The sequence below is a fragment of the Staphylococcus sp. HMSC071G07 genome (assembly GCF_001811435.1).
Taxonomy (GTDB): Bacteria; Bacillota; Bacilli; order Staphylococcales; family Staphylococcaceae; genus Staphylococcus; species Staphylococcus pettenkoferi.
Map to the genome: position 1 here is coordinate 522,548 of NZ_KV804768.1, position 57,671 is coordinate 580,218.

A 57,671-nucleotide genomic window follows, 5' to 3' on the forward strand; every position below is an offset into this window, starting at 1 on the left:
CTCGCTTGCTTGGGAGAAGTACAGAAATCTCTGATTTCGTAGTACCTCCCCCGAAAAGCTGACTAGAATTTGAAATAGCAATAGCCATTTCAAATTCAGACAGCTACTGCGTAGGACCACACTCAACTAATTTTTCTCGCTGATACAGCGAGAATAATGGATTTTCGTTGTGGTCTAACTCCATCAAGCGTCTCGAGTAAGCATTGAAAATTTACTTAAGAATTTATTTTAAGCGTGCTTCTCATTTATATCAGAAGTCAATTTCTATAAATGTTACAGGCACATCTATTATACTGTTTTCTTACGCCTCAATATTGAGCTATACTCTTTTTATTTATAAAAAGAGATAGACTCCGTCTGTGCGAAATCTATCTCTACTCGTGCTTATGCCTATTCTAAATCTTGCGCATCTAAAGCCATGATATCATTAACCTCTTTCAAATGAGGATATTGGTCATTGAGCGTTTCCTTACTAAACAACTCAAATTGATTAAAATCAAAGCCAGGCTGACACATGCATCCTACCAACGCGTAGTCCCCATCCTCGATATTCGAACCAAAAATCGTCCCTTTAGGAACCACATATTGTAGCACATCACCTTGCTCGATATTCGGACCGATCGTCACTTTCTCATACTTCCCATCTGGATGAATCATATGAACAGTTAACGAATCGCCAGCATGATAATACCAAATTTCATCTGAATCAATACGATGAAAATGAGAAATATTCGATTGAGTTAGAAGAAAATAAATACTCGTATAAGCAGGGCGTTCTGATGGGTGACTTTCATCCTTAATAATCTCTTTATAATACCCACCTTCAGGATGCGCATTTAAATCCAATTGCTCAACCCAACGCTTCGCTTCAGCAATCATTAATCTGTAAGCTCCACGTTATGGAATACGTTCTGAACATCTTCTAACTCTTCAATCGCATCGATTAATTTTTCAAATTGCGCTTGATCATCTGCAGATAACGTCACTTCATTCTGTGGCAACATTTCAAACTCAGCCACTTCAAAGTCCGTCACACCATACTGTTTTAAAGCCTCTTGAACTTGAGCAAATTGATCAGGTTCTGCATAAATTACGATAAGCCCATCTTGATCCACGATATCGCGCACATCCACATCTTGTTCCATCAAGGATTCAAGCACCGCATCCGGGTCATCACCCTCAAAAGCAAACGTTGCCGTGTGGTCAAACATGTAAGTCACCGAACCAGAAACACCCATGTTCCCACCATTCTTACCGAAAGCCGCACGTAAATCCGAAGCCGTACGATTCACATTATTCGTCAACGCATCCACGATGATCATAGAACCACTCGGACCAAAGCCCTCATATCTAAGGTGGTCATAATTCTCTTCGCCGCCACCTTTCGCCTTCTCAATCGCTTTATCAATAATATGACGCGGAACAGAATACGTCTTCGCTTTCTCCAACGTTAAACGCAACGCTTGGTTAGATTCCGGATCCGGCTCACCCGATTTCGCCGCCACATAAATCTCCTTACCAAAGCGCGCATAAATTCTACTCGTATTTTTATCTTTTTGGGCTTTCTTCTCTTTAATATTATTCCATTTACGACCCATAATGTCATCTCGCTTTCTATTTCACTACTAATTATCATTATATATTATACATCATACACAAGCCATAACCTAGACGTAGACGTTGATTCCAGTTTTAATATGTTGAGTAAAATGAGTAGTCCCAAAAATGCAACTCTAAACGGAATTTCTTTTTACGAACGCTCTCTTATTAAACGACTACAGAAACTATCTTCAACATATTCGCCTATTACTTTACTTACATAATATTAAAGCAATTATGTGAATCAGGGTAGACTTGCACTTAGTAGAAGACACTCCTTTTCCCCACCCCTAGAATAGCTAGGATGTATGTGCGATAACGGAAACTTTAACTTAGAATAATACGCTCTGTTCCTTGACTCTAAATTAGCAGAAGTTTGTGTAAGGAAAGAAACTATAGTTTAGAAAGATACACTCTCTTCTTAACTTTAAATTTATAAGTATGTGCGTTTGAGAACAGAAACTATAGTTTAGAAAGATACACCTTATTCCCTAACCCAAAAATAAAGCTACTGTTGTGTTGTGAACAGTAACTTTCAATTATTATGAGCTTAAATTCTTTGCTATCACTACATTAAGACACAGGATTGCGCCAGGCACTATACCTATGGCGTCTAGCCTCAAACGCGACGCCTGAGGGATCCAAGACGAAACCGAAAATCCATTTTCGCTTGCAACAAAAGCGAAAATTAGTTGAGGTCGTCCCCTCGGCAAGCGCGTTTTAGAGGCTAAGCCATACATTCCACTATCTCCCAAATAAGCAATCCTATGTCGAAGACATAGAAAAATTAGTACAAGACACTAAAATAGAACAAACAGTAATAAACACTATATTAGTTCAACTAATCATAAAATAACAGAGCACAAAAAATTGCTACTGTTCACTCCCAAACAACAGTAGCAATTTTAAAAATACAAAGATTCATTACCAAAGACGCTATTTATCTATAAAAGCCTCAACCTCATCCAACAAATCACGATACCGCTGCGCATTCCCTTCATCCATAAACAGATGAACCTTACGCTCATCCTCCTCAGAACGCACTTTACTCACACGGTCTTGATTAATCAACTTGCGAATAGAGGCTAACACTTTAGTACGACTCAAATCCAGCTCTTTCGTCGCAATCTTCAAGAAAGGTTGCATCAACATATTTTGCTTACTACAATTCTCTTCAATTACTTCCAAAATCGCTAGATCATTGATTGATAATTTATAATGAGTACTTAGAAAATCCATCAAACCTTTGTACTTCTTATAAACTTCAAGCAACTTCGCCTTCTTCTCAGAATTCATGTTGTTACACCTCCCGTTATAAGTAGGCAGTCTATATACCATTTTCTCTTATAATAGGAGGCCTTGTCTTTGCTATTTGTTTCTATTCCTTTGTCATAATTACGAATAACCTCAAATTAAGTTGTAACAAACATATAGCGATGAGCAAATAGTTTTAGAATTTATCCGTCTGCTCGTTTTTAAAAATATGCATAATGCGCACACTATTGTAATGCAATTTAAACTCTAAAGTCGACTGACTGAAATCATGTTCAAAGATTTCGAACTGGGGTTGATTAAATTGCTCAATCTTCTTCACAAGCGGCGTCGACCACTCATACTTGTCTCTCAAGCTCGACGGCACGATTTGGTTAATATTGCCTTGCTTACCATCAAAGTTCTCACTATAAATCAGATGATTCCCATTGATAATACTGTGCTGAATGTCCATCGTCATCCGTGCGGGTAACGCTTTACGATCTAGCGCTTCTCCTTCAAGAATGCGCCAGTCATAGATATAAATCGTGACCTTCTCTTCCTGCATCGCAACGATATAGTGGCCGTAATCTCTGAGTTTAATATCCTCCAACTCTAAGAAACGATGGAGCAAGATATTGAGTACGGAGCTAAAGCCATTTTTATCATAAAGATAGAGATGCTCACGACCGCTCAGCTGCTGAAACAGATCCACACCGATACCACCAAAGCTATTCCACGTCTCCTTCAACATCTCCATCAGAATCGGCGGACTATCCATCAGTTCGGCAATCTGATCGTTTGAGAGCAGACGATTCTCTAAGTTGAGCAAGAAGTATTTCTGATCATCAATATCCATACGCTGTATGATGTCTTTAATATTTGTAAAATGAACGAGCTGTTTCGTCAGCACTTGTTCTGAATCTTCAACGAGATAAGGGGGATTCAACCGTGCATTATCGATAAAGTAATATTTAAAGTTAATACGTTTAAGTTGTGCTTCTAATTGCTTAAACTCAGTAGGCTGATTCAATAAATGTGTGATATCAATCCCGAAATCAACTTGGAAATTGTAGTTCTGCATATGAATCAAATGACGGTAAATCGTCTTCAAATCCATCGTCGCTAAATTAAAGATATATGCGAAACCTTGCGCCGCTTCTTTCGTCAACTTGTCGTTACCTTCAATCGTACGTTTCACGAGTGGCCATAAACACTCAAGATGCCAATGAAGATCTTCTTTAGAGTTGATACGAAACGCAATACTCAGTTGGTTCTCTAATAAACTGCTCGTTATTTGATGTTTCTCCTCTTCAGTGAGTTCATAAGTTAGTGCTCTCGCATCAACTAAACAATAGAAGATGATATGTTCACTTGCTTCTGTGCGATAAAATGTAAAGTCTTCTAAAAATAGCTTTTTCATCTCGGCCACGGTGTATATTTGCAGCACATTACAACATGGACGGTATGATTTTGGATTGCCCTCATCAATGCGAATATCACTCGTACTACTGCATTGCATCGCTTTGTCATTAATAAGTGAGAGTAACGTTTCTTCGTCATAGTGACGTTCTTGCGCCGTAGCAAGATGAACGACTTTCTGTGATTTATCTAAATTACGATAATCATTCGGCGATACGCCAATATAGGCTTTAAACTTTTTACTATAACTTGCGCCATTACTGAATCCACACTGCTCAGAAATTTCCTCTAACGTATGATTACCGCCGATTAAATAACGCATTGAACTAGCGATACGTATCGAGTCGACATAGTGTTTCACACCAATACCCAACACGTTGTAGAACTGGCCGGAAATATTAGATTTCGAAATATATAATTTCTCTGATAGCGCGCTCAGTGTCAGTTTGTCTGGCAAGTGATTAAAGATATATTCGAGAATCTCACCAAACTTACCATATCCTGTATAGTTCAAGTGTTGATTGACAATAGACGCATTAATCTTAGCTTCATCGACGATAATTTGGACAATATCTGTCATCCATTTCTCAAACTGCGCTTCAGTCAACGTATCCGTCAGTTGCGCATGGGCAAGCTGTAACATCTTACGCATGATTTCATTCGTCGACTGAATTAAGTTGATAATGTATTTGTAATCAAAGAAATTTACGCCCACCTTCTCAAACCAGTCACTCGCAATATATAACATAATACAAGTACCGTTCTGAGAAATTTGGTACGTTTCAACATCGTTAATCAGTATGAAATCGTCTGTTACGGAATGAACTTTGGAAATGCTATGTATATCGAGAGTGCCTTGGAGCGGTAGAAATAGCAATATGCCGTCAATACATCGTGCTGTGGGATAGTGCTTCTCAGTTAATAATTGCAAGCATTGTGTTTTCATAGTAGAACCTCTTTTAATATATGATCTTCATATGTATGTAAGGAGCGAAGTGCGACTGACAAATGTGAAGCGATAGGCAATAGGTGACAATCTTTCTATTCTCAACTTATTGAGTATGAACTATTATTATAACTTATACATTAAACGATTACCTAGTATTTTATTTAACAAATCATTATATCTTATATCAAATGCGACTCTATCAATTGAATAATGAATGAACTTGGGTGGAGAATAACGAAAAAAGCTAGGACAACTTCTCGAATTATCACTTCAACAATGTTGCCCTAACTTTTCCATTGTATCTAGTAGGTTAGTGCGTCTTGATGGTCAGTGCATCACTTTCTCAAACGATTAGCGATACGCAATACGTACTTGATAATATGCAGTAAGTTTAAGAATAGGTTAAAGCCAAGTTCTCTAGGGGTAAAAGAACCTCGTTTCATGCGGTTAAAATCATAAATCGTATACATCAGGAATAGGAGTAAGCCGACTACCATAATGACCGTATGCAGAATCGGATTATGAATAAAGATTCCGACGATACTCGCAATAATCAAGGCGATTAAAGTCACGAAGAGATAGCGTCCCATTCCAGATGCATCATTAATAAGGAAATAACCGATTAAGCCGAAGACGATAAACGCTACGATAGCCAACGCAACGTTCTTATAGAAGACTTCAGCTCCTAAGCTTTGTAAGTAATACGTAAAAGTCGCGTAGGATAATAACCCTAATACGATAGTGTAAATATGAGAAATAACGATACCATATTTACGTGCACGTTTCACAAACAACGTGATTAAAACGAGAACTAATAGTGCAAAGGATAACGGTTGGCGCCAGGACATAGGTAAATATTGTCCGAAATAACAGCCAATACCGAAGATAATCCAATAATATACGAAGAACAGCCAAACCTTACCATAGGATTTGGATTGAGACTTAGACTGGGATTGTTTCTGATGTTGATGCTTGGACGATGCTGAATGTGTAGTTTCTGACACACGTTTCACTCCTTACTTTAGTCTTAATTATATGATTCACTATTTTAATAGTCATGAAACATATCATGTGATGCTTGCCATATTACTTTATGTAATACTTCATATTAAATATTACAACATTATTAATACCTAATATTCATAAATCTTTGCGATAACTTATTGCCATGCGCAAAACAAGGCTTTTTATATTTAAAATATTTGACTTTAAATTATTACAATATTACATCTTTATAACAACATACACAAATCGGATTAATTTTGTTAGTATGGGTTATAAATCAATTAGTAAATCACAATTCTTGTGTTAACAAGTTGAAGGAGGAGTACTTTTGAAAAAGAAAGTAGCATTTGCAGTAACAGCTGCGTCTGGCGCTGCTGCAGCTTTAGCGCATCATGATGCAGACGCTTCTACGCAACACACAGTGCAATCAGGAGAGTCATTATGGTCAATCGCTAACAAGTACAATACGACACCAGATCAATTGAAACAAAGCAATAACTTGAACAATAACATGGTCTTCCCAGGCCAAGTGATCAATATCGGTGGTGGCAGCGGAGCTCAAGGAGCAAGTGCTAGTTCAAACGGTACTGCTCAATCATCTGGTGCTTCTTCACACACTGTTCAAGCAGGCGAATCACTAAACATTATCGCTAACAAATACGGTGTTTCTGTTGATGCCTTAATGCAAGCGAACAACCTTAATGGTTATTTAATTTCACCAAACCAAACATTAAAGATTCCTAATGGATCTTCAAATAACTCTACACCAAATGTAGGTTCAGGCGGTTCTGGTGGCGCTACAGATATTTCAGACCAAGATACACCTACATTTAACGATTCAAACCTTTACGACTGGGGTCAATGTACGTGGCACGCTTTCAACCGTCGTCAAGAAACTGGCAAACCTATCAGTACTTACTGGTATAACGCTGAAGGTTGGGCAACTAAAGCACAAGCTGACGGTTTCCGTGTAGACAATTCTCCAGCAGTAGGTTCAATCTTACAAACAACTGAAGGCCCAGTAGGCCACGTAGCTTACGTAGAACAAGTTAATCCTGACGGCAGTGTGCTTGTTTCAGAAATGAACTACAATACACCACCAGGCACAGTAGGCTACCGCACTATCCCAGCATCACAAGCTTCTAGCTATAGCTATATTCATTAATTAGATAAGAAAGAGAGACACGTCATTTATCCATTTCACTGTTCAGGTGAATGCAGATAAGACGTGTCTTTTTTATGCACTTTTGTAGACTTTTATTTCTCAACCTTCTTCTGGTAAAAGTATTAACGCTATCACCTTTATTTACTCATTAAACAATCGATGACTGACCTCGAAATGACTTGTGCTCATTCAACCTCGAGGCGTTCTTAAACCAGCCATTTCCACGTACGCACTTATAACGATTTGTAATGACAGTCACTAGCCATTATTAGCGAAGCGCTTCATTCTCTCCTTATTTTTAAAAAGCCTTTCATATACGCTCTCATATGTCTAGAATACTAAACTATGACTCTTTCCTATGATTTTACCCTTCACAACACAAAAAACGTTGCTTGCCTCCCCTACTCGCTCAAGAAAGACAAACAACGTCTAGACGCTTTATATTAAGTTAAAGAAGAAATTAACGATAAAGTACACGATTGCCGCTAATAACGCTGAAATTGGCAATGTGATGACCCACGTAATAATCATACGTTGTGCAGTCGTCCACTTCACGCCTTTAATACGGTTAGATGCACCTACACCAAGGATAGATGAAGATACAACGTGTGTTGTTGACAGTGGGAAGTGTAAAGATGACGCTACGAAGATCGTGAGCGCAGAAGACAAGTCTGCTGCTGCACCGTTTGCTGGGCGAATCTTCATGATATTACCGCCGACTGTCTTGATAATCTTCCAACCTCCGATGGCTGTACCTAGACCCATCGCTGTCGCACAGGCAACTTTAACCCATAGTTGCGGTTCAACACTTGGACCGTGCTGTAAGTTCGCAACGATTAAAGCGAGGGTAATAATCCCCATCGATTTCTGCGCATCATTGGTACCGTGTGAGAATGATTGCAGAGAAGCTGTGAAGATTTGGAAGAATCTAAAGTTACGATTCGTCTTAGTTAAGTTCGCATTCTTGAAGACGACTTTGACGATAGAATAAATACAGAAACCGACACAGAATGCGATTAATGGTGACAGCAAGAGTACGATGATAATCTTCGTAAACCCTTGGTAATGCAAGACATCAAATGAACGCTGAGATGCGATGGCAGCACCTGCGATAGCACCGATCAACGCGTGAGATGATGAACTTGGAATACCATAGAGCCACGTCACCAAGTTCCAAATAATCGCAGCAAGTATTGCTGATAAGACGACAATCAAGCCGTTCTCAAGTTTAAATGGATCGACGATATCTTTCGTAATCGTACCAGCTACCCCTGTGAATGTGAGCGCACCGATGAAGTTCATCACGGCTGCTAACATGATAGCTGTACGCGGTGTTAATGCACGAGTTGAAACAGCTGTTGCTACAGCGTTCGCAGTATCATGGAACCCGTTGATAAAGTCAAAGACGAGTGAAAAGATGACGATCGCTATCGTGACAACTAGAATATAATCCATAATTGAGGACTCCTTAGCTATTTTTCATGATAATTGTTTCAAAGTTATTTGCGACTGCCTGACATTTATCAGCAATTTCTTCCATGCTCTCGTATATTTCTTTAATTTTAATCAAAGTAATTGGATCAGTTTCGCTGTTGAAGATATGCTTGATAGACTGACGTAAGATGCCATCACAGTTCGTTTCAAACTCTTTAATATTGATAGAGTGAATACGCATGTGTGTGAGCTTCTTATCTACGAGCAAGCCTACCGCAAGCTTCATTTCAGCGATGGCTTTCTGAATGTTCTCAACAAATTCTGCCATGTACTCGTCTGTATATTCGATAGAGTACATCTCAAACATTGCTGCCGTTTCTTCAATCGCGTCAAGGACATCATCAATCGCGTTACTGAGTGACAGAATATCCTCACGCTCGATTGGCGTAATAAACGTTTGGTTCAGATCAGAAACCACTTGATGCATGAGCTCGTCTCCGTGTGACTCATACGTCTTGATATTGTCTGAATACGCCTTCAAGTCTAAATGTGTATTGAAGTCCATCTTTCCAAATTCCACTGCTGCACGGTCGAGGTTAAAGACCATTTCTTCAAGTTGCACCATGAACTTGTCTTTTTTCTTGTTAAACATTCAAATAATCCTCCATTTTGTAGGTGTTTAACACCTGTACTTATTAAACCTTTCTCGACTAGATAATACTTTAAGGGGACAAATTATCTGCGTAAAATGGGGGTGCGTATACTCATCCAATTACCTGTAGTTATTTATGTATCTGATGATGTGTGAGCATCATTTATTTCTATAATAACACCCTATAAATGATGATTTGTCTTACTTGAAAATAGCACAAAATTAACAATCCTACAATTAAATTTACAAAATCTTAAAGAAGTAAGTTGAAATTCATCAGTGCTTAAAAAGCAACTTATATATAATTCGAGGTTCGAAACAGTTTCTCGCTAGCGATAATGCAGATTAACGTATGATGTCGTCTCGCTTTTTTGTAATTGTATCTCCACCTCACAATGTAAAGATTGAAAATTAGATACCTTTAAATTAGTACCAACCTTTATCAAGCCGTTCCCACACCTCTATTGTACAAATTCAACCGTCCCCTCTACAATCTTCAGCCAACATTTTTTCGATACTTAACTCACTTTTTTATCTCATTAGACTGTTTTAGTGAAGAATATAGCTGTACGTTATCTTTTTATCTAATGAGAAATTATTTTTAGTAAAAAGATCAAAAACTTCTGCTTTAATTATAGTAAATATGTGTTTAAAGTGTTATTTTATATAATAATAACTGTTAAAAAGTCCGAAAATGAGGTGACTGGATTGGCACATCTGATCCGTGAAATAAGTATTCAAGATGTAGAGGCATTTACGAAGCTATTAAGCTCGATTTATGACGATGCTGACTACATGTTATATAATCCTGGCGAATATGCGCCCTCTCAGTCGACAATCATCTCGAATCTCGAGCGCATCATCACGTCGCCATCTAATACGATCTTCGTCGCAGAGTACAACGATGAGCTCGTCGGTTATGCCATCGTTGAGACAGAGGATCTCGAGCGTGCGAAACACGAAGCGAAATTTACGATGGGTGTCATTAAGCATTACCGTGAGAAAGGCTTAGGACAGTCACTCATCAACTCTGTTGAAGCATGGTGTCTCAATCGTCACATTCGCCGCATCGAAATCTCTGTCGTTCCTCAGAACACGACAGCAGTGACATTATTTAAAAATGCAGGGTATCAAATCGAAGGCGAATTACGCGACAAACTATATATCGATCACAAATACTACAATAAATACGTGATGTCTAAACTTTTACTTTAGCTATCGCACTTCTATATAACAATAGCCAACATTGGAGACGCGCACGTTCAAACACGCTTGCGTCCTTCCAACGTTGGCTTATTTTAACCTAATAAGGATTTAACTCTACACCGTAAGCATTCTCATCCTCAGGCTTCACATCTGTTTCTACACCAGAGGAATCTGTATTACGACTGAGAAACTTCAGCGTATCTTTGATATTGGTCTTGGACTCAGGTAAATCCAGATGGAATTGATACTGATGATGCAAGTGATGACTGCCATCATAGAACAACGTATCTATCGGAACACCTGTATCCTCTAACTTCTTCGCAAAGGCCTTATTCTGACTGAAGAATGGATCCACATCTCCGACAGACAAGAACGTCGGTGGATAATCATCCGTCACTTGATTAATCGTGGACATTTGAGAAATATTCTTGAATTGGTTCTCCCAATCACGCTCACCCGTATAACTTTCCATAAACAATTGAATACGTGGGAACTCTGTCGCACGTACGGTCTTCATATTATAGAAACCACCATAGAAGATGGCTGCTTTGATTTGATCTGAGTCAAATTGTGGCTTGAAATGCATTTCGTTTCTCAACGACTTATTCGTCTGCATCGCGACATATTGACTCGACATTTGCGCACCTGCTGAATCGCCGCCAAACACGACTTGATCGAAATTAATTGGCAAATCATGCTTGTTCTCTTTAATAAACGATACCGCATCATTAATTTGTTTAATTTGAACGGGATATTTGCTGTTCGGCGCGAGTGCATAGTTAATATTCACCACGATATACCCTTGTTCCGCCAACTTCGCGAGCAACGGGTTCTTGTACTGCTTATCCCCCGCAATAAATCCGCCACCGTGCATCCAGAAGATGACCGGCAGCTTGTTATCGTGATCCATCGACGTCGGTGTTAAGATATCCAGGCGACTATTCGGATACGCTTTACTATATCTAATATTAGTAAAAGCATTCACATTCTTATTGTTGATTTGTACTTTCTCTTTCGTATCTTTCTTATGATCATGATCGTAATGTATCTTGAGCAAGCCAGCAGTGATACACACGACGATAAATATGATAACGAAAGTGACCATCGTCCATCGTCTTTCTGTCTTCATGGCTTCTGTATCCCTTCACATCGTATTTATACACTCGGCTATCGTGAGTTAGCTTAACTTTATCTTAACTAAAATGACTAGGTGTGTGAAGTATAGTTGTTCTTGACGATTATAGCTGGGTTCTTTCAAGTTCTATCTTATGGTAAAAGGCCTCTTGTCAATACCACCTTTTTTTTACTAATTAGACCATACTAAAAAAGCCACCCCATCGCGAACGATGAGATGACTTAAGATTGAATTATGCAATGTGGTCTTCATCTTGACGTTTTCTGATAACGTATTTGATGATAACTGCAATAACGATTGCAAGACCAACAACACCCATAATTTTATATAATTTGTTTACAAGTACTTCGAATCCAACGAATGTACATAAGTAAGCTACAATACACATAATTACGATGAAAATGTGATATTTCTTACTATATGGTTCTGTAAAACGCGCTGCGAATGAATATAATAGACCTAAAATTGTATTATACATAACAGCAAGCATAATAACTGATAAGATAATACCTAAAATAGGATGAACATCATTCGCTAATGTAATTGTTGGAATAGATGCCTCTGAAACGTGAGGGTACTCTGATTGTAATGCAAAGTTAATTAGTGCTAGTAATACTGTATAAATAATACCGCCTAATAATGCACCTCTTCCGGCAACACCACGTTTAGAAGCGTCACCACCAATAACAACAATTGTACTAAATCCAACTGCAAAGGCTAAGCCACCGTATAAAGTACCCATTCCAATACCTTTCCAAATACTTGGACTTGGAACGTTGTTATTGACTTGGTTAAGAGGTATATCTCCTTTAAAGAGATACACAGCTGCGATAATTACAACCATTACGATTAAGAATGGTGTAACAATACCTAATGCACGAACGATTTTATTAAAGTCCATGATTAGTGATAAGTAAATAACGATTGTCATCGCGAGTGAACCTAGCCAAATAGGCACACCATAACTTTGATGTAACGTTGAACCTGCACCGGCAATCATGGTTACTGCGATACCAAATAAGAAGAAGACTAATATATAGTCAAAGATTTTACTGAATTTTTTACCGAAAACATAACTTAATGTAGATTCATGGTTCTGAGCATCAAAGGCTACACCGATCTTCGCACATTGACGACCAATGAACGACAAGATCACACCTGAGATGATAACACCAATGTATGACCATAAACCAAAATCTGAGAAGAATTGTTTAACTTCTTGTCCTGTTGAGAATCCGGCACCGACAACGATACCGACATAAGCGAAACCAATTTTAATAGCTTCTTTATTCAACCCCATGTGATTTATAACCTCCTCTTAGTTAACACATTTCGTAATTATAACGTACTTTAAACTTTTTGCAACCTCAAAAAAGTTATATTACGGCTTTTATACACTTATTTTAAAAAGATTTAAGAATATTGATGAAATTTTATTAATTCATCTTACTTTTTAAAAATCACTTCATGAAAGCGCTATCCTCCATAACTCCAGTGATAAGAAAAATAAAACTGAATCGCTTTTGTATTTTTATTCACCTTCATTAATTGTTCAATCATTTGTCACAGATTATTAAAATAAAAAAACAGAAGTATTGTTTAATCCAACACTTCTGTTTACATTTACTACATATTATTTCGCATTACGATAATTGTTGAGTTCGTCGAAATCAACGACCACATTATCGAGACGTTTCGCTGTGTCTTTCAAGACGTTACGCGCTACGTTATTTGATGGGTCGAGCTTTAATATTTGTCGTGAAATTTCCATAGCCTTTTTATCAGAAATCACAGGCTCTGGTACTGCGTGAAGTAAGAGCATCTGCAAGAGACTCTTCACCTCTTTGCCGTCAGTTAACTTTATGGAAGCTTCAGCATGATAATACGCTGAATCTAAAGCGCCTTTCACGTCACTGAGAGGATAGACGAGCAGTAAGAAAGCCAAATCATGTAATTCAGCCGTTTCTTCTTGCTTCATCATATCTAAAATACATGTATAGAACATCGTACTTTCAACTTCGTGGGCACTTGAAATATATGCTTCTTCAAAATCCATAAAATCTGTTTCGGACATTAATTGTTTCAGTGATTCAAATTCGCCGTTTAAGACATGTTTCTTTATCAAATCTTGCATGGCAATGTCCTCCTAATAATCAGCTGTAGTGTTAAAGATGGGTTGTTTCTTAATAGATTAAGCATTCATCTTTTTCAAGTTAGTTAATATTAATTCTATCATATATGATGTCGTAAATCATTTAAAGGCATAATGTTTCTTCACTTCTTCTAGCGCTTGATCCAATGATGCACCTGTAGAGAGCTTCACTGCCGCCGTGAAACTTCCTTCGACGATAGGTGCTTCAACTTTCACACGTTCGTAGTTGCCCTCATACATTTCTAGCGCCATATCTAAGTTCATCTCTGCAGAACCTAAATCGTAAAAGCACATGAGGTCTTCATCGATGTTATTGATCTGCTCCTGAACCGCATCAAAGGACGTTCCTATCTCCTTACCGTCTTCCACGCCACCAACTGCGTAAACATCGACATCGCCTGCCATTTGTTTGAGCAATTGGCGCGTACCTTCTGCAATGTGTCGACTATGACTCACTAACAAGATCGCACTCATTTTACACCTCTCCAATCAATGCGTTGAGAATATAAACACTACTTTGTGCACCTGGATCCATATGTCCGATAGATTCTTCTTTAAAGTACGCTGCTCGACCTTTCGTCGCTTCTAAATCTATCGTATCTTGAGCATAACCTTGGAGAACTTCTAGCGTCACTCGTTCCCCATTCGCAACCGCTTCACGCGCACGATCAATCACATCAAACATTGTTTTCTCACCACGTTCAACTTTACCTCTTTGCGCGACCGCTTCAGCAAACGCTTCTAACACGTTAGGTAACTGTTCTTTGCTGAAATCCTCATCAACAACTTGGGCCATTTTAACGAAACTAAAGCCATATAACGGACCTGACGCGCCACCAATTTGTGACATGAGCGTCATCCCCGTCGACTTAAAGAGTTGCGCCATTGAGCTATCATCAATTTGATTTGACAACGCTTTGAATCCTCTCAACATGTTCACGCCGTGATCATCGTCACCAATTGCACGGTCCAACTCAGTTAAATGCGCTTCTTGTTCAGCAAACGTCTCCGCAAGTTGAAGTAATCTCTCTTTCATTTCGGCTACTTCCATCTTTTCTCCCTCCTTAGTTAAAATACGCACTCGTCGTCGGTGCTTTCAAGGCTTCATCTACTTTAGTGTCATATGGAATAACCGTGAGCGAAAAACCTTCCATATTTAATGAGGTCATATAATCACCAACATACCAATTCTTAACCGCAATCGACTGTTCATCTAAATAAGCGCTGAGGTATTTCGTAACGATGAGCAATTCTGAAAGTGGCGTACCACCCATTCCATTGACCATTACGATCCATTCTGTTGTAGTAACTTCTTCACGTAATCGTTCCACCAGTTGCTTAACAATCTCATCTATCGGTTTAGCTTCAGTACGCTCAATGCCTCGCTCCCCATGGATGCCAATACCGATTTCCATTTGGTCATCGTGTAAATCGAAGCCATATTGTTCCGTCGTTGGCACATATGGAGGTTGCAATGCCATTCCGATTGATTTCATTTGAGTGAGCAAATGCTCTACTTGAGCCAAGATATCGTCAAGCGACTCACCTTGATCTGCGAGATAACCAGCATATTTGTGAACGAAGACTGTGCCAGCCACACCACGCCGCTGTTCTTCGTTATCTACCGCAATATCATCTTTAACTACGACCATTTTCGCAGAGATGCCTTCCATCTCAGCCATTTCTTGAGCCATCTCAAAGTTCATGACGTCGCCCGCATAGTTCTTCACGATAAGCAATACGCCTGCTTCTGTAGCAACTGCTTTAATCGCACTAAGAATCTTATCCGGTGTGGGCGAAGTAAAGATTTCACCACACACTGCTGCGTCTAGCATACCTTCTGCGACATAACCCGCGTGAGCAGGTTCGTGCCCACTTCCACCACCAGACACAAGCGCAACGCCTGAAGATTTCTTCTGCTTTCTCACTACCACAGTATCTTCAATGATTTCAATATCATCCTGACTCACATTTAAACCTGCCAACATATCTTGCACATAATTCGTCTTAGACTTGATGAGTTTCTTCATTTGAACAACCTCCTCTCAACTTACTTCCATTATAGAACATTTGAGTCCCTCTCACCTATTTAGAGGTTTTGTAAAATGCTAGCTAAGTAAAACGCTATCTCTATATTCCGCTATTGCGTTATAGGCCAATTATTTCTTTCATATTAAAAATGGCCTTCAAATGAATTCCGCAATTGGAAGTTCATTTGAAAGCCTATCGAATAACTTATTCTTTATTTCTTTTAACCAACATCAAACTGACTTTGTACGATACATTAAGTACAAGAAGTATGGCGCACCGATAATCGCGACGACGATACCGGCCGGAACGCCAGTCGGTTGGATGATGGTTTGTCCAATCGTATCTGCAATGACGAGTAGACATGCACCGATTAAGACAGACAGCGGCATAAATAATTGATGTCGTGGCCCAACAATCGTTTTAGCAATATGAGGCCCCATCAACCCGATAAAGCCAATTGCGCCGGCTACAGAAACAGCAGCTGAAGATAATAACACAGCCACAAATAGGATGATAAAGCGTTCACGTGACACTTTCACACCCATACCTTGTGCAATATCAGGATGTGTGTTTAATAAGTTCAACACGTTCGATTTCGCAAACACATACGGGATGAGAACGATTAACCACGGAATAAAGGAAATTACAAATGGCCATTCGTCGCCCCAAATGTTTCCAGCTAACCATGAAGCGATAAATTCCGATTGATCTTTATCAAAGGTCGCCATCACTGTGAGGGCACCACCACTTAAAGCAGAGGCCATCCCTACGCCGACAAGCACCATACTCGCAGGCGTAATCCCTTTACCTCGATTGTAACTAAAGCTAAAGATGACAAAGCTTGTCAGCAAGCCACCAATCATACTAATCAGTGGTAAGACGTAGACAAAGTTGTCAGCATTCACATGGCCGATACCTATAAATAACGCAATACAGAACCCGCTTCCTGCGTTCACACCAAGAATACCAGGTTCAGCCAGTGGGTTACGTGTCACACTTTGTAACAGCGCACCACTAAGCGCTAGCGCAGCACCTGCTAAGATTGTAATCAGCATACGTGGCATTCTGAATTGCAGAAGCACAAGTGAATCAGTATAATCTCCGAAACCAAATAAAGTTTTAAAGAAGGTACCGACAGACATTTTATAATCACCTGAAGTCATACTCCACGCACAAGCTAACAATAGTACGACCACCAAGATGACGAGCGTGACTAACTGTTTCAAACGTAATTTGGGATCTATCATGAGAAACGACCCCCTCTTTTAACTAAAAATAAGAAATAAGGCACACCGATAAAGGAAATAATCGCACCCATCGGCGCCTCTCCTAGCATGCGAGCAAGTGTATCAGCCAGTAAGACCAACAAACCGCCAGCAATCGCGGAGACGGGAATGACGCGTGCATAATCGGTTCCGACTAAATAACGTACAATGTGTGGCACGAGCAGACCCACGAAGGCAACTTGGCCTACCATCGCTACGGCAATGCCTGCAAGAATCATCGACATCACAAGCGTCACGCCACGAATCGCTGCTACATTCTGACCAAGACCACGCGCTAAACTTTCACCTAAATTGAGAATCGTCAATTGCTTACTCATACCGAGGATGACAGCGAGTGAAATCAGAACGAAAGGCGCAGCCCACAGAATTTGGTTCCAAGTCGTGCCTGACACCCCACCTGCACTCCAGAACGTAATGCTTTGGTTGAGTTTGAACATGAGCGCAATACCTTGGCTCAGTGCCGTAAGTAACGCACTCACTGCCGCACCAGCTAAGATGATACGCATCGGGTTGAAGCCATCGCTACGAGAGCGTCCGATCATTAAGACGATGAAACCACCTAGCAATGCACCTACAAAGCCTGCAAACATCAACACGATGAATGGTGCACTCGGCATAATCGCATACGTGAGTGCCAGCATAAACGCCGCACCAGAGTTCAAGCCAATCAAGCTTGGATCGGCTAAACCATTCTTCGTTACGCCTTGAATGACGGCGCCTGCTGTCGCAAGTGCGATACCCACTAATATCGCACCGATATCACGCGGAATACGAATCTCAGCAATAATATTGTGTTGTTCGTTGTGAGGATTGTAATGAAGGATAGCTTCAAAGATCGTAGTTAGGTTAACCTTCGCTTCTCCGAGTAAGATCGAACCAGCGAAGACAAGAAGGAGTAGACAAGTGGCGATAATCAGTGTTGTGATATAATTCATTTTACCTTTCGTCTTCATCTTGCATACTCCCTACACATTTGGATAGTTTCTCTTACACAAGTCGTAAGTTACAAGCATAGGTTTGCCCGTTCTCGGATCTGTGCTAATTTCTACATCTATATTAAAAACGCGCTCCAATATATCTTCAGTGAGTACATCTGACGTCTCACCGTCTTTCACAATTTGACCGTCTTTCATAGTGATAAGATAGTCTGAAAAACGCACAGCCTGATTGATATCATGCAAGACCATCACAATCGTACAACCTTGTTCGCGGTTGAGTTGTGTAATCAGTTCGAGTATTTCGAGTTGATGTGAAATATCTAGATAAGTCGTAGGCTCATCTAGGAAGATGATATCCGTCTTCTGAGCGAGTGCCATCGCTATCCATACACGTTGACGTTGTCCGCCACTTAAGTCGTTAATTGAGCGGAACTTGAATTCTTTCGTTCCAGTCACTTCAAGTGCCCAATCGATTTGTTGTTTGTCTTCCGCTGATAAACGTCCAAAGCCTTTCTGATGTGGGAAGCGTCCGTAAGAAACGAGCTCGCCGACTGTTAAACCGTCTGCCACTTCAGGAGACTGCGGTAGTATGGCAATCTTCTTCGCTACTTCTTTCGTAGATTGCGTGTGAATACTTTCCCCATCAAGTACAATTTCTCCGCCTTTAATAGATAATAGACGTGAGAGTGCTTTTAATAATGTTGATTTCCCGCAACCATTAGGGCCGATAATCGATGTGACTTTACCATCTGGAATATTTACATCGAGTTGATCGACTATCGTATGGTCACCATAACCTATCGTAACTTGATTACCTGCTAAACGTGTCATAAATTCCCTTCTCTCCTCCAACACTGAAATCATTTATTTTAGAGATGCGTCTCACATTTCGAGACGTTTGTGTCTATTTCATAAAGCTATTTAACGTGCTATCAATATATCCATTACGTCATGTTATTATAAACGTTTTTATCACTAAATGATAATCATTATCACAGGCGCTATTATATCATCTTTTCCATAATATGACTATCATCTCCAGCTATATATTAAGATTTCTTCCCATCATAAAAAAGCTGCTCAAACGGCGTTATAGCCGTTCGGCAGCTTAATCTTCTTTCAAATATTAATCTTCCATTAAGAAACCATTACCATAAACATCACGTACATCGTGAATAACTAAGAAAGCATCTTGGTCTGTTTGACGAATCAAACGCTTCGCCTTACTAATTTGCGTCTTCGTAATCACGACATACAGAATATCTTTCTCTTGTTTAGAGAAGTAACCGCGACCATTTAAGATCGTTAAACCACGACCCACTTCCGTATCAATCACTTTGGCAACCTCGTCCGGTTTACTAGAAATAATTGTCATCGCTTTCTTCGTATTGAGACCTTCAATAACGAAGTCCATCACTTTCGTACCGATGTATAATGAAACAACCGTTACGAGTGCTTTCGCAATCGGAATTTCTGTGAGTGAGATGAGCACAACGATTAAGTCAAAGAATAATAACGCATATGCTGTATTGAATTCTGTATACTTAGAAACGATACGCGCTAAGATCGTCGTTCCACCAGATGTCCCACCTGCAATGACGATGATTCCGATACCGAGGCCGACACATGAACCACCGAAGATTGCATTGATGATGATGTTACCCGTTTCTACATGCCAGCTCTCAGTTAATTTTAAAAAGATGGACATTAACACTGTTGCGAGAATGGTTAAATACGTATTACGTCTGCTTAAATATTTAAATCCTACAACGAGAAGAATCGCGTTTAATACAAAGTTAGAAATGGCAGGTGAAATATGAAACGCATAGTAGAGCGTGATGGCGAGACCGGTTACGCCGCCTTCACCTAATTGACCTGATATGATAAATGTATTAACGCCAGCTGAGAATATAAAGGAACCAATAATGACGAGTATAATATCTCTAATTGTCTTGTTCATCCTCGCAACCTCCTTTAAAAATTGTTAATCATTAGCATAGTAGCAAATATTAAGGCTAACTACAACACTATGAAGTGGAGTTCAAGGAATAATCGTGCTAATTTTGTGTTAATTTGTAGTAGATTGATCCCTTATTTGTCGGTAACTCAGCGTAGTTAGAAATAACTTACAGTTGTTAACTTTCTGAATTTTCTATTTACTTATAGCGTTGTGTTTGCTATAATTAGTTTCATCTTCTTGTTGGAAACAGCAAGAAGCCATCTCCTTTGTGTTGTTTATAGTAACAAAACAAATTTTTGCTCGATGTATACACAAGTACTAGTCCTTGCTTGTTGTATACTCAAATTCATTTCCCGTAAAGCCAAGTCTAGTGTAGGTCGACACCACTTACATATGACTTGGCTTTTTGTATGGGGGTTTTAAACGAACTTACGCGCATTAAAAAAGCCCTAATATGGAAGCAAATAAGTCCCATATTAAGGCTATAAATTTAATCATTTTACCAAGCGAAGAGGCCAACAAAGCCTGCAGTCATTAGGGAAACGAGAATACCTGCAAGTAACATCATCGGAACATATTTAGATACAAAGTCCGTCGTACGTTGGTCAACTATCCCTTTCAACGTACCGACAATCATACCAATCGTCGAGAAGTTCGCGAATGAAATTAAGAATGTCGTAATCACTGCACGGTGGTGCGGCGAATAACTATTCACTTGATCTTTGATACTACCCATTACGACAAACTCATTTGTAACAATCTTCTTCGCCATCTGTTGTGCAACGAGCCATGCTTCATCAAACGGTAAACCTAATAGTAGCGCGAATGGATACATAAAGACGCCGAGAATTTGGTCTAAACCAAAGCTGCCTTTCCAATGCATGCCATGCGCAATAAGACCTGTAATAAGATGAATGAAACGATCGATTAAATCTGAGAGTGCCACGAAACTGATGACAAACGCGATAATAATAAGTATCAATTTACCTGCATTTAATACCGAGTCGCCTAAGAATGAGAAGAATGGCTGACGCTCTACTTCTTCGTTACGAATGCTATAAATGATGTCTTCTTGTTCTTTCACTGACACAGGGTTCAATATCGATGCCACGATTATCGCATTAATAATATTGAGCGGAATCGCTGTAAGCACGAGATCACCAGGCACCATAGTGACGTAAGCACCTACGATAGCACCAGACACTGAACTCATCGACATCATCGCGACAGTTAAGACACGTGCTTCATTCATGCGTTTTAACTGCTCACTGGAGACAGCAAGCGCTTCTGTATTGCCCAGAAACATCATTTCGATACCGAAGAACGATTCAAATCGAGGTTGACGTGTCACTTTCGCAAGTAACCAACCGATGGCACCGATGACACGAGGCAGAATATTGAAATACATGAGAATATCAAATAAAGGTACGACGAGCAGAATTGGGAACAAGGCACTGATAGCCATATCCATCTGATCGCCTACGAAACTGTTGAATGCAAAGCCGGTACCATGGTGAGCTGATTCAATGACCCAGGCGATACCGTTCGCTAAGCCTTTAACAACTGCTCTTCCCCATGGAAAGTATATAAAGAACCACGCTAAGAATACGTTGAGAACGACGAGAATAGCGACAGATTTCCATTGAATATCTCGTCGCTTTCTTGAAAACAGAACGGCTATAGCAAGAAAGACGATTAAACCGATGATATTAATTAATAAATACACGCTGAACACACCTCTCAGATTTGTAAAAGTCGTTGATATGTATAGTAAAAATGAACTATTGACTGTTAAAAACATGATATTACAAGAATCATTATACCATGCGCAGAAAGGTCAAGAAATAACAATTAGATGACATTCATTGGTTATACTTCGACTTTTTGCTCTATTTTTTCGTTATAAAAGGGTTACCGTACGGTTATTTACGATGTCGAAAGGTACTCTCACCTTGAAATATATAATTTAAAAATGCCACCAACAAAGTCAAAGACCTTGCTAGTGGCTGGAAGTATTGTACATGGTATAAGCGATTATCCTATTAATCACTTAAATTCTGTGTATGCACAAACTCTTGATATTTCTGATGTTCAGCCATGAGTCCTTGGTGTGTACCTTTACCTGTCACATGACCGCCATCTATAAAGATGATCTGTTCTGCTTTCTTAATCGTAGATAAACGGTGAGCGATAACAACAGTAGTACGATTCTCCATCAAGGATTCAAGCGCTTCTTGGATCTTACGTTCACTTTCACTATCCAAGTTTGCAGTGGCTTCATCTAACAATAGGATGTCTGGGTTCTTCACGAAACTACGAGCAATGTCAATACGCTGACGTTGTCCCCCTGATAGCTTGAGCCCACGCTCACCTACTACAGTATCGTAGCCGTCTTCAAATTCTTGGATAAACTCATGACAGTTCGCTAATTTAGCATAATTAATCAGCTCTTCATCGCTAACTTCTCTGTTGATACCATAAAGCAAGTTGTCACGAATCGTACCATTCATCATTGAATTGGACTGCATGACGTAACCAATCTTGTTACGCCATTGCGCAAGTGGAATATCATAGATCGACTGCGCACCGTAGCTGATATCACCACGTTCAATGTCATACATGCGCTCAATAATGTTGAAGATGGTACTTTTACCTGAACCTGACGGACCTACAAAGGCAGTGACCGTACCTGGTTGAATATCAAATGACACATCTTCAAGAATCGGCTTCACGTCATATTTAAAGTCGACGTGTTGAAAGCTTAACGTACCGTCTTGAATTGGCTTATGAATCTCTTGCTCGATATCTTCTAAAGGCTCGTTCATAATCTCATGAATACGACTACTTGCACCGACTGCTTTGCGATAATCTGTCGCTAATGTCGTCAAATTAACGAGCGGCATAGACAGTTGAATGACGTAGAAGATCATCGCAATCAATGTTCCTGCTGTCATCGCGCCAGAAGAAATACGCAACGCACCGAATCCGAGAATAATCGCAATCGTCAACAGCATCACTACACCAGAGATCGGTTGAATCACGGCAGTAATCTTCGCTTGTTTCAGACCTAAACGGTAAATCTCGTTTAAGTTCTTATGCGCTTTGTTCAGCTCTAACTGTTCTGTATTGGATACTTTGACCAAACGCATTTCTGTCAACACACGTCCAAGGAGACCACTGAAATTGGCGATCTCCGTTTGTGTTGAAGTTGAAATTCTCTGCATGACTTTCCCTAAAGGAATCATAATCATGATGAGGATCGGTATAGTGATAAAAGTAAGTAACGTCATCTGCCAATCCATCACGAACAACATCACAAGTGAGCCGACGATTGTGATAGCGGATGGAAATAATTCAGGCAACTTCTGTGAGACGAATTCATTGATGACTTTCGTATCATCTGTCAAACGGCTCATGAGTTGTCCACTTTCATTCTGATCGAAAAACGGCATCTTCAATTGGATGATGTGCTTCCATAATATAGAACGAATCGCAAAGATAAGTTTCTCACCAATTTTACTCAATAGGTAAAGACCTAAACCACTTAACACTGCATTGAGAATAAAGATGCCTGCGAATAGCACAATAAACATAGGATTGATAGAATCAAGTGAGAATTTATCTACCATCTGGCCGGTAAAAGCCGGAACGACTAACCCAGTTAAACTCCCTAGAGAGGAGATCAGTATCGCGGCAATAATTAAGCCCACGGGCCAGTTGAGTTTACGAAATAAGAAGAACAATGGATTTCCTTGTTTCATAGTATGTACCTCGTTGATAAGTTTAAGATTTAGTAGTCCTTCACACTGAAGGAAGACAACCCTCAGTCTAACCTCTTCATCAGTCCAAAGTATGATGGATTCAGCAGTGGCAATATTTTAATTTAGTCTACACATGTGCTAAAATATTGCTATTGCAAATTTATAGGTTAGTAAGAAGGAATGTTGATTATGAAAAAATTTATATGCGCGATTGTAACTGTACTCTTCGTTGTTTCAATTATAACACCTTTTGCACACGCGGAAACAGTTTCCCCTTCCCAAATCGCAAATCAGTACGGTTACAATAACGTCACCTCCGCCTATGAACCTGAAGGCGCAGCTAATGTCGCCCAAAATGGTCAAGTCCTCTATAAGTACAATTGGGATAAAAAATGGTACCCCGCTTCAATGACGAAACTCATGACGATGTATCTAACTATGGAAGCTGTACAGAAAGGTAAACTTTCACTCGACGATAAAGTAAAGATTACTGATGATCACTATCGTATGTCGACCCTCCCGGAACTCAGCAACACCAAACTTTATCCAGGCGAAACCTATACCATTCGAGAACTACTTCAAATTACTGTGTCAGCTTCAAGTAACGCAGCTGCGTTGATTCTAGCTAAAGAGGTATCCGGTAGTGTATCAGACTTTACAGACGAAATGAATCATAAAGCGAAAGATTTAGGTATGAAACATACACACTTCGTCAATCCTACGGGTGCTGAGAATAATCAATTAAAAGACTTTGCACCTAAAAAGTATAAGAACGAAGAAAACAGTACTTCCACTGCTAAAGACTTCGAATTGTTATCGCTCCACGTCGTTAAAGATACACCGAAATTACTGCATTTTACTAAACAACTCGCACCGACCCAACATAACGTCACTTACTATACTTTAAATCACTCACTTGATGGCGCAGATATGAGTCTGAAAGGAACAGACGGACTGAAGACAGGTTCAAGTGATGTAGCAGACTACAACCACACCTTGTCAACGAAACGTGACGGCTTACGCATCGTTCAAACGATTATGGGTGCCGGCGATTATGTAAATCTTGGTGGCGAGAAACAGCGAAATATGATGGGTAACGCGATGATGGAACAGTCTTACGATAACTATCAATACAAGAAAGTGCTCAAGAAAGGTAAGCACGATATTGATGGTAAGACGTACTACATTGCCAAAGACCTATACGATGTGGTACCGAAAGATATGAAAGCGAAGGACTACAACTTTGTCGTCAAAGATGGCCAAGTTCATCTTGATTATCAACGTGAATTTATTGATAAAAGTTATGGTCCACCAAGTGTGAAAGCGAAAAAACCTGTACTACACGAAGCTACAACTGTCGCAAAGTCATCTTGGGAAACACATCCATTACTTACAGCGTTAGGATTTATCCTCATCATAGCTGCCTTAGCCATTGTTGTTTATTTAATTATTGAAGCTGTGAAAAAACGTAAATAATCTAAATATGCGGGGGATTGTGCAGACTCGAACCTATAATACAGAGTTCACTGCGCATACGCTTAAGCATTAAAAGAGCCCTAGTAGATGTTGATTCGCTCGTTTCAACACCGACTAGGGCTTTCTTTACTATAGTAGGAACCGAATGGCTTTCCTACCTTTTTCCAGTTACAATTCTCTATAATACATAGTCATTAAGTTGCATCGTCACCGTAAAGTTCACGTTTGATTTGAGTCGTTGAAATACCTTCTGTGCGTTTTAAGTAGATAACGTCACATTTATCTTTCAAGAAGTCGAATTCGCCTTCCCAATCGTGACCCATGACGAAAGTATCTACTTCGTAACGATCAACGTCTTTCTCTTTTTGTCCCCAACCATCTTCCGGGATGACAAGATCAACGTAACGAATCGATTCCAACATCATCTTACGTTGTTCAAAGTTGTAATATGATTTCTTGTGTTTAATACGGTTGAATTCATCCGTTGAGAGCGCGACGATAAGGTAATCTCCCATCTCACGCGCACGACGCAATAGTTCGATATGGCCATAATGTAATAAATCGTATGTACCATATGTAATAACACGTCTCATACTTTCACTCCTTCTGCCTTTTTAGTGGTTAAATTATAACACGTTACATTCAGTTATGATAATTATATTATCATTAGACAGAAAGAAGTGAATTTCTGTCAATCACACAACAGTTTAGCGTCTAAGCACACGTTTCAAACGTTGTTTAGACGAGAATTTCGTACGTTTCGGTAAGACTTTGACTTTAAAAATGTAATACGGTGGGCGACCCACACCCATCTGAACAAGTGCTGAACGCCATGGTTGATAAATCTCTTTCGTCCAACCTCGGCCGGCTTGTTCCACTGCCTCAATGATTCTGAAGAACGCTTCACTAGAGCGATCAGTTTCTTGCATTTCTCTTAAATACGCGATGACTTGGTCAATGAGCTCAGAAGTTAATTGAGGATGTTCTGTTAAATAGTTCTGAATCAAATAACTTACGATCAAGTCATCCATACGATAGCTATAATATTCACGTTCTTCTCTGAGTAGCAGCTTACGCATCACGCGTTGCCGGACCTTTTCCGCATCAGCGAGATATGCAGTAAAACGCTCTACCCTTAAAGCAGTGACAGATTCAGCCTCTGTATTGTAACCATAAATAAGTGTAGGAATGAGTTGAATGTCCCGCGCTTGATTATAGGCTTGAATGATAAACGTATGTTCTTCGCAGAACGTCACATCCGTATCGAAACGTAAATCTTTAAAACGTGCACTAAACATCTTCGCGCCTGGACCTATCGACTGCATGATTTCGGGACAAGATTGTAAATTCACTAGCGCCTCACGTCTAATGCTTTCATGTGTAGCAATCGGTACCCACGTTCCATGTTCCTCTCGTGCTAGTTGCCCTACGACGATTTCCACGTCCTCGTTCGCTTGATAATACTTCAACATAAAATCGATGCGTCCTGCTAAAAATTCGTCATCGGCATCTAGAAACATAAATGCGTCGCCTGTCATCGCTTCAAGACCTTTGTTGCGGGCGACTGCAGCGCCTTGATTCGCTTGGTCAATAATATTGATGTCAGAGCGTTCTCGCGCTAAACTTTTCAAGACATCTAAAGAGCCATCTGTTGAGCCATCATTCACACAGATAATTTCGTGTGTCGCTTTCGTATCGATCGATCGTATGGCACGTTCAATAGTACGTTCTGCATTATATACAGGAATGATTATAGATAATTTCACTTTTTCACCATCAATTCTTCAATATAATTAGTCACTTTATCAATTGAATCTGCTGTTGTATACTCATGCCACTCCTCAAAGAGCGCCGTCCATGGTGTCTTCTCTGAGACTATCTTATTCAATAATTCACCTTCACTATACGCTTTAAACTTGTCTGGAATGGCTTTGTAGTACATGTTCAAGCCACGATCTCGTTCATATTCTTGTTCATCATAAACGTAAAAGAGTATCGGTTTATTGATAATACTCGCTTCAATCGCTAAGGAACTATAATCCGTAATAATCACATCCGCCAAGAGAATCAACGTTTGAATGTCTAATTGACTTTGATGGGTGTCAGCTACAGCAGGATGTAATTTATTAAGTAGAATATAGTTCGGTAACAATTCTTCAAACGCCTGTGTATTGATTTCTCGATTTTGCTTTTTATGCTCACGATAGGTTGGAAGATAAACTGCTACTTTCTTATGGATACCGAGTTCTCGTTTAAGTTCCTTTTGACGCGCTTTGGCATCGAATTGTTTATAGTAAGCAAGCCGTGGCAGACCCGTTTTAACAAACTGATCACTCGTCGTACCAAAGGCCGCTTCAAAGCATTGAATCATCGGATTGCCACCTACAAGATACTTATCCGTCGCATCATACACTTGCTTGTACTGTTCCACCATCTTTGTATTCTGCAAGTCCACTTGATGGTCTGTGAAGCCGAAGTTCTTCAACGCACCCGCCGCATGCCATGTTTGAATGACCGTTTGGCCTTCTTTTTTATTGAAACTACCTAACATGAGGTAATATGTATCGATAATGATGACTTTTGCCGTACTCAACGCTTTAATTTGTTGCATCACATATTTATTTCCAGACGGTACCCATGTGACATTTTGTAAGTTATTTAATGTCTCGCGGTCTTTTTCCTGTGCGATGACTGTGAGTTGGTACCCTTTTTCATCGAGCTGTTGTAAAATGGGTAGCACATCTTCAGAGAAGGTCATCATTACGACGATATGTCGGTCGTTTACCTTTTTACCTTTAAAAATAAAATTAAGAATAGAAATCATCAAGAGATAAATCTTTTTAATAATAATACGCAAAGTTTCACCGCCAATTCTATAAACTGATTCGTCTATATTATAGCTTTAACACACTTAAAATTATAGAAAAATCCTTTGCCAGATGTGATTCCGACAAAGGACAATCATTTATTCATAATGTGACCAGGCTGAAAGAATGGATTTTCGTTGTGGTCTAGTTCCATCATGCGTCTCGAGTCGACATTGAAAATTGAGATACAAATTATTTTAATAGTGTTTCATTCAACCTCTTATCTAACTACCTATTAATATTTCATAATTTCATCTAAAATAACGACGTAAATGTGGCGGCTGTAGTAATTTGAATGAGTGCTTTGGTGAATAGGGATTAACTTTTAATTCCTCGACAATGTTAAGGAACGCACTTTTTAAATGAGAGTGCTTCAACTTTTTTAAATCTTTCTGAGCGGAATTTTTTATTTTTACTTGATAACGAGACATTACAGTTTGTCCCAGTCAATGTCGTCGACATCAATATATGGACTTTGATCTTTTTCTCGTTCATTTATGATGTCTATAGTCCCAGTGGCATGTAAATACAATGTTTCTTTAATGCTTTCCCATTCTTTTAAGCTCATGATTACTGCATTGTCTTCATTATTATTACTTCTTATAACTACAGGTTCAGAGTGATGGTTCACAAATTTGAGTAAATCATAAAATTCCTCTCTCGCTTTAGTAGGGGATACTCTATACATGTCCTTGTGTCACCTCACAGTTATTAATAATATTTATGTTAAATATAACTAATTTTACAAGAAAAATCCTTTGCCAGATGTGACTCCGACAAAGGATAGTTCAATTACATAAAGTCTGCAAAGTGATCTCGATATTTCATATGTAGTATAGATCCGAGAACAAATAAGACAATGATAACCCCAAAGTTATACAATGTGAGATGCCAGTGGTCGATAAAGTACCATTGATGATGCAACAGTGCCGCACGATATCCTTCTGCTAAGAAATAAATTGGATTGAATTTAATGATATCGAGTACGATACCCTCTGGCAAGTTAATAATAATGTTCGATGCAAAGAATACGAGACGCATAATCGCTTGTATAATTTGTTGCGTATCTCGTACGATCACCCCGAGTGTGGAGGTGAAGAGTGCAATCGTCGTTGTCAGAACGAGCGATAGTGGCACAAAGAATAATAACTGTAATGTATAGAGGTTCGGATAATATCCACCAATTGCACATAGTATCATTACGATGGCCAGCAAAGCGAGATGGCCGTAGAATCTACTGGAAACAATATACGTTGGGATAATTGACAACGGGAAGTTCATCTTTGCGACTTGATTATATTTCATCGCGATGGATTTCGTTCCCTCTAAGATGCCTTGGTTAACGAAGAACCACATGTTAATCCCCGCAAGTAACCAGAAGATAAATGGTACCCCTTCTTGCGCATGTCCTTGTCTAAAACCGAGTCCGAAGACGAACCAATAGACAGCGATTTGAAGGGCAGGGTTGATGAGTTCCCAAGCGATACCAAGGTAGTTATTTTTATTCGAAATCTTAACCTGGAACTGCGAGAGTCGGTTGATGAGGTAGAAATTCTTGAGATGTTCTTGTAATACTACCCACACTGCTTTCATAAGAATAAACCACACTTTCAAATGTTTTCACTAATCATTTTTTATTTTTGCACGCCACATCATGAAATCATAATATGTTTATCCCCTCATGATCGTGAAATGAATATTTCATTAGTTCAATTACAACTTTTTATTATAGCAACTTATACGCTAAATTTCTCACAATATCATTCTTATTTTAACAATCTATCATTCATAACGTAAATTATTTTCCGTAAAAGTAAAACCACTTCTCTACCGTAAAGCCATAACAGTACAAATTCACCACAGTAGAACAATTTGTAACAAATTAACGTCTCGTAAGATGAATACATTTAACAACCTTCATTATATACTATATAATTGTATTAATCAGAACTAAGGAAGGACAATATTATGAACGTTTCGGTTACTATAGACCATGTCTCCAAAGAGTATCGTATTTACCGTAATAATAAAGAACGTATGAAAGATGCCCTCATTCCTAAACATAAGAATAAGACATTCTACGCGCTGAACGACCTCTCTCTTACTGCCTATGAAGGTGATGTCATTGGGCTCGTAGGTATCAACGGCTCTGGTAAGTCTACGTTAAGTAATATGATTGGTGGCTCATTGATGCCGACCCATGGTAAGATTAAGCGCAATGGCGAAGTCAGCGTGATTGCGATTAACGCGGGCCTCAACAATCAACTAACAGGTCTTGAAAACATCGAGTTCAAGATGCTTTGCATGGGCTTCACGCGTAAGCAGATTAAAGACTTAACGCCTGAAATCATCGAGTTTAGTGAGTTAGGCGAATTTATCTACCAACCGGTTAAAAAATATTCCAGTGGGATGCGTTCGAAACTCGGTTTCTCTATTAATATTACGACGAACCCAGATATTCTCGTTATTGACGAAGCACTATCTGTCGGAGACCAAACCTTTGCCCAAAAGTGTTTAGATAAAATTTACGAATATAAAAAGCAAAATAAAACGATCTTCTTCGTCAGCCATAATATGAGCCAAGTACGTCAATTCTGCACGAAGATTGCTTGGATTGAAGGCGGCGTTCTTCGCGAATATGGCGATTTAGATGACGTCTTACCGCAATACGAGAAATTCTTAAAGGACTTCAAAAAATTATCTAAAAAAGATCAAAAAGCGTATAAAGACCAACTTAACGATTCACGCTTCGTAGTGAAATAGAGAGTGAGACAGAAATCTGTAGTTGTGATGATCTGTTCCTGCAATCAGAAAGAGTGTTTATAGCAGTGATAGTTCTTTCAACATTAGACCTCTCCTACGTGAATAAGAGTAAACAGTCTGAGAAATAATTAAAAATTATAATAAGAACAAGCAATAGATATGAAGTCATCTCATTTAGAGAGAACTAATTGGTGATGAAGATATTAACCTATGCTTGTCGCAGTAGCTGTCTGTACTTGAGATAGCTCGCGCTTTCTCAAATACGAGTCAGCCGTGCGGGGGTGAGACTACGAAATCGAGTAGATTTCTGTCTCACTCCCTTATTTTTCATACAAGAAAAGCCCCCTTCTTTAACCCTTTTTCCTTATAAACTAAACCCTTAATTCTCACCCAATTTCTTCAACTTTGTGAACAAAATACTTTCCTTTTTCACACTAACGTATTATTATAATAATTGAGTCGTATTTGAGAATGTTTCTCATTTACATCACGCTCTATATTTTACACAACGAGGTGATGCTTTATCGCTGCAAGCAAAGCTCAGACATTCGCTAACCTCGTGCGCAAATATCGTAAAGCGCATATTGGCAAAGGGCCTGAACATATTTCAGTCTTCTTTAAAGACAATTGGGCTATCGTGCATATGACAGGCAGCTTAAGCAAAGTTGAAACATTTTATTTGAGAAACGATGCTTACCGTCGTATGCTGAAACATGGACGTACTGAAGAAGTAAAGGATTTGTATCGCGATAATCCTCCCGTTGAGATGGAGGAATTAGTCGGTGCTAAATTTTTGAAACTTTTCACTGACGTTAATTTACAAGATGACGAAGTCGTATCCATCTTCGTCTTTGATCGCAATATTGAAGAATAATTCGTTATCGCTTTAAGAGCGATGCACAATATAAATAAATAGAGAATTTCATATAACTTCATAGTATAGGGATTGGTTACAAAGTACCTGGTGCTGTTTGACTACTCCCTCTTTGATAAGAGTTAACTTAACTCTAACCCATTCAAGGAGGTGGTATGCCAAATTAGTCCAGGTACTTTTTTGGTTTGCAGAAAAACCATATTGACGCCCAAACGTAACTCTTGCATTCACGCCGAATCATCATCATTTTACTAGGAGTGTTTATACTATGAAAATCGTAGCATTATTCCCTGAAGCTGTAGAAGGACAAGACAATCAATTGCTCAACACAGATAAAGCAATTGGATTGAAATCATTTTTACAAGACAAAGGACATGAACTCGTTATCTTGAAAGATGGTAAAGAGGATTTAGACAAACATCTCGAAGATATGGAAGTCGTAATTAGTGCACCATTCTACCCTGCTTATATGACGAAAGAACGCATCGAGAAAGCACCTAACTTGAAACTCGCAATCACAGCAGGCGTAGGTTCTGACCATGTGGACTTAGACGCAGCAAGTAAACACAATATCAGCGTAGTCGAAGTGACTGGAAGCAATACGGTGAGTGTCGCTGAACATGCTGTGATGGACTTACTCATCTTACTCCGCAACTATGAAGAAGGTCACCGTCAATCTAAAGAAGGCGAATGGAACCTATCTCAAATCGGCAACGATGCTTACGAACTTCAACACAAGACAATCGGTATCTTCGGTTTCGGCCGTATCGGTCAACTCGTAGCTGAACGTCTTGCACCTTTCAATGTAACGATTCAACACTATGATCCAATCAATCAGAAAGACAACGAACATTCTAAATTTGTGAAATTCGACGAGCTCGTGAAGACAAGTGACGCCATTACTATCCATGCACCACTTACACCTGAGACAGATAACCTCTTCGACAGCGATGTCTTAGCGAAGATGAAAGATGGCAGTTTCTTAGTCAACACTGCGAGAGGTAAAATTGTGAATACAGACGCACTTGTGAAAGCGCTCGAAGATAAACACATTCAAGGTTATGCTGGTGACGTTTGGTATCCACAACCTGCACCAGCAGATCACCCATGGAGAACGATGCCTCGTAACGCGATGACAGTCCACTATTCCGGAATGACTTTAGAGGCTCAAAAACGCATTGAAGACGGTGTGAAAGACATCTTAGACCGCTTCTTCAACGACAAACCTTTCCAAGACAAAGACGTGATCGTTTCTGGCGGTCGTATCTCTAGTGCAAGTTACAATGCTAAAAATAATTAAGATGAAATGAGACACTGATTCGTTAGTTTCAGTTCAATTTAACCTTTGACCTAAAACAAATATGAGAGCAGCTCATATTAAATACAAGTTCACATATCCTTTCCCCTTTGAATCATAATATTAAGGCGACGAACTATATCGGGACATATTTCATCGCCTTAACAAGATAATGATAAAGATAAGATATCTATCCTCAAAAAGCCGTTCCATCATCGACGTGGAACGGCTTTTTCTATCTTTGTTATTATTTACGTATGCTTTTCATATGTTGAACAGTACGATGAGTTCAATGTTAGAAACTTCATCTGTATAAGGCGCCTACTTTCGCCCTAGCTTCTGCTTCAATACTTTGTACAGAAAGATTGGAACATTTTTAACACGGCCAATCCGTTTCCAATCAATCAACAGACGATACACCCATTCCAGATTGAGCTTGCGAAACAACTTCGGTGCCCGCTTCTTAGTACCGCTAAACACCTCAAGCGAGCCACCGACCCCCATCATCACTGTATGAGTAAAATGCTGCGCGTACCGTTGAAGCCACTCTTCCTGACGCGGGTATCCCATCCCTACAAATAAATAGTCAGGGTCAAATGCGGCAATCTCGTCAGCGATGCTTTGATCATGAACATCGATATAACCATGATGAGAAGCAAAGTTCACATATGGGTATTGGGCTTGCAATTGCTGCTCAGCTAAGTCTACAATCTCAGGTTTCGAACCAAGCAAATACACGCGCTGTTGCTTCTCATTAGCTATTTGAATACACGTTTCCATTAGCTCGATTCCAGGTACACGCTCTTGCAACGGCGTCTTCAACATCTTTGCGCCCATCACGATGCCCGTACCATCCGGCACCACGTAATCCGCACGATTAACGAGCTGTTGATATTGAGGGTGTTGCGTCGCATAGTTTGCAATTTCTGGATTGGCAGTAACGATGAAGAGGTTATCCTTGTTGTTATTACTCATAAAATGTATGATATTCTCTTTCATTTGTGTCATCGTCACATTATCAAAGTGTAATCCCAATACGTTGACGCGTTGGTCTTGATTACGATTCATCATATTTGTATCTCCTTAAAGCCTGCTTAAGATTATAATCTCGTTTCAAACGACATTTCCCTTTCATTCAACCTTGAATGGTACTTTTACGTCATCCTACCAAAGTCGCAATGTCATTTGATTATAAATAGCATATAATAGAGTTATGTATTTTATACAATGAAAGGGTCAAATGATGCAACAACTTAATGTTCTACTCACGAGCCACATCGATTTACAACTTTATATCCTCATCGGCATCGCTATATGTTATATCCTTGCGCATCAGTATCGCGCCCATTCAGTACTCCGATTCGTGGATGTATGTCTGAATTATATTCCTGTGCTAACGCATGAGTTCGGGCATATTCTTTTAAATAAAATCAGTGGTGGTCGTGCCAAAGATCTCGTCATCGTCGTTTCGCCTACTGAACGTGAACAAACGATGCAACAAGGCTATGCAATAACAAGTTCCGCCTCACGCTTGAGCCAAATCATCACGACGCTTGGTGGTTACATCATGCCACCTCTTATGCTATATATTGGCGTACTGACGATTCAACATAATTACGCGAGTTTATTCGTAGGTGCGTATATTCTAATCTTTATCTACTTTCTGATCTTAACTTCAAGAAAAGTGATGCCACTTATCATCCTCATTATACTGGCTGGATTATTATATTTCATCTTTCAATACCATCAAGATTTACTTACTAGCCAGCTTATTAGTGTGATTATCCACTATATTCTTGGCGTGCTACTTGGTGAAGTGGTTCAATCATCATGGACTATACTACGTTTAACCTTTAATCCACGTGTCACGGAATGGGATGGCAGTGCATTGCGCGATCTCACACATCTACCCGTCATAGGTTTCAGTGCGCTATGGATTGTCATTAATCTTTATACACTATATACGGTGTGGAATAGTTTAACTATCACTTAGCAAATCTTCCACCTTAAACAAGCAGGCTACGAGATTGCATCTGCGCTTAATTGCCCAGTCTCGTAACCTGCTTTATTCTTCTACATAAATATGCTTTGCATTATCATAGCTCAAGATAGTAGAAATATCTCCTTTACTAATGATAATCACGTTATTCGTATCATCTTTACTTTCAATCGTAATCGTATCTCCAATAGAAATTTCCTTACTAGAAAGATAGATGAGTAATTCAGTGCGATCTCTCACTCTCTCAATCGTCACTACGGAACCTTCATCAAACTCGATTAAATTCTTCGTATAAATCTCTTTATATTGATTATCGCGTGGAATCACGCCACCGTGTGGACATGTCTTAGGATAGTCGAGCACTTTGTCTAAACGTTCCACAAATAGATGGGACACGCGATGTTCTAGAATTTCCGCTTCTTGATGCACTTCTTCCCAATTATAATCCAACACTTTGATTAAAAACAATTCGATTAAACGATGACGTTTGATGATATCTAATGTATACGTTAATCCCGAATCAGTCAGACGTACACCTTTGTACGGCTTTGTTTCGACATAATTTGATTTTTCTAATCGATTTAACATTTCACTGACTGAAGGTGGTTTGATATTTAAATACTGCGATAGCATCTTATTTGTCACATATTCAGTGTCTCCATGATGCGTTAAGATGGCTTTCAAGTAGTCCTCTTTCTCTTCAGTTAGCATGCTTTCACCTCTCAATGTGTTCACCTTATTGTATCACGAAATAACTTGACACGCTAAAAGTTCGTAGTATATTATGAAATAAATTAGGTTAACCTAAAAATTTTATTAAAGGAGTTAAATATGCTTGAAGTAAAGAACTTGAATTTAAATTTAGGGAATAAACATGTGCTTCAAAATATTAACTTTGAAATACCGTTGCATGGTGAAATCATCGGTATTATGGGACCTAACGGAGCAGGCAAATCTTCACTTATCAAATCCATGATTGGAGAATTCAAGGCTTCTGGTCACAGTAAGATGAACGACAAGCCAACAACGGAACAACTGAAGAACATCACTTACATACCACAAAAAGCACACATTGATTTAGACTTCCCTATTAATGTAGAAGAAGTTGTAGTGTCAGGCGGTTATCAAGATTTAGGCTGGTTCAAATGGGTGACGCCTAAAGTGAAAGCGAAGTTAAATACTCTATTAGAAGAACTAGAAATTGAGACATTGAGAAAGCGACAATTGTCACAACTCAGTGGTGGGCAATTACAACGTGTGCTTATCGCACGCGCACTCATGTCAGACAGTTCGCTTTATCTCTTAGACGAACCTTTCGTGGGAATTGACTTCCACAGTGAGCAACTCATCATTCGTAAGATTCGTCAGCTCAAATTACAGAACAAACTCGTCTTGATCGTCCATCATGATTTATCTAAAGCTGAGGACTATTTCGATAGAGTCATGTTACTGAACAAGAATTTACGCTATTTTGGCGAAAGTAAACAAGCGACACAACCTGAAATACTCAATGATGTATTTCTCAATCAAGTCGGATAAGAAAGGAGTATACTCGTGGATTTCATTCAACATTTGTTTGATTATCAATTCCTCAACCGTGCACTCATCATGTCCATGGTGGTAGGTATCGTTTGTGGCACAGTAGGCAGTATCATCGTCCTACGTGGATTGTCACTGATGGGAGACGCAATGAGTCACGCTGTCTTACCTGGTGTTGCACTTTCATTCGTCTTTCAAATTCCAATGTTTGTCGGCGCACTCATCACAGGGATGCTAGCTAGTGGTTTCATCGGCTTAATCTCTGATAAGAGTAAGACGAAAGCCGACGCAGCGATTGGTATTAGCTTTACAGCATTCTTAGCCAGTGGTGTGATTATCATTAGCTTGATACATAGCGCGACAGATTTGTACCACATCTTATTCGGTAATCTGCTCGCCGTCACACACGCGACATTCTGGTCAACACTGATTGTCAGCTTAGTCGTACTCGCGCTCATCATCATCTTCTACCGTCCATTGAAGATTTCAACTTTCGATGCGACATTTAGCCGTATGAGCGGTCTCAATACGACATTTATTCACTATTTCGTGATGCTATTGCTTTCATTAGTTACGGTAGCAAGTATCCAAACTGTAGGGATTATCCTAGTTGTAGCATTACTGATTACACCCGCTTCAACTGCTTTTTTAATTTGTAAAAAGCTACACACGATGATGATTGTGGCAAGCATTATCAGTATCGTTAGTTCAATCGTAGGACTCTATTTCAGTTATATTTACAACATTCCAAGTGGCGCGACGATTGTTATCTGTGCATTTATCATTTATCTCGTCGTCTTCGCGCTCCATAAGTTGAATTTACCAATGAAGAAAGGAAGCGTATCATGAGAAAGATTATTACATTTTTACTCATAGCAGTCTTATTCCTAGCTGCATGTGGAAACAATAGTTCAGGGAATCAACATCACGACAGCAAGCATAAACTCAAAGTCGTCACTACTAACTCTATCCTGTACGATATGACGAAAGAAGTGGGTGGCGACAATGTCGAAGTACACAGTATCGTGCCGATTGGGCAAGATCCGCACGAGTACGAAGTGAAGCCGAAAGATATCAAAGCTTTAACTGATGCAGACGTTATTCTCTATAACGGTCTGAACTTAGAGACAGGTAATGGTTGGTTTAAAAAGGCTTTAGATCAAGCAGGCAAATCAGAAAAAGATGACTCAGTCGTCTCTGTTTCTGACAAAGTGAAACCGAATTATTTAAAAGGTGCTAAACACATCGATTCAAACCGTGATCCACACGCTTGGTTAAGCCTATCCAATGGCATTAAATATGTAACAAGTATTCAAAATGCATTAGAGAAATACGATAAAGATCACAAATCAACGTACCAAGATAAAGGCGACAAATATAAAGAGAAATTAGATAAGCTCAACAAAGATAGTCACAAGAAATTTAAAGATATACCAAAAGATCAACGCACGATGATTACCAGTGAAGGTGCCTTTAAATACTTCGCGCAAGAATATGACATCAATGCCGGCTATATTTGGGAAATCAATACTGAAAAACAAGGAACACCTTCTCAAATGAAACAAGCTATTCATTTCGTTAAAGACAACGATGTGAAGAACTTACTCGTCGAAACAAGTGTAGATGAGAAGAGTATGAAGAGTCTTAGCGAAGAAACAGATAAAGATATTTACGGTAAAGTTTATACAGACTCTATCGGCAAGAAAGGAACAGATGGTGACTCTTATTACAATATGATGAAATCAAACATCGACACAGTACACAAGAGTATGAAATAAGGCTACACATAAGTGTAAAGTGGGCTGAAGCACTTTAGAATTGTAAACACTAGTCAGAGATGAATCGCAGGCAGTCATATCCTCCTACTGCCTGTCAGCTCATTCATCGTAGTGATCTGAGCAGATGGCCATATAATTACCTTGTTCCGGCTAACTGCAGTCTCCACCCTGAAAGTTGGCGGGGGCAATGGTACTATAAGTCAAATACCCCTTTGACAGCCACTTAACGTAGACACCGCTCCCCTTTAACAGGTGCTACGTTAAGTCAATAATTCTCCTAAGGTAATAACATTCCGGGCTATGAACCTCTTCATTGAGGTGAATAGTCCCATATCGTACGTACCCTCCTAATACATGACGTACGATATGGTGGTATTCAAGCCTAGATAATCTCTCAACTCCAACGACGGTTCAAATCCTCCCCCGTCGTTGGAGTCATCTTTTTTATAATGCCCATATAAAAACACTTTCGCCCGTCATCCTGTCTCATCTCGACAATGACTTCAGAGCGAAAGTGTTTCTTTATATTATTTAAGTTAAACTATCTACAATAATCATCTCATCGTAGTTAATCGCTTCTCGAATCTTCAACGCCGTCGCTTCACTAATTTCATCTTCATCTGTCAATTGACTGAGCAAACGACGCTGTTCTTTCAGAGCGACAAGCTTGATCTTCGTGATAGAGTTCTCATTATTTGGATTAAAGAAGTTGTCAGGCGTTAAGTTATCAATTCTCACGAGATATGCATCACAGACCATACCGACTTCTAATTTGTTGTTCTCTGTCGTTTCTTTACTCAAACGACTCACAACATGGTAGTGCACCGTACGCATAACATTAGAAATTTCGACTAAGTTATCCGCGATAGAGAGCGAAGAGGCTGCATTTGTACGCATGCGTTTACGAATACGTTTTTTCAAGAAATAACCTCTTATTCCCACGATAATTCTTTGGATTAACGATGCTTGTTTGTAGACTTGTGTACGTTCTGCATAGCGTAAGTAGTTGTCGAGCACGTTGGACGTGATATCGCCATTTTCAACTAATTTATTTAATGTCGCATTCTCAACATCAAATGCGAGTTTTTGAAGACGCTGCAATTCTTTCGAGTTCTCGTCTTCATTCTCTACTGTTTTTAAAAAGGCTAATTTATCATGATATTCCTTAATGACGTTACCATAACGATAACTTGACTCTGCTGTTGATTTCTTATTCAATGAATCAATCACATGTTCTAAGATAAAGATACGCGCTTGTTTGAAGTTCATACCTTTAATCTTAGGTTTCTTCGCATTCGGTGTAATCAGTGGCAAGACCACTTGCGCCATCACTAAACTAATGATGACCATTCCTGAAGCGATAAAGAGTAAGTCATCCCGGAACGTAAATTTGTGATGATCCGCTAACACATATGGCAACGTCAAGGCGATAGCAAGTGAAATCGTACCATGCACCCCACACAGCGTCATAAGAAAAGCGTACATGCTTCGCTTAGGCGGCGTTTCTGTAGGGTTATAGTTATCATCATTCTGTGCCATAATCTTCTGGAATGGACTGGTTGGCAAATAGAAATAAGGATAGAGTACGTAGACCCATAAGAATCTGAATAGATATACGGCTAAAGCGATTAAAGCTGTGACGATGATCAAGAAGAGTAAGTTATGTGGTTCGTACTTCACAATCTTCTCGATAACTTCAGGAACGAGGAAACCAAGAATGGAGAAGACGAAACCGTTGAGCGCATAGCTTAAGATATTCCATGTGTGGTTGTAACTCATCTGCAATTGCGTACGTGCTTGTGCGATACGGTCACGTTCGAAACCATGCACGAGCCCTGCAACAACTGCTGCGATGATCCCAGACGCATGTAGCATTTCAGCAACAAGATATGTTACAAATGGCGTCAGCAACTGGATAAACGTAAACATGTTCACATTCTCAATACCCCGGTGTGTCAGTGTAATTCTAAATCGAACGAGTACGACACCGATAATCAGACCGATGATAAATCCGCCGATTGAAGAGATGAGAAATTGTTCTACTGCATTGAATATTGAGAATGCACCAGTAATCAAGGCAGCAACAGATATTTTAAATGAAATGATACCTGCAGCATCATTTAATAAAGATTAACCTTCAAGAATCGTCATTGCACCTTTAGGTAAGACTTTGCCTTTGGTAATCGCTTGAACGGCTACTGCATCGGTAGGACAGAGGATTGCTGCGAGTGCGAATGCAGCTGCCAGTGGAAGTTCTGGCCAAATCCAGTGCACAAATAGTCCAACTACGATTACCGTAGTCACTACGAGTCCTAAGGCCATCATCAATACCGGTTTGATATACCGTCTTAAATGAACCCTTGAGACATGTACCCCTTCTACGAATAGCAGTGGCGCAATGAGTGTTAACATGAACAGCTCGCTATCAAAATGAAATTCAACTGGAATAGGCGTGAGATAAAGTAACATTCCCAAGATAATTTGAATAAACGCAAGTGGCACCTTTGGTAAGTAGGTATGTACAAGTGAGCTCACGATAACGAGTGCTAAAAATATGAGTATCGTTTCAAAAATTTGCAAAGTTTCACCTCTTTTCAGTTCACTATTTTTCTTTATAATTGCTGAGGTTGAAACACAGAATATTTCAATAATTAATAACTTTTAAAGCGAGATCTGTCAGCTCCCCTCATTCCATCAAATACAGATGCGCGTCATCTACTCATCACTTTAATGACACGCGCTTTAAGGATGGAAACCATTCATTCTTAACGCTTTAAGATAAGAAATACTGTAGCATTTCAGACAATTACATTCACTTAATATTTTATCATCATTTTTATGCATATTTAAATGTGATGCACCATTAAATATAGTTCTATCCACTATCAATCCAAAGCGAGAGGAAAGCCGATCTAATTCGTAGATGAAACTTACATTGAGATAGACTTCCTCAACTTTGAACATGTATAAAGCTCTAAATCTTTAACGGTCATCGAAATCTTCGTGCTCTTTACGATAATTCTCTAAACGGCGTTCTTCACGTACTTTCGCACGCTGTTTCAACTCTTCGAACGTATTGTGTTCACTTGAGCTCAAGAGAATATCGGCTTGACGAGGGCCATCCTTTCTACGGTACATAAACGCCCCTGTACGATAAGCTGCTCTTGAGATGAGATGTCCACCTACCGGAGAGGTTAGGTTGATAAAAATCAATGCTAGAATTAAACGAACACTGAGATAACCTTGTGTGGTCATAAAGTAAATTAAGACTCCGACAATCGTAAATAGTACAGATAACGTTGAACTCTTCGTAGCAGCGTGACTCCGCAAGAAGACGTCCTGAAACTTGATTAGCCCTATGGCACTGATGAGTGCGATGATGCTTCCTAAAAAGAGTAGTATAGCTGCAATGAGACTAATGATTTCGCTTATTTGAGGCATGGAAGACCTTCCCTCCTTCGATAAATCGCGAAATAGATACGGAACTCACAAAGGAAATAATCGCGATTAACAAGATGGAATCAAGGAATGAGAATGTACCATAGAGCACGCTAATGACACCGACGATACTCATAAGGATGGCACTTGCTGCATCAAAGGCAACAACGCGGTCGGCTGTTGTTGGCCCTTTAATTAATCTAAATAACGTAAGGAACAAGGCGATACCAAAGATCACTATCGCACTTGTAATAAAGAACGTTGTAATGTGTTCAATCATCGTGCCACCTCCAATATGAGATCTTCGTACTGACGTATGCTTTTCAATAATTTCGCTTTCTCTTCTTCAGAGACGTCTATCGCATGAATAAAGAACTTTTTCTTCTCATCAGAAATGCGAATGACGGTCGACCCTGGGGTAATAATGACGAGTATAGTAAGAAAGGCAATTTCCCAATCATTCTTCAGTGACGTTTCATATGTCACCATTCCCGGGTTCATATCACGCGTTTTAAACAAGATGTAATTAATAATAGATAGGCTTGAAGTCGTGAGTTGATAGAGATATACAGCTAAGAATTTAATCGCGACCCAGACCTTTTTCAGATAAAATTCTTGTCCGAAGAAACGGTGAAGAATATAAATCACAATCACACCGATTAAGTAACCCGCAAAGAAAGTAGAGAACTTAAAGGACTCTTCATCTTGGAATAAGACCCAAAGAAAAGCAATGATTACATTTAGGACGACTTGTCTCATCTCTTATGCGCCTCCTTTAATAAATGCGGGTTCACTAACTTCGTATAATTATCCGGATTCATATTCATCTTCGTCGCTTGGTCAGTCACTTTGAATAATAGCGGTGCTGCGAGTCCCATAACGAGTACAACCGTCGTTAATATGCCAATCAGCCACTTACGGTAACCTTGAAGTGGATTAAACTCTACACGCTCTCCTTCCGCTGAATGACCTGAATACATCTTGAAGTAAATTCGGAAGAGACTATACATGGCGAGTAAGCTCGTAATAACCATGAGCGCTAAACCAATATAGTTCCCATTTTCAATCGCTCCCTTAAAGATATAAATCTTACCAGGAAAGCCACTGAAAGGCGGTACGCCACCAATCGCAAAGATCATAATTATGAATGCTACACCGAAGAATGGCTCTCGCTTAGCTAGACCGTGAAGATAACTATAATGTTGGCGTCCACTCATATAAACGAGTGAACCGATAATAAAGAATAATAACGTCTTCACGACGATGTCATTTGCTAAATAGAAGATCGCCCCACTCACACCAGAGAACGTGTGACTGCCTAGACCTAGAATAATAAAGCCGATCGACAGAATAACTTGATACGCTGCGATCTTTTTAATATTCGTGTAAGCAAGTACACCGAAAGCGCCGATCAACATCGTGATACATGCCAAGACGACGAGCAGTTCGTGTGTAATCTCTGGATGGTCATTGAACATCAATGTAAAGAAGCGAATCAATGCATACGCCCCGACTTTAGTCATCAATGCCGCAAAGAGTGCTGCCAGCTCAGTGTTGAGTACGGAATAAGCTTTAGGCAACCACATGAAGAGCACTAATGCAGCTTTCGAACCAAAGGCCACGAGGAAGATGATAGCGATGATAACCACCGAACTGGCATCTTTCATATCATCTAATCGTTGGGCAACGAGTGCATAGTTCAACGTTCCTGTCAGCTTGTAAAGCAAGCCTATACCGAGTAACAGCAACCATGAACCGATGATGTTCAGCACGACGTAGATAATCGCTGCTTGTAACTGTTCAACAGATTGACCGAGTGTGACAAGCACGAATGACGCGAGTAACATTACCTCAAACATGACGTAGATGTTAAATAAATCTGCTGTTAAAAATGACCCGACGACGCCTGTTGTGAGAAAGAGAATGAAACTCGGTAAATAATATCGAATCGCACGTTTCTCAGCTCGACCGAAACCATAGGCGATGATTAACGTTACGACGAAACTAGACGTCGTCACCATCAGTAAGCTGAGCGTATCACCGACGAACTGAATACCAAACGGTGCTCTCCATCCACCGAAATCGAGCACTAAAGGACGTGTGCGCATCACATGGATGAGTAGATACACTGAGATTAACGTTGAAACACACATCGTACCGATAGATAGAATGCGTGATAACAGACTATTTTTACGTGTAAAAACTAAGATTAATGCGCAAATGACTGGAAGGAGTAGTGGCAAGATCAGTAAGTTATTCATCTGAGTTGTCACTCCCCTTTCTCAATACATCAATTTCGACTTCTTTCGTCACGCGGTAAGTACGGTAAACGAGTACGAGCAAGAACGCGGTCATACCGAAACCGATGACAATCGCTGTGAGTACGATGGCTTGAAGTAAGGGGTCAACGAAGTGCTGTGTCCCTTTACCAATCAAAGGTTCCGACATGTGACGACCATATTGCCCCATACTCATAATAATCAAGTTACCAGCGTGGGTATAAATTGAAATCCCTATAATAATACGTATTAAATTGACCGACAGTATCATGTAAGTACCGATGAAGATGAGGAAACCAATCACCATGAGTAAGATAATATTCATGAGCGACCACCACTCATCGATAACATGACTGTGACGACTACACCTACAACCGTCAATAAGACGCCCGCTTCAAACAATGTCACTGTCGTCAAATGAAGCTCACCCAACAATGGAACGTGGGCAGCAATTGACGTTTGATATAGGAATGGCTTGCCGAAGAAGATCGGTCCAATTGCCGTCGCTATTGAAAGAAGTGAACCGATAATCATAAAGATACGGAAGTCTATCGGCAACGAAACGAGTACTTGCTTCACATCAAAGGCTAAGAACATGAGCAAGAACGCGGAACTGAAGATTAAACCTCCGATGAAGCCACCGCCTGGGCTGTCATGTCCGGCTAAGAACAAGTAGAAACCAAACGTCAATAAGATGAAGACCACAATCTTCGTGACTGTGCGTAATACAACATCATTCTCTTTCATCTTGTCCCCTCCGATCCTTAAAGTTGAGTAATGTATAGATACCTAAACCAGTGATGATGAGCACCATACCTTCGAACAACGTATCAAATGCTCGGAAATCACCAAGAATAGCATTGACGATATTTTTACCACCTGTGAGCTCTTTCGCATCGTGATAGAATGTGGAAATCGTCGGCATGCTATCACCTTGTTGCGCGATGAAGACGAGTGTCACGACAACCACGGCCATGATCAGCGATACGATAATCTTCATTAACTCACGTCGCTTGTGTACACGCCCACGAGGAACGTTCGGTAAACGCGAGAAGCTCACGATAAAGAGAATCGTCGTAATCGTTTCAACTACGAGTTGTGTTAGTGCCAAATCTGGTGCTTTCATAAGGATAAAGAAGATTGTGACACAATAGCCGATGATTCCGTTGAGAATAACCATCGTGAGTCTTTGGCGAATAAACGTCAACGCAATACCTAAAGCAATGACCACGATGAGTGTAATGACTTCAAGCGGGCCGAAATCACTGACATGAATTTGATGTACTTTAGGGAATCCTGTTCTGAACAAGCCATAGCCAATCAATACTGCGAAGAAGAGTAATGTCCATACGATGTAATGATTCAAACGGTTGTTCATTAAACCTCGAATGCTATAGCCTGAATAACGCTCGAAACTGCGATACACACGTAAATATAAACGTGTAATGGATAAATCTTTACCTCGCTGTGCAAGTCCAATCCAATCAACTTTAAATACAGCGATGAGGCCTACAATAATAACAATCGCACTCATCAACAGCGATAAGTTAAAGCCGTGCCATTGAGAAATCGTTGGTGCCACTTCTTTGATTGCAGCCTTTCCAGAAATACCTTGTAAAGCTGGCACTAATACATAAGTTGTTAAAATGTTTGGCACGAAGAAAATGACCGGTAAACAAATCATCATGATGGTTGATGGCAAGGCAAACAAGAATGGTTCGTGCGGATTGCGAATAGGCAAGCGTTCATTATGATAACTGCCCCAGAAGACCTTTTTAACCATAAATAAAGAATAGATAAATGTGAAAATACTTGCTACGACACCAATCACAACAACGATCACCATTAATAGTGTGTTGAACTGCGGTAAGTCGTTCGCATTAAGTAAGCCTTCAAAGAACATCTCTTTACTCAAGAAACCATTCAGTAAAGGAACGCCGCCCATGGATAGTCCAGCTAGTAACATCACGACATGAGTTAACGGTAAGACTTTCCGTAAACCACTTAAGTTACGTATATCACGTGTACCAGTTTCATGGTCAATGAGTCCTACTCCCATGAACAATGCGCCTTTGTATAAGGCATGGTTAACGAGATGGAAGAGACCGGCAAACAGCACGATGACATAACTTTCCGTCAAACTATCATGCGGGTGTTGTGCATAACCTGCACCCAAGCCGACCATCGATACAATCATACCTAATTGACTAATCGTCGAATATGCCAATATCGCTTTAAGGTCATACTGTCGAATCGCATTCACCGAACCGAAGATCATCGTGATCAATCCGACAAATGTCACTGCATATATGTACGTATTGCTCAACCCTAATACCGGAATAAAGCGAAATAGCAAGAAGATACCTGCTTTAACCATCGTAGCTGAGTGGAGATATGCACTAACAGGTGTCGGCGCTTCCATCGCTTTCGGTAACCATACATGGAATGGAAATTGAGCCGATTTGGTAAAAGCACCAATCAATAACATGATGACGATTGGAATAAATAGTGGGTGTTGTGCGATTTCATGGCGTTGCGCCATAATTTCAGTGATCGTGTTCGTGCCCGTCACGCTATAAATCATAATAAAGCCTGTGAGGAGCGCTAACCCACCGAAGACCGTAATCATAAATGACGTTATCGCGCCAAATTGACTCGGCTGTCTGTCGTACCAATATGAGATAAGTAAAAATGAGGAGATGCTCGTAAGCTCCCAGAAGACGTACATGAGAATAGTGTTATTCGAATTCACTATTCCAAGCATACTCAACATGAATAGTAGCAAATAGATGTAAAAACGTGGAAGATGATCATGCTGCTTTGATAAATACTGTGTAGCGTAGAAAAATACTGCGACCCCTATGATTGAAATGAGTAAACTAAAGAATAAACTCAAACCGTCTAGTCGCAAATCAATATTCACATCAAACGCGTTGAGCCAAGGCAACTTGATGTGAAGAATATGCTGCTTGATCACAGAGGGTATCTGCCAGATGAAATAGACCGCAGAAACCACGGGCGCAATCAGAGCAATATGTCCTGCAAACTGGGCTAACTTTGGATGTGTTAATGTTCCCAGAACGAGTAACATGATTAGCAAGATAGCACAGAACAAATAGATTAAACTCATGCTAGCCCTTCCTTTCTATCTTTGGCTTATGGCTGAAGATTTAGAGCAATCGTCGTCGTACTCGCCTGTTTCGAGATACCGATAAACTTCATCGTTTCATAAGTCGTTTGATGCCCTAAATATTTCTGAATAATCGATATTGATATTCCCGATTGATAGGCATGATATGCAAATGTTTTACGTAAAGTTGTCAATCCGATATGACGCATGCCTAGTTTATCAGCTGCTGCATGAATGATACGGTACGCTTGTTGTCTCGACAACCCTTTATGAGTGCGGTTGGATTGGAATAAGAGTGCTTGTGAGTCAAGCCTCGTGTGATGTATGTAATTCGCTAACTCATCACGTAATTGTTCAGGCAGTATGATATGGATATGCGTCGCCAATCCTTCTACCCAATAGGTCTTCACATGCCCTTCAGCATCAAGCACCTCATCAACGTGCAAGTTTAATAGTTCCGCCAACTTCACACCTGTATGTATAGCAAATTTAAATAAGAGATAATCTCGCTCGGACTTCTCTCGCAAGACCTCGTACATAGCTTGAATCGCTTTCAAGTCTCTAATTGGATCCACTTGATTCATCTCAACCACCTCACTTTTTTCGTAAAATGTTTCTTATTCAATGATAAACGATAGTTGAGTAACATCAAAATATTTTGTTTTTATTTTCACAAAAATATTACCCTTTCACACGTTCCTCATCGATATATAGTGTGAAAGGAGGTGAGCACGATGAACAACATCATAGTTAGCCTTGTCAAAGTCACTCACAACGCAGACGGCAGAGCAGTTACATCACGACGTCGATTCACGAATCTCAACGGTAAAGCAACGAAGGAACAAATTAAACAATTTGCAACCATCATTGAACAATTAACCGGAGAACAATTCGATTCTATTGAATTGACAACTACTACAAATGTTTACTAAAGGAGGAACCATCATGACTGAAACATTAGAACTTATCTTTCACGACGTTGCCAACAAACAATGCAAATTCACGATTAATAATGTCTTACAAGACGTATCGGAAGCAGTAGCGAGAGATGCGATGCAGAAGTTACTTTCTCTAGACATCTTACGCCCAAGCAATAACGTGCCAACTAAGATTGGTAGCGCACAAATCGTGAGCAAGACCACACGTAATATCTTCACTGATAAGTAAGAATTAAAGTGAATAGAGGGTTTGGGGAGTGTTTCGCCCCCCTGCTCTCTCATTAAGAACGTAGTTAAAGCGAGGAACATGATCACAACTTAACACGGGGCCTACCGTACGAAATCTACGCAGACAGAGTATCTCCCTCGCATGACAACAAAGGCAGAACGACACGATTATCATTAACTCACCCATGATAAAAGTGCGTTCTGCCTTTTTATTATTTCTTGCTTATATTTAGCTACACTTTATAATAGTTCACACGTCTGACGCTCCCTATATAAATAGGGCTAGCTCAATCCTCCTACGACTGCGCCTTTCTCTCCTCTTGGCGCGGACGAATACGAACAGTGTCTCCGAAAAATATCTTTCTTTTACCCAACTTCTTACACAAAGCATAATGATCGAAGACTTCTTCTATTTGAGCTAAATTTTTATATGAACGTCGTGGATTCAACACATCTATGTACTGTTCTTTCTCTAGGTTGTGGTCAAGTCCAGCTCCGATGAAGAACGTTTCCTCATCAAGCAACCGTATAATTGATAATTTAGCCACTCTAATCATCACCTACTCTCGAACTTTCATCCCAACTCGATTGTCTTACTCTAGCTGTCTCATCCCTTAATTGATATATGATGTAACTGATAGCAGATGTACTCATCTCGTACGCTGACTTACCATCCATGCTTTTTACACATGTGCGACAAATGGAAGCACATAATAGAACACGCGCTTACTACTGAAATGCACGCTTCAACAGTAAGATCCAACACGCTTTTTCAAATATCTGTTTAATATCATATTATAAACCGCACGCCTTTGTATACGACTTTGCGCAATCCTCTGTCCCTTTCACTTTGAACGCCCCCTATAATTCTCCTCGCATTTTCTATATAATGGGTTTATCTTAACTAGAAAGCGTGATCACATGTTATTACTCATGGTACTAGGCGTAGCTGCAGGCATGGTCATCCCATTCCAAACTTCCATCAACTCACGATTAGGCGCTTATACCCACTCATCATTCTACGCATCAACGATTTCATTCTTCGTGGGTTCACTTTGTCTGATTATCATCAACGCCTGCATCAATCCACATATGCTGACACCTTCCTATCTCCTAAACCAGGACTTTAATTTCTACTGGTTTACAGGTGGACTTCTAGGTGTCATCTTTTTAACCGGAAACCTATTGTTGTTACCCCGTCTTGGTGCCTCACTCACCGTAGTGATGTCAGTAAGCGGACAGATTATCATGGGTGTCATCATCGATACATTCGGCTGGTTCGGTGCGCGTACAGAACCTTTCACTTTCTTAAAGTTCATTGGCATTCTGTGTCTCATTCTAGGCATCTTACTCATGAATTATGTACGCAATCGAACACATCAGCATTCTAGACCCCTATCTTTCTATGTCTGGCTAACGATAGGTTTTGTCTTCGGCTTCTGTCCACCACTTCAGACGACGATTAACAGCACATTGGGTCAGCAAGTCCACTCGTCATTTCTCGCATCATTGATATCTTTCACTACAGGTACGCTTGCACTCTTTATCCTGACACTCATCTTCCATCGCAGTTTAAAAGTGCACAAACAACACGCACAACATGGGCGACTCCGTCCGTTCTATTTCATTGGTGGCTTTCTCGGGATGATTTTCGTTACGATGAATATTATCTTAATGCCTCATCTTGGTGCAGCTGTGACGACTATTGTTGGCATGCTAGGTCAAATGTTAATGGGTGTCATTATCGATCAATTCGGTTTACTGGGCACACCACGCAACACAATTACCGTACGCAAGGTGTTAGGTCTCATTGCCATCATGATTGGCATTATACTTCTTCGTCTTTTTTAAAATGTTCATGGGCCCATCATCGATCTTGCTCTAAAATTCTCTTTTTGAGGGACTTTTAGAGCGTTTTTTGATTTTTGTAAAAATGTTATATAATTCAATAGAAAATCAATGACAAAGGAATAAGTTTTAGTATATACTAAGTTCACTACATCAAAAGAGGTGACCTCATGTCCAAGAAAATCATCATTACCACGGTAAGTCTCATTCTTGTTACTCTACTCGGCGTGGGCATTTATGGCCTCGTCGCCAACCAACCGACATCTGCACAAACCCCTGTTGAAACGATAACAATTCAGCACTCGCCGCCTATCTCAGTCAATGGTCGACAAGAACCGACTGATAGCACCACGCTCAAATACGACGCCACGAAAGGCCACATTCATGATTGGTTCGTCACTAATAATAGTTCTGTGAAAGCAGGTGACAAATTATTTGAGTATTACAACCCTGCCATAGAACAACAAATCACACATAAGCAACGCCAACTTTCTACGCTCGTGCACATGCCGAAACCCACGAAGGAAAGTAAAGCAACAAGCGACACGCTACAAGCTGAAATCGACGAATTACAAACACATTTACGCACGCAAATCGTCGCCCCCATCAGTGGTAAGCTCACTCTCACGAATGAACACCCTTCTAAAGCCGGTGAACCTATCCTTTCGATTTATTCAGAACATAAAGTAATCAAACTCGCACTTAACGAAGAAGAACTACCACTCATTAAAGAACAGCAAACTTTAACGATTCACGATCAGCAACACCAAACTTTCAAGAGTAAAGTTCAGCAAGTTAATGCCTTCCCTCAGAACTATCAATCTAAAGCTCGTACCTCTACCTACGAAGTCCAACTTTCGACTAAAGCACGTTATCCCGTTGGTACGCACTTCAGTATAGAAATTCCGAGACAAACGATTCAGATCCCTAATTCTGCTTTATATAAAAAGGATTCCGTACTCGTAAAAAGAAACAATCGCTTCATTGAACGCAAAATTAAATATTACAAAACTGTAAAACAGAACGAAATTATTGTTACAGAAGGTTTAAATATTAATGAAAAGATAGCCAAAAACACTAAAGATGTAGCATAATAAATTAAAAGGTGTTCTTTTAGTTTATTTTTCTTTTAAATTTAGGTCTTCCTTGTTTCTTATTTATCAAGTAATGAGCGAAAATAAGATTTAAAAATAATAATTCTTCTCAATTGTTGCTTTGTTTAAAAATGAATATAACGGGAAAAATCTATTGTATTTCACATAGACCTTTTTGTTTACTTTCTAAATTTATTTAGTTATAATAAATTAAATAATAGCGTAGGTAATATATGTCTTTAATATTATCTATACCCATACCATGGGTGTCATTTTGCAAATAATATTTAAACAGAGATAGATACGATTGCAAAGTGATGAACACTTTACACACCGAATGGGCAGGCAAATGAGGAGGAATCAACATGGCAGTTAGTAAAATTAACGATTGTTTTGAACTTTTAGCGATGGTAACATACGCAGACAGATTGAAAGGTATTATTAAACGAGAGTTTTCAGTAAGTTTCGAAGAATTTGCTGTATTAACTTACATCAGTGAGCACGAAAGTGATGAATACTATCTTAAAGATATTATTAATCATTTAAACTACAAACAACCACAAGTAGTTAAAGCTGTTAAAAATCTTGCTCAAGAAGATTACTTCGACAAGAAACGTAACGAGCACGACGAAAGAACAGTGCTTATCTTAGTCAACGCAAAACAACGAGAAAAAACGAACGAATTATTAACACGCGTTAACAATCGTATTAAAGAAGCTAACGATCAAAACGAAGTCTAATTCGATTCATTATACATGACTACCACTAGCATGTTCTCGTTGAACGTGCTAGTGGTTTTTTATGATTTCAAACCACTCTGAAACCTTTTTATCAACACAAAAAGAGTAGAACAGAAATCGATATGATTTCGTCGCCCTACCCTTATAAAAGTAATCTCACTTGGCCGTTACTGTAATATCAGCCCTAACGGAATCGCGTCTCTACGGCACCTACCGCTTCGCAATACCATACACACCTATTTAATTTATTTTCGTGAAGAAACACGAATCGTATAGTAAATAATAACGATGAGCAATAATATCCAAATGACAATTGAAATAAACTGTGCAATGGGTGCACTTTGAATCATCGCATCAATCGTCTTCTGACAAAGTAATAAGCCTAAACCAGTAAACTCGAGTCGTTTGTAATAAACACCAAAGATACTGAATAGAATACCAATAAAGAAGACAAATTGATGACCATATTTCGTAATAACATAGATGTTCATATCTAAATGAAAGGCATGTAATATAATGAGCGCTAGCGCTACTATGCCTATCAAGATGCCGATATACCTTTCAACCTTGTTGCTATAGAGGTAATTCTTCCTAATAATGCTCGCATAAATCGCAATAGACAACGGCAACACAATGACACAGTAGAAGATAGTGATGCCAGATGCAGCTTGGAATGGAACATATTGCTTATCGTATAAAAAGGATATCAATACAAAGTTCACGATAAAGAAGATGACTGGGTTGAGTTGTAACGTAAATAAATTACGCTGAATCACCAAGATAATTTCAGCTGGTGACTTTCCACGATATTCAATATAATCTTTATCTACAGCTTCTGATTTTTTAAAATCTCGCTTGATTTTCATTTTAATATCATCAATGAGATTGGGTGACAAACCCTTATGTGTAAAGTAATCATTGATATTTTCAACTAATACCTTATCATTAACTCGCATAGTTTACTCCTTCAAATCACATTATTCCATGTTGTTGAACGTCGGTGTTAAATAAACAAAGCATTAACCCCATTGTAACACTTCATATACTGCCGTGATATAGTTAACGCTTAACTCTGCCAATTGGAACTTATTATTCGTTTTCATACCTCATTCTCTAACCTGTGTTCTTCATATCAAGTTGTTATTGATGCTGAGTACATGAAAAAGTCGAAACGACTCATATCTTCGTATGAGCCGTTCCGACTTGCAAATTATCTATTCTAATTACCTTATAGGAAGATTCTTAACGACTAATTTTCAACTTAACTATTCTCCAATATCGATTCGATAAAGTTTGATATTTTTATCATCTGGTGATTGTGAACTAAATTGATAAGAAGCACGATCATCTTGGATATAACCAAAGTTACCTGTCACGCTATTGTAATGCTCGCGTGCAACAGCATCATCGCTGAGTTGTTTCTTAACATCCTTGTAAGATGGACCATCTGTGTCGTTGTAACTCATTGAAACGCGTGTGATGTGTCCTTTGTCTTTCTTACCATCTGTAGTCACAACTAATTTACCATTATCTTTATGGAATTCATAAATATGTTCTTTACCATCTGCACTAGTTGAATAAACGGGATTCTTGTTCTCTTTAAGCACTGTTTGAATTGAGTCTCCTAAAGTGGCACCCTCAAGCGTCGTGTCACCTTGCTCAATTTGTTTCACACTATCCATCGAGTTTCCTGTCGCTGCACTTGCAGAATCAGACGCGATAGGTGAAATCGCTAATCCAGTAACTAATGTTGCTGCAATTAATTTCTTCATAAGCACTCTCCTTTATTAGAACAATGATCTCTGTGCTTATTTTGATTATACAACAAATATTACTAAATTAACAGTGATATTACATTTAGATTACAATAGATTTTAATATCCTTTGGATTTATTACCGAAAGATTATATTAAAAAATGGGAGAAACACAGGAACCATTGATTCCATAGTGTTCTCCCACTAACTTATCTAGTGATAGTAATTGCGAAGACTATTTCTATGTTTTTGTTCTTTGCTTATTCTATGCTCATTTTCCTTAGCGTGCGCCTTCAGGTTCATGCGCTTTAATGAAATCTACAGCTACTTTTAAAAATTGTGTTCTTTCTTCAGCGAAAGGATAAAGACCCGATTTCTCAAACACTTTAAATTGCGCATGCGGCACGTAATCAGCGACTTCTTTCGCTTCTACAATCGTCGTACGCTCTCCATGTTGTCCTGCAGTAATCAGTGTAGGAACTTTAATTTCACCTAAATAGTGACGAATATTGGTATTGATAAATGAATCGCGTACCGCTTGATTTTCATTATCTGTGTTAAGACTATTCGTTTCACTAATTTGTTTGAGGAATTTCTTTCCTTCTCTTTTAGAATAATACAAGTGTTTATCTAAAAATTTCTCTTGTTTTTCTTCATCCCAATTACGGATTTTGTGTGCATAGTGTTCATAAAGACGATCTGCTGGCAAGCTATCTTCTAAGATTGTTGGGTTAACTAAATTAAGCGACGTTACCATATCAGGATATTGTGCTGCAAATGCCACTGCTACTGAAGCGCCAAGCTCATGACCGATAACAGCACAATCATCTATATACAATTTATCCAAGAGTTGTTTGATATCTGAAGCATAATCTTCAAATTGGATAGATGTCAGTTTATCTGAGTAACCGTGACCACGTAAATCTAAGAGTACAACTTGATAATCTCTACTCAATGCTTTTTCCAACTCAGTAAAGACTGAGAAATTATCGAAGGCTGTATGTAATAATAAGATGGCATCGCCCTCTCCAGTTGTTCTATAGTTTAATGTCACATCGTCTTTCGTCTTCATTAAATTCATGCGTCAATCATCCTTTCTGTTCTTCGTCTAAAGGTAATATTTGTAATAGTTCTTCAAGCGTCGTTATCGTGTAGTCTACTTCTTCAGGTAAAGGCTCTAATTCAGCATCTTCTTCCTTGAACCAGACACTAACCATGCCCATCGCACGCGCGGGGGCTACGTCATTAAGTGCGTCATCACCGACATACATCGTTTCCTCAGGCTTCGTATCTAGTTGTTCTAACATATCCTCAAATATTCTCGGATGTGGCTTGCGATAACCTACAGTTTGCGAAGTCGAGAGGTAATTGATGACATGTTCAATCCCTAGGGCATGGAGTCGATAGGCTTTGATCTTAGATTTGCCGTTCGCAATGACCCCCGTTAAATAGCCTTTTTCAGCTAACCGTTCAAGCGTGTATAACGTATCGTAGTACGGAAACACATAGCGGTAAAAGTGCATCTCGAAATCGTGAAATAGATCTTTCCAACTCAAGCGATCGATGTGGAAATCTTTAATAATTGCTTTGTATAATTCAGGTTTGTCGTGATCTTCATCATCGTCGAGCTCTATAAATTTATTTTTAAAATCAGCAAGCTGAACACGAACTAAATAATCGTGAAAACGCTCGTATTGTTCTTCGATAAATTTATCGCGTGATTTACGACGGTCTAATAATGTGCCTTCCAAATCGAAGACGACCGCTTTAATTCGTGATAAGTCCATCTGACTCAACCACCTTCTGTTCTATTCATCTCGTCCGTTATTTACTGCGTCTTAACTATAACATGATTCTTATGTATACGGATTAAATTATACTAAGAATCTCGATAGAAAGATACAAGCGTCTTCTTTCTATATCATTCTCCTTTAATGCGTCCCTTAAACGTGCGAGTTGGTATATTTGTGCTCTGATATTAACAAAAAGAACAGGACTGGAATACTAAAGAGTGCGAGAACGATACTCGCTGGTATTTGGATCGGGTAAATGACAGTGGTACCTAACCAATCGGCTAACACCATGACGCTCGCCCCGATAAGACAGTTTAATATCATCTGCGTACCTAACTGACTAGTACGATAAATACGGCGAACTAATTGAGGAATAACCATACCGATAAAGCCGATAATACCTACGTAAGCGACGATAATCGCTGTAATCACTGAGGCGATGATAAGTGCAACGTAAGTTACTGTTTGATATCGCAAGCCTAGAGAGACAGCTTGTCGTTCGTCTAATTGTAAAAGCTTAAGTTGGGGCAGCATGATAAAGAGAATCATCAATCCTATGACTAGCGCAGATGCGATATAACTCATCTTCGTATACTCTGCAGCAGAGAAACCACCAAACATGTAGTTAACGATGCTATTCATCTTGCGTTGGTTCAAGACGATAATCACATAGAGAAAGGCATTGAATAAGGCACCAATCATAATCCCAGAGAGTATCAACGTACGAATCGGATGACCGCGAGACATGAGACGCGTCATTAAGAGTACGAGTGCAAGTGTAATTAAACTAAATAGGATGGATGATACTGGTATCAACAGGAAACTCAAACCAAGCGCCACAGCCACACCAGAGCCAAATGTCGCACCACTAGCCAACCCTAAGGTGAAACTATCCGCTAGTGGGTTGTTTAACAACGTCTGAAAGATGAGCCCTGCAAGCGTCAGACCTGCACCTGCTAAGGCCGCTTCCGACACTTTAGGAATCCGCACTTGAAACAGAATAGATTGCGAGAGTTGTTCATGTAAGTTGCCAATATCCCAGAGTAAGCCGAGACTCATACTAACGATTAAGACGATGAGCCATATAAGAACTGATTTCGCTTGTGACATAGTGCGTGATTGCACCTCCTCATTAGTGAGAGTATATCAAGAACGTACACTGTTTGGGTATGTAAATCAAAGTTCGGATAGTCAATTTTTCAATGATGTAAAAGACTTTTGACATTCTGTCTAGCGCTTGTTACGTTATCAATGTCAAATTAACTTTACAATTTGAGGTGTTTCTCTTGAAAGTAATTGGTTATATCATTTTATTTTTAGCGTTTTTAGGGTGGTCAATGTTAACGAGCAAGTATCTTCCCTCTCAAATTTCTGATACAAAAAATAAACAACATCCTTTTGATGAACGTCAAGATCATATGTTTGTAGAAATCATGGCGAAAAGTTTTTATACTATAGTTACGGTAATGCTAATTACAACTGTAATGAAATTGATAGGTATATTTAAGACTTATGCGCCTATGCGACAATTTGTAGCACATAATTTCGAATTCATCATGTTAGTCATTGCTTTAATTTCATTTATCTTAAATTATATTACGACTAAACGTAAATACACATCAAAGGAACATTAGTATGAAAAATAAAATCCGTCATTATCGCAAAATTTATGGCCTGTCTCAAGAAACACTAAGTAAGGATCTTAATGTTTCGAGACAGACCATTAATGCCATAGAAAATAATAAATATGACCCTTCGCTGACGCTTGCATTTAAACTCGCACGTCAGTTTGATGTGACTGTAGACGAACTGTTCACTCCGTAAAGACGAGACTTAGCGAGTAACGTACTCCGATAAGCGCGATGAGTGCGAACTTGATCGCGTATAGA

57 protein-coding genes and 1 pseudogene are annotated in these 57,671 nt (G+C 39.5%); 17 read left to right on the top strand and 41 right to left on the bottom strand.

Features of this window, described 5'->3' with window-relative positions; all coding sequences use genetic code 11:
- Positions 1-390: 390 nt before the first annotated feature.
- From HMPREF2802_RS06880 to HMPREF2802_RS06905, 5 genes are all read right to left on the bottom strand, one after another.
- Positions 391-876 carry a cupin domain-containing protein gene (locus tag HMPREF2802_RS06880; RefSeq protein ID WP_242249931.1) on the bottom strand — a complete coding sequence of 162 codons (486 nt, stop codon included), beginning with the start codon at positions 874-876 and terminating at the stop codon, positions 391-393.
- Between the two features lie 2 nt (positions 877-878).
- A complete protein-coding gene (locus HMPREF2802_RS06885; protein ID WP_070503244.1) occupies positions 879-1,598 on the bottom strand; it encodes a YebC/PmpR family DNA-binding transcriptional regulator in 720 nt (239 codons plus the stop codon).
- Positions 1,599-2,535: 937 nt separating this feature from the next.
- Positions 2,536-2,895: a transcriptional regulator, SarA/Rot family gene (locus HMPREF2802_RS06895; protein WP_002472520.1), complete on the bottom strand. Its 360-nt coding sequence runs from the start codon at positions 2,893-2,895 to the stop codon at positions 2,536-2,538.
- 154 nt (positions 2,896-3,049) lie between these two features.
- A complete protein-coding gene (locus HMPREF2802_RS06900) occupies positions 3,050-5,218 on the bottom strand; it encodes a helix-turn-helix transcriptional regulator (protein ID WP_070503249.1) in 2,169 nt (722 codons plus the stop codon).
- A 338-nt stretch (positions 5,219-5,556) separates the two neighbouring features.
- Positions 5,557-6,225, bottom strand: a complete 669-nt coding sequence (locus HMPREF2802_RS06905) for a Bax inhibitor-1/YccA family protein (protein WP_049408066.1) — start codon at positions 6,223-6,225, stop codon at positions 5,557-5,559.
- Between the two features lie 329 nt (positions 6,226-6,554).
- On the opposite strand from HMPREF2802_RS06905, the gene HMPREF2802_RS06910 reads away from it, so the two are divergent.
- Positions 6,555-7,391 carry a CHAP domain-containing protein gene (locus HMPREF2802_RS06910; protein ID WP_002472522.1) on the top strand — a complete coding sequence of 279 codons (837 nt, stop codon included), beginning with the start codon at positions 6,555-6,557 and terminating at the stop codon, positions 7,389-7,391.
- Positions 7,392-7,829: 438 nt separating this feature from the next.
- Here HMPREF2802_RS06910 and HMPREF2802_RS06915 read toward each other — a convergent pair whose 3' ends face one another.
- On the bottom strand, positions 7,830-8,846 hold the full coding sequence (locus tag HMPREF2802_RS06915; RefSeq protein ID WP_002472514.1) for an inorganic phosphate transporter: 1,017 nt from the start codon (positions 8,844-8,846) through the stop codon (positions 7,830-7,832).
- 13 nt (positions 8,847-8,859) lie between these two features.
- Entirely contained in the window at positions 8,860-9,477 is a 618-nt protein-coding gene (locus tag HMPREF2802_RS06920) for a DUF47 domain-containing protein (protein WP_049408058.1), read from the bottom strand.
- 708 nt (positions 9,478-10,185) lie between these two features.
- Here HMPREF2802_RS06920 and HMPREF2802_RS06925 point away from each other — a divergent pair.
- Positions 10,186-10,692 carry a GNAT family N-acetyltransferase gene (locus tag HMPREF2802_RS06925; RefSeq protein ID WP_002472567.1) on the top strand — a complete coding sequence of 169 codons (507 nt, stop codon included), beginning with the start codon at positions 10,186-10,188 and terminating at the stop codon, positions 10,690-10,692.
- Between the two features lie 88 nt (positions 10,693-10,780).
- Here the strand turns inward: HMPREF2802_RS06925 and HMPREF2802_RS06930 are convergent, their stop codons facing one another.
- The 12 genes from HMPREF2802_RS06930 to HMPREF2802_RS06985 all read right to left on the bottom strand — a co-directional run bounded on the left by HMPREF2802_RS06930 (position 10,781) and on the right by HMPREF2802_RS06985 (position 23,946).
- Positions 10,781-11,812 (bottom strand): alpha/beta hydrolase, encoded by a 1,032-nt coding sequence (locus HMPREF2802_RS06930; protein WP_070503250.1) that lies wholly within the window; start codon positions 11,810-11,812, stop codon positions 10,781-10,783.
- Between the two features lie 238 nt (positions 11,813-12,050).
- Complete coding sequence (locus HMPREF2802_RS06935; protein WP_049409700.1) at positions 12,051-13,118, bottom strand: YkvI family membrane protein; 1,068 nt, start codon at positions 13,116-13,118, stop codon at positions 12,051-12,053.
- A 333-nt stretch (positions 13,119-13,451) separates the two neighbouring features.
- Complete coding sequence (locus tag HMPREF2802_RS06940) at positions 13,452-13,952, bottom strand: hypothetical protein (protein ID WP_002472539.1); 501 nt, start codon at positions 13,950-13,952, stop codon at positions 13,452-13,454.
- Positions 13,953-14,069: 117 nt separating this feature from the next.
- Positions 14,070-14,444: a dihydroxyacetone kinase phosphoryl donor subunit DhaM gene (gene dhaM / locus HMPREF2802_RS06945; protein WP_070503252.1), complete on the bottom strand. Its 375-nt coding sequence runs from the start codon at positions 14,442-14,444 to the stop codon at positions 14,070-14,072.
- A 1-nt stretch (position 14,445) separates the two neighbouring features.
- Positions 14,446-15,021 carry a dihydroxyacetone kinase subunit DhaL gene (gene dhaL, locus HMPREF2802_RS06950; RefSeq protein ID WP_070503254.1) on the bottom strand — a complete coding sequence of 192 codons (576 nt, stop codon included), beginning with the start codon at positions 15,019-15,021 and terminating at the stop codon, positions 14,446-14,448.
- Between the two features lie 13 nt (positions 15,022-15,034).
- A complete protein-coding gene (gene dhaK, locus HMPREF2802_RS06955; RefSeq protein ID WP_070503256.1) occupies positions 15,035-16,000 on the bottom strand; it encodes a dihydroxyacetone kinase subunit DhaK in 966 nt (321 codons plus the stop codon).
- A 231-nt stretch (positions 16,001-16,231) separates the two neighbouring features.
- Positions 16,232-17,248 (bottom strand): FecCD family ABC transporter permease, encoded by a 1,017-nt coding sequence (locus HMPREF2802_RS06960; protein ID WP_002472580.1) that lies wholly within the window; start codon positions 17,246-17,248, stop codon positions 16,232-16,234.
- Positions 17,245-18,222: a FecCD family ABC transporter permease gene (locus HMPREF2802_RS06965; RefSeq protein ID WP_371091352.1), complete on the bottom strand. Its 978-nt coding sequence runs from the start codon at positions 18,220-18,222 to the stop codon at positions 17,245-17,247. Before HMPREF2802_RS06965 ends, HMPREF2802_RS06960 begins: the two co-directional genes overlap by 4 nt.
- Positions 18,223-18,252: 30 nt before the next feature.
- Positions 18,253-19,056, bottom strand: coding sequence for an ABC transporter ATP-binding protein (locus HMPREF2802_RS06970; protein ID WP_002472568.1), 804 nt, complete (start codon positions 19,054-19,056; stop codon positions 18,253-18,255).
- 295 nt (positions 19,057-19,351) lie between these two features.
- A complete protein-coding gene (locus tag HMPREF2802_RS06975) occupies positions 19,352-20,185 on the bottom strand; it encodes a YitT family protein (RefSeq protein ID WP_049409688.1) in 834 nt (277 codons plus the stop codon).
- Positions 20,186-20,684: 499 nt separating this feature from the next.
- Positions 20,685-21,911, bottom strand: a complete 1,227-nt coding sequence (locus HMPREF2802_RS06980; RefSeq protein ID WP_070503260.1) for a NupC/NupG family nucleoside CNT transporter — start codon at positions 21,909-21,911, stop codon at positions 20,685-20,687.
- 316 nt (positions 21,912-22,227) lie between these two features.
- Positions 22,228-23,946: an ABC transporter ATP-binding protein gene (locus HMPREF2802_RS06985; protein ID WP_070503262.1), complete on the bottom strand. Its 1,719-nt coding sequence runs from the start codon at positions 23,944-23,946 to the stop codon at positions 22,228-22,230.
- A 189-nt stretch (positions 23,947-24,135) separates the two neighbouring features.
- Between HMPREF2802_RS06985 and pbp4 the strand changes: the two genes are divergently transcribed.
- Complete coding sequence (pbp4, locus tag HMPREF2802_RS06990; protein WP_040806799.1) at positions 24,136-25,422, top strand: penicillin-binding protein PBP4; 1,287 nt, start codon at positions 24,136-24,138, stop codon at positions 25,420-25,422.
- A 194-nt stretch (positions 25,423-25,616) separates the two neighbouring features.
- On the opposite strand, the gene tagD is transcribed toward pbp4, so the two are convergent.
- The 5 genes from tagD to HMPREF2802_RS07015 form a co-directional block, all read right to left on the bottom strand.
- On the bottom strand, positions 25,617-26,015 hold the full coding sequence (gene tagD, locus HMPREF2802_RS06995; protein ID WP_002472536.1) for a glycerol-3-phosphate cytidylyltransferase: 399 nt from the start codon (positions 26,013-26,015) through the stop codon (positions 25,617-25,619).
- Positions 26,016-26,129: 114 nt separating this feature from the next.
- Positions 26,130-27,188, bottom strand: coding sequence for a glycosyltransferase family 2 protein (locus tag HMPREF2802_RS07000; protein WP_070503264.1), 1,059 nt, complete (start codon positions 27,186-27,188; stop codon positions 26,130-26,132).
- Positions 27,185-28,279, bottom strand: coding sequence for a teichoic acid glycerol-phosphate primase TarB (tarB, locus tag HMPREF2802_RS07005; RefSeq protein ID WP_070503266.1), 1,095 nt, complete (start codon positions 28,277-28,279; stop codon positions 27,185-27,187). The genes HMPREF2802_RS07000 and tarB overlap by 4 nt, the downstream gene beginning before the upstream one ends.
- 440 nt (positions 28,280-28,719) lie before the next feature.
- A complete protein-coding gene (locus tag HMPREF2802_RS07010; protein WP_070503268.1) occupies positions 28,720-28,977 on the bottom strand; it encodes a type II toxin-antitoxin system Phd/YefM family antitoxin in 258 nt (85 codons plus the stop codon).
- A 104-nt stretch (positions 28,978-29,081) separates the two neighbouring features.
- Entirely contained in the window at positions 29,082-29,882 is an 801-nt protein-coding gene (locus tag HMPREF2802_RS07015; protein ID WP_002472609.1) for an ABC transporter permease, read from the bottom strand.
- 375 nt (positions 29,883-30,257) lie between these two features.
- Here HMPREF2802_RS07015 and tagH point away from each other — a divergent pair, with 375 nt between their 5' ends.
- The 3 genes from tagH (at position 30,258) to HMPREF2802_RS07030 (ending at position 33,226) form a co-directional block, all read left to right on the top strand.
- Positions 30,258-31,052 carry a teichoic acids export ABC transporter ATP-binding subunit TagH gene (tagH, locus tag HMPREF2802_RS07020; protein WP_049408034.1) on the top strand — a complete coding sequence of 265 codons (795 nt, stop codon included), beginning with the start codon at positions 30,258-30,260 and terminating at the stop codon, positions 31,050-31,052.
- A gap of 523 nt (positions 31,053-31,575) precedes the next feature.
- Complete coding sequence (locus HMPREF2802_RS07025) at positions 31,576-31,926, top strand: Na-translocating system protein MpsC family protein (protein WP_049409678.1); 351 nt, start codon at positions 31,576-31,578, stop codon at positions 31,924-31,926.
- A gap of 268 nt (positions 31,927-32,194) precedes the next feature.
- On the top strand, positions 32,195-33,226 hold the full coding sequence (locus HMPREF2802_RS07030; RefSeq protein WP_070503270.1) for an NAD-dependent formate dehydrogenase: 1,032 nt from the start codon (positions 32,195-32,197) through the stop codon (positions 33,224-33,226).
- A 318-nt stretch (positions 33,227-33,544) separates the two neighbouring features.
- Here the strand turns inward: HMPREF2802_RS07030 and tarA are convergent, their stop codons facing one another.
- Positions 33,545-34,294: an N-acetylglucosaminyldiphosphoundecaprenol N-acetyl-beta-D-mannosaminyltransferase TarA gene (gene tarA, locus HMPREF2802_RS07035; protein ID WP_070503272.1), complete on the bottom strand. Its 750-nt coding sequence runs from the start codon at positions 34,292-34,294 to the stop codon at positions 33,545-33,547.
- Positions 34,295-34,466: 172 nt separating this feature from the next.
- Here tarA and HMPREF2802_RS07040 point away from each other — a divergent pair, with 172 nt between their 5' ends.
- Positions 34,467-35,216, top strand: coding sequence for a M50 family metallopeptidase (locus HMPREF2802_RS07040; protein ID WP_070503275.1), 750 nt, complete (start codon positions 34,467-34,469; stop codon positions 35,214-35,216).
- Positions 35,217-35,288: 72 nt separating this feature from the next.
- Here the strand turns inward: HMPREF2802_RS07040 and HMPREF2802_RS07045 are convergent, their stop codons facing one another.
- Positions 35,289-35,933, bottom strand: coding sequence for a metal-dependent transcriptional regulator (locus tag HMPREF2802_RS07045; RefSeq protein ID WP_070503277.1), 645 nt, complete (start codon positions 35,931-35,933; stop codon positions 35,289-35,291).
- Between the two features lie 120 nt (positions 35,934-36,053).
- Between HMPREF2802_RS07045 and HMPREF2802_RS07050 the strand changes: the two genes are divergently transcribed.
- Genes HMPREF2802_RS07050 through mntC form a run of 3 tightly spaced genes read left to right on the top strand, consistent with a single transcriptional unit; the run spans position 36,054 to position 38,539 of the window.
- Positions 36,054-36,761 carry a metal ABC transporter ATP-binding protein gene (locus HMPREF2802_RS07050; protein ID WP_070503279.1) on the top strand — a complete coding sequence of 236 codons (708 nt, stop codon included), beginning with the start codon at positions 36,054-36,056 and terminating at the stop codon, positions 36,759-36,761.
- A gap of 9 nt (positions 36,762-36,770) precedes the next feature.
- The gene (locus HMPREF2802_RS07055; RefSeq protein ID WP_256277932.1) at positions 36,771-37,610 is read left to right on the top strand and encodes a metal ABC transporter permease; all 840 of its coding nucleotides are present in this window, start codon (positions 36,771-36,773) and stop codon (positions 37,608-37,610) included.
- Positions 37,607-38,539, top strand: coding sequence for a manganese ABC transporter substrate-binding lipoprotein MntC (mntC, locus tag HMPREF2802_RS07060; RefSeq protein ID WP_070503281.1), 933 nt, complete (start codon positions 37,607-37,609; stop codon positions 38,537-38,539). Before HMPREF2802_RS07055 ends, mntC begins: the two co-directional genes overlap by 4 nt.
- Positions 38,540-39,070: 531 nt before the next feature.
- On the opposite strand, the pseudogene HMPREF2802_RS07065 reads toward mntC, so the two are convergent.
- From HMPREF2802_RS07065 to HMPREF2802_RS07105, 9 genes and pseudogenes are all read right to left on the bottom strand, one after another.
- Positions 39,071-41,119 (bottom strand): annotated as a pseudogene (locus tag HMPREF2802_RS07065) (cation:proton antiporter).
- A gap of 402 nt (positions 41,120-41,521) precedes the next feature.
- Entirely contained in the window at positions 41,522-41,980 is a 459-nt protein-coding gene (locus HMPREF2802_RS07070; protein WP_070503283.1) for a Na+/H+ antiporter subunit G, read from the bottom strand.
- A complete protein-coding gene (mnhF2, locus tag HMPREF2802_RS07075) occupies positions 41,955-42,257 on the bottom strand; it encodes a Na+/H+ antiporter Mnh2 subunit F (protein WP_070503285.1) in 303 nt (100 codons plus the stop codon). Before mnhF2 ends, HMPREF2802_RS07070 begins: the two co-directional genes overlap by 26 nt.
- Positions 42,254-42,736: a Na+/H+ antiporter Mnh2 subunit E gene (gene mnhE2 / locus HMPREF2802_RS07080; protein WP_002472570.1), complete on the bottom strand. Its 483-nt coding sequence runs from the start codon at positions 42,734-42,736 to the stop codon at positions 42,254-42,256. The genes mnhF2 and mnhE2 overlap by 4 nt, the downstream gene beginning before the upstream one ends.
- Entirely contained in the window at positions 42,733-44,238 is a 1,506-nt protein-coding gene (gene mnhD2 / locus HMPREF2802_RS07085; RefSeq protein WP_070503287.1) for a Na+/H+ antiporter Mnh2 subunit D, read from the bottom strand. The genes mnhE2 and mnhD2 overlap by 4 nt, the downstream gene beginning before the upstream one ends.
- On the bottom strand, positions 44,231-44,581 hold the full coding sequence (mnhC2, locus tag HMPREF2802_RS07090) for a Na+/H+ antiporter Mnh2 subunit C (protein WP_070503289.1): 351 nt from the start codon (positions 44,579-44,581) through the stop codon (positions 44,231-44,233). Before mnhC2 ends, mnhD2 begins: the two co-directional genes overlap by 8 nt.
- On the bottom strand, positions 44,578-45,003 hold the full coding sequence (gene mnhB2, locus HMPREF2802_RS07095) for a Na+/H+ antiporter Mnh2 subunit B (RefSeq protein WP_002472610.1): 426 nt from the start codon (positions 45,001-45,003) through the stop codon (positions 44,578-44,580). Before mnhB2 ends, mnhC2 begins: the two co-directional genes overlap by 4 nt.
- Positions 44,990-47,386: a DUF4040 family protein gene (locus tag HMPREF2802_RS07100; protein ID WP_070503291.1), complete on the bottom strand. Its 2,397-nt coding sequence runs from the start codon at positions 47,384-47,386 to the stop codon at positions 44,990-44,992. Before HMPREF2802_RS07100 ends, mnhB2 begins: the two co-directional genes overlap by 14 nt.
- Before the next feature lie 26 nt (positions 47,387-47,412).
- On the bottom strand, positions 47,413-47,970 hold the full coding sequence (locus tag HMPREF2802_RS07105) for a tyrosine-type recombinase/integrase (protein WP_049409666.1): 558 nt from the start codon (positions 47,968-47,970) through the stop codon (positions 47,413-47,415).
- Positions 47,971-48,120: 150 nt separating this feature from the next.
- On the opposite strand from HMPREF2802_RS07105, the gene HMPREF2802_RS07110 reads away from it, so the two are divergent.
- Complete coding sequence (locus HMPREF2802_RS07110; RefSeq protein ID WP_083307606.1) at positions 48,121-48,318, top strand: sigS mRNA-stabilizing protein SroA; 198 nt, start codon at positions 48,121-48,123, stop codon at positions 48,316-48,318.
- Positions 48,319-48,331: 13 nt separating this feature from the next.
- Positions 48,332-48,553, top strand: a complete 222-nt coding sequence (locus HMPREF2802_RS07115) for a DUF2922 domain-containing protein (protein WP_002472591.1) — start codon at positions 48,332-48,334, stop codon at positions 48,551-48,553.
- Between the two features lie 295 nt (positions 48,554-48,848).
- On the opposite strand, the gene HMPREF2802_RS07120 is transcribed toward HMPREF2802_RS07115, so the two are convergent.
- The gene (locus HMPREF2802_RS07120) at positions 48,849-49,100 is read right to left on the bottom strand and encodes a hypothetical protein (RefSeq protein ID WP_049409660.1); all 252 of its coding nucleotides are present in this window, start codon (positions 49,098-49,100) and stop codon (positions 48,849-48,851) included.
- Between the two features lie 373 nt (positions 49,101-49,473).
- Between HMPREF2802_RS07120 and HMPREF2802_RS07125 the strand changes: the two genes are divergently transcribed.
- The 3 genes from HMPREF2802_RS07125 (at position 49,474) to sarA (ending at position 52,234) form a co-directional block, all read left to right on the top strand.
- Positions 49,474-50,403 carry a DMT family transporter gene (locus HMPREF2802_RS07125; protein WP_002472592.1) on the top strand — a complete coding sequence of 310 codons (930 nt, stop codon included), beginning with the start codon at positions 49,474-49,476 and terminating at the stop codon, positions 50,401-50,403.
- Between the two features lie 167 nt (positions 50,404-50,570).
- Positions 50,571-51,494, top strand: coding sequence for an efflux RND transporter periplasmic adaptor subunit (locus HMPREF2802_RS07130; RefSeq protein WP_070503295.1), 924 nt, complete (start codon positions 50,571-50,573; stop codon positions 51,492-51,494).
- A 365-nt stretch (positions 51,495-51,859) separates the two neighbouring features.
- On the top strand, positions 51,860-52,234 hold the full coding sequence (gene sarA, locus HMPREF2802_RS07135; RefSeq protein WP_002472551.1) for a global transcriptional regulator SarA: 375 nt from the start codon (positions 51,860-51,862) through the stop codon (positions 52,232-52,234).
- Positions 52,235-52,479: 245 nt separating this feature from the next.
- Here the strand turns inward: sarA and HMPREF2802_RS07140 are convergent, their stop codons facing one another.
- The 5 genes from HMPREF2802_RS07140 to HMPREF2802_RS07160 form a co-directional block, all read right to left on the bottom strand.
- Complete coding sequence (locus tag HMPREF2802_RS07140) at positions 52,480-53,190, bottom strand: hypothetical protein (protein ID WP_049409656.1); 711 nt, start codon at positions 53,188-53,190, stop codon at positions 52,480-52,482.
- A 309-nt stretch (positions 53,191-53,499) separates the two neighbouring features.
- Complete coding sequence (locus tag HMPREF2802_RS07145) at positions 53,500-54,006, bottom strand: SA0570 family protein (RefSeq protein ID WP_070503297.1); 507 nt, start codon at positions 54,004-54,006, stop codon at positions 53,500-53,502.
- Between the two features lie 263 nt (positions 54,007-54,269).
- Positions 54,270-55,070, bottom strand: coding sequence for an alpha/beta fold hydrolase (locus HMPREF2802_RS07150; RefSeq protein WP_070503299.1), 801 nt, complete (start codon positions 55,068-55,070; stop codon positions 54,270-54,272).
- A gap of 7 nt (positions 55,071-55,077) precedes the next feature.
- On the bottom strand, positions 55,078-55,776 hold the full coding sequence (locus HMPREF2802_RS07155) for an HAD family hydrolase (RefSeq protein WP_002472509.1): 699 nt from the start codon (positions 55,774-55,776) through the stop codon (positions 55,078-55,080).
- Between the two features lie 156 nt (positions 55,777-55,932).
- Positions 55,933-56,892: a FecCD family ABC transporter permease gene (locus HMPREF2802_RS07160; RefSeq protein WP_070503301.1), complete on the bottom strand. Its 960-nt coding sequence runs from the start codon at positions 56,890-56,892 to the stop codon at positions 55,933-55,935.
- 176 nt (positions 56,893-57,068) lie between these two features.
- Between HMPREF2802_RS07160 and HMPREF2802_RS07165 the strand changes: the two genes are divergently transcribed.
- A complete protein-coding gene (locus HMPREF2802_RS07165) occupies positions 57,069-57,416 on the top strand; it encodes a hypothetical protein (RefSeq protein ID WP_070503303.1) in 348 nt (115 codons plus the stop codon).
- A gap of 1 nt (position 57,417) precedes the next feature.
- Positions 57,418-57,606, top strand: coding sequence for a helix-turn-helix transcriptional regulator (locus tag HMPREF2802_RS07170; protein ID WP_070503305.1), 189 nt, complete (start codon positions 57,418-57,420; stop codon positions 57,604-57,606).
- Positions 57,607-57,671: the final 65 nt, after the last annotated feature.

What these genes read in the sequence shown, in the direction of transcription:
- HMPREF2802_RS06885 (WP_070503244.1), bottom strand. Translation starts at nt 1,598, where the DNA reads ATGGGTCGTAAATGGAATAATATTAAAGAGAAGAAAGCCCAAAAAGAT.
- HMPREF2802_RS06895 (WP_002472520.1), bottom strand. Translation starts at nt 2,895, where the DNA reads ATGAATTCTGAGAAGAAGGCGAAGTTGCTTGAAGTTTATAAGAAGTAC.
- HMPREF2802_RS06900 (WP_070503249.1), bottom strand. Translation starts at nt 5,218, where the DNA reads ATGAAAACACAATGCTTGCAATTATTAACTGAGAAGCACTATCCCACA.
- HMPREF2802_RS06915 (WP_002472514.1), bottom strand. Translation starts at nt 8,846, where the DNA reads ATGGATTATATTCTAGTTGTCACGATAGCGATCGTCATCTTTTCACTC.
- HMPREF2802_RS06920 (WP_049408058.1), bottom strand. Translation starts at nt 9,477, where the DNA reads ATGTTTAACAAGAAAAAAGACAAGTTCATGGTGCAACTTGAAGAAATG.
- HMPREF2802_RS06930 (WP_070503250.1), bottom strand. Translation starts at nt 11,812, where the DNA reads ATGAAGACAGAAAGACGATGGACGATGGTCACTTTCGTTATCATATTT.
- HMPREF2802_RS06935 (WP_049409700.1), bottom strand. Translation starts at nt 13,118, where the DNA reads ATGGGGTTGAATAAAGAAGCTATTAAAATTGGTTTCGCTTATGTCGGT.
- HMPREF2802_RS06940 (WP_002472539.1), bottom strand. Translation starts at nt 13,952, where the DNA reads ATGCAAGATTTGATAAAGAAACATGTCTTAAACGGCGAATTTGAATCA.
- dhaM (WP_070503252.1), bottom strand. Translation starts at nt 14,444, where the DNA reads ATGAGTGCGATCTTGTTAGTGAGTCATAGTCGACACATTGCAGAAGGT.
- dhaL (WP_070503254.1), bottom strand. Translation starts at nt 15,021, where the DNA reads ATGGAAGTAGCCGAAATGAAAGAGAGATTACTTCAACTTGCGGAGACG.
- dhaK (WP_070503256.1), bottom strand. Translation starts at nt 16,000, where the DNA reads ATGAAGAAACTCATCAAGTCTAAGACGAATTATGTGCAAGATATGTTG.
- HMPREF2802_RS06960 (WP_002472580.1), bottom strand. Translation starts at nt 17,248, where the DNA reads ATGATAGATCCCAAATTACGTTTGAAACAGTTAGTCACGCTCGTCATC.
- HMPREF2802_RS06965 (WP_371091352.1), bottom strand. Translation starts at nt 18,222, where the DNA reads ATGAATTATATCACAACACTGATTATCGCCACTTGTCTACTCCTTCTT.
- HMPREF2802_RS06970 (WP_002472568.1), bottom strand. Translation starts at nt 19,056, where the DNA reads ATGACACGTTTAGCAGGTAATCAAGTTACGATAGGTTATGGTGACCAT.
- HMPREF2802_RS06975 (WP_049409688.1), bottom strand. Translation starts at nt 20,185, where the DNA reads ATGAACAAGACAATTAGAGATATTATACTCGTCATTATTGGTTCCTTT.
- HMPREF2802_RS06985 (WP_070503262.1), bottom strand. Translation starts at nt 23,946, where the DNA reads ATGAAACAAGGAAATCCATTGTTCTTCTTATTTCGTAAACTCAACTGG.
- pbp4 (WP_040806799.1), top strand. Translation starts at nt 24,136, where the DNA reads ATGAAAAAATTTATATGCGCGATTGTAACTGTACTCTTCGTTGTTTCA.
- tagD (WP_002472536.1), bottom strand. Translation starts at nt 26,015, where the DNA reads ATGAGACGTGTTATTACATATGGTACATACGATTTATTACATTATGGC.
- HMPREF2802_RS07010 (WP_070503268.1), bottom strand. Translation starts at nt 28,977, where the DNA reads ATGTATAGAGTATCCCCTACTAAAGCGAGAGAGGAATTTTATGATTTA.
- HMPREF2802_RS07015 (WP_002472609.1), bottom strand. Translation starts at nt 29,882, where the DNA reads ATGAAAGCAGTGTGGGTAGTATTACAAGAACATCTCAAGAATTTCTAC.
- tagH (WP_049408034.1), top strand. Translation starts at nt 30,258, where the DNA reads ATGAACGTTTCGGTTACTATAGACCATGTCTCCAAAGAGTATCGTATT.
- HMPREF2802_RS07030 (WP_070503270.1), top strand. Translation starts at nt 32,195, where the DNA reads ATGAAAATCGTAGCATTATTCCCTGAAGCTGTAGAAGGACAAGACAAT.
- tarA (WP_070503272.1), bottom strand. Translation starts at nt 34,294, where the DNA reads ATGATGAATCGTAATCAAGACCAACGCGTCAACGTATTGGGATTACAC.
- HMPREF2802_RS07040 (WP_070503275.1), top strand. Translation starts at nt 34,467, where the DNA reads ATGCAACAACTTAATGTTCTACTCACGAGCCACATCGATTTACAACTT.
- HMPREF2802_RS07045 (WP_070503277.1), bottom strand. Translation starts at nt 35,933, where the DNA reads ATGCTAACTGAAGAGAAAGAGGACTACTTGAAAGCCATCTTAACGCAT.
- HMPREF2802_RS07050 (WP_070503279.1), top strand. Translation starts at nt 36,054, where the DNA reads ATGCTTGAAGTAAAGAACTTGAATTTAAATTTAGGGAATAAACATGTG.
- mntC (WP_070503281.1), top strand. Translation starts at nt 37,607, where the DNA reads ATGAGAAAGATTATTACATTTTTACTCATAGCAGTCTTATTCCTAGCT.
- HMPREF2802_RS07070 (WP_070503283.1), bottom strand. Translation starts at nt 41,980, where the DNA reads ATGCCTCAAATAAGCGAAATCATTAGTCTCATTGCAGCTATACTACTC.
- mnhF2 (WP_070503285.1), bottom strand. Translation starts at nt 42,257, where the DNA reads ATGATTGAACACATTACAACGTTCTTTATTACAAGTGCGATAGTGATC.
- mnhE2 (WP_002472570.1), bottom strand. Translation starts at nt 42,736, where the DNA reads ATGAGACAAGTCGTCCTAAATGTAATCATTGCTTTTCTTTGGGTCTTA.
- mnhD2 (WP_070503287.1), bottom strand. Translation starts at nt 44,238, where the DNA reads ATGAATAACTTACTGATCTTGCCACTACTCCTTCCAGTCATTTGCGCA.
- mnhC2 (WP_070503289.1), bottom strand. Translation starts at nt 44,581, where the DNA reads ATGAATATTATCTTACTCATGGTGATTGGTTTCCTCATCTTCATCGGT.
- mnhB2 (WP_002472610.1), bottom strand. Translation starts at nt 45,003, where the DNA reads ATGAAAGAGAATGATGTTGTATTACGCACAGTCACGAAGATTGTGGTC.
- HMPREF2802_RS07100 (WP_070503291.1), bottom strand. Translation starts at nt 47,386, where the DNA reads ATGAGTTTAATCTATTTGTTCTGTGCTATCTTGCTAATCATGTTACTC.
- HMPREF2802_RS07105 (WP_049409666.1), bottom strand. Translation starts at nt 47,970, where the DNA reads ATGAATCAAGTGGATCCAATTAGAGACTTGAAAGCGATTCAAGCTATG.
- HMPREF2802_RS07110 (WP_083307606.1), top strand. Translation starts at nt 48,121, where the DNA reads ATGAACAACATCATAGTTAGCCTTGTCAAAGTCACTCACAACGCAGAC.
- HMPREF2802_RS07115 (WP_002472591.1), top strand. Translation starts at nt 48,332, where the DNA reads ATGACTGAAACATTAGAACTTATCTTTCACGACGTTGCCAACAAACAA.
- HMPREF2802_RS07125 (WP_002472592.1), top strand. Translation starts at nt 49,474, where the DNA reads ATGTTATTACTCATGGTACTAGGCGTAGCTGCAGGCATGGTCATCCCA.
- HMPREF2802_RS07130 (WP_070503295.1), top strand. Translation starts at nt 50,571, where the DNA reads ATGTCCAAGAAAATCATCATTACCACGGTAAGTCTCATTCTTGTTACT.
- sarA (WP_002472551.1), top strand. Translation starts at nt 51,860, where the DNA reads ATGGCAGTTAGTAAAATTAACGATTGTTTTGAACTTTTAGCGATGGTA.
- HMPREF2802_RS07140 (WP_049409656.1), bottom strand. Translation starts at nt 53,190, where the DNA reads ATGCGAGTTAATGATAAGGTATTAGTTGAAAATATCAATGATTACTTT.
- HMPREF2802_RS07145 (WP_070503297.1), bottom strand. Translation starts at nt 54,006, where the DNA reads ATGAAGAAATTAATTGCAGCAACATTAGTTACTGGATTAGCGATTTCA.
- HMPREF2802_RS07150 (WP_070503299.1), bottom strand. Translation starts at nt 55,070, where the DNA reads ATGAATTTAATGAAGACGAAAGACGATGTGACATTAAACTATAGAACA.
- HMPREF2802_RS07155 (WP_002472509.1), bottom strand. Translation starts at nt 55,776, where the DNA reads ATGGACTTATCACGAATTAAAGCGGTCGTCTTCGATTTGGAAGGCACA.
- HMPREF2802_RS07160 (WP_070503301.1), bottom strand. Translation starts at nt 56,892, where the DNA reads ATGTCACAAGCGAAATCAGTTCTTATATGGCTCATCGTCTTAATCGTT.
- HMPREF2802_RS07170 (WP_070503305.1), top strand. Translation starts at nt 57,418, where the DNA reads ATGAAAAATAAAATCCGTCATTATCGCAAAATTTATGGCCTGTCTCAA.